Here is a 44299-nt window from a genome sequence, read left to right as displayed (position 1 = left end):
CTTTTATAAGTAATTCTCCTTCTTTTAATTTAGGTATATTCATATCAACAACCTCTAGTTGCTCATAACCTCCTGGTTTTTTTACAATAACACTCTTCATAAATAACACTTCCTATATTACTATTATCATTGCTTTTATTTAAGTTACTTAAGTAAGTTTTACTTAATATATTTATATTTTATAATAACAATTTAATATTATAAAGATACTTTTCTTTTTCTCTTTGCTATCTCAACTAATAGTCTAAATATAAAAATTCTTTATCTAAATCATCCTTTCATATTTTCTATATATTTTATTAAAACCTTAAGATTATTTTATATGAAGTGTAAAAGCTTCATTTACTTATGGTAGGGTTCACCCTTCATTATTCTAAAGCCTCTGTAGATCTGTTCTAGAAGCATGATTCTAAATAATTGGTGTGGAAAGGTCATTTTTGAGAATGATATTTTAAAGTCTGCACGGTTTAGGGTTTCGCTGCTGATTCCAAGTGAGCCTCCGATTATGAATACTATTGAGCTTCTTCCTTCTATTCCAAGGTTCTCTATTTTCTCTGAGAATTCTTCACTTGTTAGGTGTTTCCCCTTAAGGTCTAGGGCTATTACATAGTCTGTATCTTTTATAGATGCCCTAATTTTAGCTCCTTCTTTTTCTTTAATTGCTTCCTCTTCCTTAGCTGATGCGTTGTCAGGTGTTTTTTCGTCTGCTAGTTCTACTATTTCTAGTTTACAGTATCTACCTAGCCTTTTTGTATATTCATCTATTGCATCCCTCATAAATTTCTCTTTTATCTTGCCTACCGTTATTATTTTTATATTCATTATTTATCTCCTGTTAACTTTTACATTTACTTTATATTTATTTTATCAATTAGAATCCATTATATAAAGGGATATAAAATAAAGGCCCACTTAAATTTATAGTTAAGTAGCCCTTATAGGTTCTATTGTATGCTTTTTCCGTGTGTATGTTTAGATAACTTCCTCTTTAGGAGGGCTACTAATAGTATAAATATAGGTAGCACTACCTGAGTTATTATTCCGTATATAGGCCACTGTGTTTCAATAAATTCTATCGCATTAAACATACTATTATATAGGGTATGTGATATGTTTAATACTATAAAGCCTATAGGTGCTAGTATTACTTTGTAGTGGTTTAGCTTAAATAAGCTTTGTATTCCCTTTGATGCTGCAAATAGGTAGAAGCATATTTCAACAAATCTAAATATCATAAAACTGATAGATACCGTAGCCTCTAACCTCTGATATTCTCCTAGTACATATATTCTTCTAGTTGATTCATATCCTGGATAGTAAAACTCTCCATAGGCTTCTCCTCCTAAGAGTAGTATATTAACTATAACAATAGCTGTACATACTATACATGCTAAGAAAACTGGCTTAATAAATATGGTTTTTAATCCTTTACTCTCTACACAATCACAAAAGCCCATGAATACAAATATCTCTGCAAAGCCAAGCATAGAAATACTTATACTACTCTTTAATATCTCAGGTATTCCACTAGATAATACTGGTCTTATATTGTTAATATCCATGTTGCTGATTACTATTGTTAAGAGTAGTAATACAACTAAAAATATAACTATTAAGTTAAATCTAGTCCAGTTATACAGCACTTCTATGCCACACCTAAGCATCCATATACATAGTATAATTACCATTAAGGCAGGTATAATGTTTGGGGTTTGCCATAGTGCTGTTAACTCTACAAAATCAGTTAAATTATGTAGTATTGATGATGAGACAAATATACAATGAAACACTACTATTGATATTATAATCTTACCTATTATTCTGCCAAAAACCTTTTCGATAATTCCATAAATATTCTCACCTGGATATAAGCTAAGGAGTATTCCAAATAAATAAACTAGGGGAATACTTATTACCATAGATGTTAAAACACCTATCCAGGCATCCTGCTTAAGATCCGCTCCTATTCCAAACAAAATATATATTCCTATGGGAAAGGTAAATATAAGCATTTGCATTTGGCCTCTTTTTAAAATCTGCTTCTTCATATACTCACTCCTATAAGTGATTTGATGTAACTAGTTACCCTGCCAATATAAACACTTATGTCAGGAATATTAAAGTTAAGACATAGAAGTATGCTTAATATAACTGCTATAGCCATAAAAACAATATATACCCACATATCCTTCCTATCTCCCTGTGACTTAAGATTCAAAATATCATATATAGCAAACCCTGCATATCCTAAAAATACTAATATACTCATATTAATCACCTGTACCTATAACTTCATTAGTTAATCCTGTAAATTTAATATTTAGCTTTACATTAAGGTCTGTGTTCAAATTCTTAAACTGTTTATTCCAATCAGCTGCCATAGCTTGAAGCTCTTTATTCTGGCTCATTTTAAATTTCTTACCGAGACCTATAACATCACTGTTATATTCTTCTTGAAGTTTATTTAAAACCTTATTTATATTCTCTGTTATATAAAGCTTAGCTTCATTAATAACCGCTTCCCTACTCTTAACATCTTTAAGCTTTATGTTGGTAGAGTTTATCTCTGATATACTTGCATCAATATCTAAAACAATATCCATATTAGGTTTGTTATTAGTAATACTCGGGATAAGTTTGCGTTTAATTTTCATAAATTCAATACCAATGTAGTCCTTCTCTCCTATTGGAACAGATAGAACAAATTCATCCGCTTCCCTATCCTCTCTAATAATACTTAGAAAAAGAGTCTCCTCTTCACTTAATTCTCCAACCATTACATCCTTACTGAATACCCCACATCCACCAACATTAAGCTCTTTAGATTTTTTAATGTCTACTAGGGGAATAATAGTTGCCTTGTCGTAGGATTTAAACCCCTTCGCTGCTATAAATATTTCTTCTGAAGTGTACTTACCTATAACCGATGGCTTACTTAATGCCTTAGCAATATCAAATGAAGCAACTCCCTGATCAGAATAAAGTCCATTAATAATATTAGATGCTGTTATAGACTTTGAAACTAATATCCACATATCGTTACGAAGTTCAACATCTCTTTCAATAAGATCCAGTGAAGTAGCTATCCCTTCCTTTGCAATACTTTCACTTAGGATAACAGTCTTCATATGACTAAGCTGAAGTCTAGTTCCAACCTTCTTTACCGCATCCCTTAAAGCCTCATGAATTGTCTTTCCCTCTGAACTTACAATCTTAGAATTAGCACTCTTACCATCTGCTCCAGCACTAATAACCTCAAAGGTAAGCTTATAGTTATTGTCCTCTTTGTCTATTGCCATACCAGCAACATAAATTATATCCTTACTATCTATATAGTCCCAGCAGCCATAAAGAGGTAGCGTAAAACTAATTAACATAATACTTACGATTATGTTCTTAAAAATTTTTGTCACTCGTCACTCCCCCCCTTATTAGCTACCTTCCCTCTAATAGGGTCACTTGCTATATATTTACTTCGCCTATATAACTTGCTCCAAGGTGCCCTAAAAACCACATCTCCTATGGTCCTAAAGTTAATGTCTACAATGTTCAGCATATATGGAATATCAAAACTTCTCATAGATACTAAGTAAATAGTAAGCCCCATTACCCCAAAAATAATTCCATATAACCCCATAAAGGCACCTAATACTAAAAATATAAACCTAAGAACTAATACAGAGGTTCTTATTTCATATAAAATAAGCCCACAAATACCTGTTAATGAAACTATGATTACTGTGCTTGCACCGATAAATCTTGCACTAACAGCAGCATCACCTAAAATTAAGGCTCCAACTATACTTACTGTAGAACCTATATGCTTCGGAAGTCTAAGCCCCGCCTCCCTAAGTATTTCAAAGAGAATGAGCATAGCCAAAATCTCAATAGCTAATGAAAAAGGCACATTCTCCCTAGATACAAATATACTAATAATTAAACTAGTAGGAAATAGCTCCTTATGAAAAGTTGATATAGCTACAAAAGCACCTGGAAGTAATGATGTTATAAGAAATGCAGCTACTCTTAAAAGTCTATTAAATGATGAAAATATATAGTTTTCGTAATAGTCTTCATTAACTTGAAAAGACTCAACGAATATATATGGTAAGGTTAAAACACTAGGTGACCCATCACATATAATTGCAATTCTGCCCTGCAAAAGCTTAGATGCTACAACATCAGGTCTTTCAGTGTCACCTATGGTTTTAAATGCAGATAATGGATTATCCTGAATAAGTTCCCTTATAGTATGGGATGAGAACAACCCTTCAATTTCAATTGTTTTAAGGCGACGCTTAACTTCATTTATAATATCCTTGTTAGCTATTCCATCTACATATGCAATAGAAACCTTAGTCTTAGTCCTAACCCCTATCTCCATAGAATTAAACTTAAGATCCGGAGAGTTTATCTTTCGTCTAATAAGTGCCATATTTGTATTAATAGACTCGACAAACCCTTCTCTAGGTCCTACTATAATAGTTTCAGACTGAGGCTCTGATATTCCACGGGTCTCCCATCCCTTAGTGTTAATAATAAAAGCCTTAGCTATTCCTGATATAAAAAGAACCGAATCTCCATAAAGTAGCCCACCTATAATGTCATCTAAATTGTCGCTTAACTTAATATCATCAACTATAAGAACCTGCTGCTGAAGAAAAGTTGTAATCTCTAAAGTAGTGTCTGGAAGCTTGTAGTTCATAATACTGTTAATAATGTTCTCATTAATAACTTCCCTATTAACCATTCCATCTACAAAAACAAGGCAAAACTTTCTTTGAGACTCAATATTAGCTAAATCCCTATAGATAACAGTATTATCACCTTTTAGAATACTGTCTTTAAGGATTTCTATATTAGACTTAAGGCTAGTTGTAAGATGATAACTTTCTAATTTCTCCTTTAACTCGCCGTAATTTCTATTTTGTTTAATTCTAGACATAAAATCACCTCTAAACATATATGTCTTAGTATTTGTATTTAAAGGTAATTTATTCACTAAATAAAAAACCGCCCCAATTAAACCGGGACGGTTATATCTATATTCTTTAATTATTATAAAAAACACCCTTAAAATACACGAATTAAAGAACAAAGGGCATAAAAAAAGGCTGTAGTTAACCTACAGCCTTGAACAATCAAAATTATCTTCTGTTTTGTTCTTTCTTAGCTCTTCTGCAATCGATGCATCTTACTGGCTCGTTAGTAAATCCTTTTTCTTGGTAGAACTCTTGCTCTCCAACTGTAAATACGAATTCACTTCCGCAATCTCTACATGTTATTGTCTTGTCTGTCATATATTTATCCTCCAAATTAAAGATTCTAAATTGATTTCATAATCTCTAATTCACGAGAAACTACTTATCTAATTAAAACTTTATTTATTATTTTGTTAGCAAATCTGCTACTCATTTATAATAACACATATAATATTTTTTAGCAACACTTATTTTGAAGAATTTAAATTATATTGCTTTTATTTAAAATTATACTAACTGTTTCAATATAATATGGCAAAGGTTAATTAATATTTATAACGCAATAAGGCCTATAGATCTATTTGTTACAAAGCCTCTTATACTTTATTGTTTTTAGTATTAGGTACAATCCAAATACCCCTGTGTATGTACCTATCTTAATCATGTCAATATTGTCCCTACCTAATAGTAAAACTATTACGTGTACATATGTTAATCCATAAAATACATATGCCCACTTTTGAACCTTTTTCCATCTTCCACCCTTCATTTCTCCTCTTACATCCTTAAATGATGTTATAAATAAAGGTATCATTATTATAAACCCAATTACACCAGCTAATGAATACACTAAATATTTAGCTGTTATTGGTGCTCCGCTTAAAATTCCCATTACAAAGTATATTAAGTACATAATTCCGTGTGGTAATAAAAGTATACATGCTATTATAGCAATCTCCGTTCTGATTTTAAGAAGCCTTCTTGTAATACCCCACTTAACATTAAGTGCCCCAGCATACATTACAACTACAAAGAAACAGGCAGAAATTATACCCTTAAAGGATGCCTTTTCTATTTCTCCAATAATACCATCTATCTGGAATCCAAAAAACATCATTCCTATTTGGTATACAAGTGTAGAAAGTGCAGTTAGTATTGCCAATGTATAATACACCCACTTGTACTTTTTAATACTTGTTGTAAATAGTAGTGATAAACTAAAAGCAAAAATCAATGAATAAATTAAAACCATTATACCCTCTCCTCTAACTCCTAATAACTCAATAATGATATTCATTATCAACGTCATACTTATATTAGAATAATAATGTAAAAAAGTCAATAATTTTTCATACTATTTTATTCCTTATGTTAACAAAACATAATATATATCCATATTATATTATGTAGCTTTATTCTTTAAAGAGTATGAATAATAGTGGTAACAATATTATGGCGAGCATACTAAAAACAACTTCCTCAATTAACTTGAGGAAGCTATTTTTCTTAGGAATTTTTCTTTATGTATATTCTAAGTGCCTTTATTAATAAATAAAGTCCGTATATACCTACTCCCCATAAAGCTACGTTAAGAATTGTTATAACTACGCTTCCTAAGCTTAGCCCTAGTTCTGTTGTAATATCCATTACCTCACCCCCCCCTTATAAACACATTGTAACATATTTACATATATTACTTATATAGTATCATGAGTATAAAAACAAGGGATGCAGCTAAAGTGAAGCCCATCCCTAATTATCCATTATTAATCTATGCTTAATGACACCTTCTAGACCTAATAACTAAGTCTTAATTAGTGTACTTAGGCTTTGTGTATGCTCCTAGATATTCATCGTACAAGTCGTTAATCTCAATTCTATTTCTACGTAGAATATCTTTTATTTTTTCGTGTTCCTGATATGTTCCACTATCCTCAACGCTTAAGTTGCTTCTAACTCTTCCCTCTATAACATTAACCTTCATAACAAGCGCCCTAACAATTTCTATACTTCCACTGCCCTCACTTGCACTGTTAATCTCCTTCTTAATCTGATCAATAATCTTATCATAGGTATCCATAAGATACTTAGTTGAGTCATCTATTCCATATGGAAGTATAAACTTATTAGCAAGCATAGCAACAGCTGTTCCTGCAAATACATAGAACACCCTATTAACCACAAGCTCAACACCACTTCCACCTATTAAGGATGCTGATGCAAGTGCTGAGAATGTTATAAAAATAGTCTGCCTACTATATCTGGTCTGGAATGATGATATATATCCAGAAAGCATAATTAGAAGTGACCTTATAGTTGTATCTTTAACTAAAGCAAATAAAACCACAAACACTACAACCCCTATAATTGTTCCGTAGACCCTACTCTTAGACTTATTGTCTGCATCCTGCTTGTATGGCTGAATAATAGCAAGTAGCGTAAATGCAAGCCACTTACCCTCTGGTAGATTAAAATAACCTGCTAATCCAACTGCAATACTAATAAACAGTGCACTTCTTAGGGCATATGAAAACTTAATACTCTTGCCGTTAAAATCCCTCTTAAGCATCTCCTTAAAAGTAAATCCCTTAGGTATTTCAATTCTCTTAACAAACTTCTTATATTCCTTACCTTCAAATTTAAGAACATCCTCAAGTGATGTTTTAAGAAAATCCATGTTTTCAAGAAGTTCACGTATATTCTCCCTTGAAACTCCACATTCTATATTATTAGACCTAAATATAAGCTCATACTTCTCAATAAATCCATTAATTCTATCTATCTGATCATTTATCTTGTCTACTCTATCCCTATCCGCTGTAGTATTTGAAACAATATCACCTATAGAATTAAGAACATCTGTATATCCTGTGCTACTTAAAGTGTTTTTGACTTTATAATCCTCATATATTCTATTAACTAAAATATTAATTCTCTCCATTGCAATAGATATGTTAAAGTTAACCTTACCCTCTACTGTTATGTGGAAATAATCCTGACGATTTTCCTGAACACAATTGCTTAGTGCTACAATACTCGTGGTTATCTCCTCTTCAAGCTCCCCATTATAATTATCCTGAATTACTAAGTTAATCTTATTTCCAAGGGATGAAACTATTCTTGGTACAATTTCCTTAGCAGCCTTTTCAAGTCTATTTTTGTTAGCTACTAGCTGAAGTGCCATCATAAATGCTGCTCCAAATAATAACGCTAACAATCTCATAGGTAACTGCTCATATGTAACTGGGCTATATACCATGAATAAATACTGAAGTCCAAATGCAACATACATAGGTTTCTTCATATTATAAGTAAACAAATATCCCGTGGTAAACATAGCTATAAAGGTTAATAATACTCCTATTACTGGGTTAACACCTGTGAAAAAGGCTAATAACCCCTGTCCTAAGTTAATAACCGCAAATAGAATAAAATATCCTAAAAAATCTGTTGTAAGGTCCCTTTCCATAAACATTAATGATGCAGTAATAATAGTAACTCCAACTAATGTGTTCTCATCTCCAAAAACCTGCTTAAACAATATAACTGCAACAACTATAACCACAAACAATGCGGTTTTCGAAACTATTGTCTTCCTATCCATTTTATCCGCTCCTATAATATAAAATTAATCCAAATTATATAAACAATTCTTCCCTATAAAGTGACTTAATATTCTTCACCTTATCCCTGCTTGTTTCTATAGCAACAATAATACATATAATAACTACTAATATCAATCACCGGTTCGTAACATTTTAGAGTATAACCTAAACATTTATTGAAAGTAATTATAATTAATTTCATTCCCTTCGAACACTTATCCTAATCACTTATTAATCATTCTACCCTGTACGATACTTAACCCTTATAAAAATTTACTAATAATTTAAAAAGGATGGTAATAAAATTACCATCCTTAATATTTTAAAAATCAAACAGACTATTTAACTAAATGTATTACATTTTAAATTTATTTAGCTTGTTCTGTAATCCATCACTCATTAACTCAAGTCTATTAATAGATTCTGCTATATTACTTGAAGCGTTTTCAAGTTCCCCTGCACTTGCAGCAATTTCCTCTGAAGATGCTGACACCTCCTCTGCTATTGCAGATGAAGATTCTACCCTTGTTATTATGTCTGTTTTATCACTGTTTAGTTCTTTAAGTGACTGTGTAGCCTCATTCATTTGAGGTGCTATATGGTTAACAGCCTTAGTTATGTTTTCAAATGAATCTATAGCTGTTTTTATGCTCTGTTCCTGATTTCCTATTTCAAGGCTTACTGAATATGTAGCCTCTGCCATTTGCTTAGTTTCCTGTGAAATTTGATTAACTATGTTTAGTATATTTGCTGATGAATTCTTACTTTGTTCTGCAAGTTTTCTAATTTCATCTGCTACAACTGAGAATCCACGACCAGCTTCCCCTGCTCTTGCAGCTTCAATTGCTGCATTAAGTGCAAGAAGATTGGTTTGGTCTGAAATACTGTTGATAAGTTCTGTAATCTCGTTAATTTTACTAACATTATCTTCAACACTTTCAGTTCTCTTAATAAGACCCTTAAACTGTGAATTAACCGTATTAACTGACCCTACAACCTTATCCATATCAGAGTTACTTGCATCTGACATAGATTTAATTTCCTCTGTGGACTTACTTACTAACATTATTAGCTCAGATAGTCCATCAAGCTTATGTCCAAAGTCATCAAGTATTCCTGTTATATCAACTAGGTCACTTGCCTGGTCAGTATTACCCTTAGCAACCTCACTAGTTGCAACAGTTATATTATCACTTGATGCTGTTAGCTCACTTGTTATAGCTGCAAGACTTCCTGTAAAGCTTTGCATTTCTCCTGAACTATCCTTAATACCATTAAGTATATCTACAATTGATACTTTCATTTTATCAATTGACTTAATCATATCTCCTATTTCATCGCTTCTATTAGTTAAATTACTATCTAGCTTTGAAGTTAAATCTCCATTAGCTATTGTATTAAGTTCATTTGCCGCACTATTAATTGGCTTTGCTATTCCTCTAGCTAATATTACTGCAAAAACAGCTCCTAGTGCTACAAATATTAGTGAACTCCCAAGGCTTGTCATAGCTAGTGTTCCTACCTCTGCAAATATCTCATCTGATTCTACTGGTATTCCTATAGTCCAGTTAAGACTCTTTATAGGTGCATAGGCCACATGCCATTCCTTATTATTATAATTATATGTATCAATACCTGATTCACCCTTAATCATTTTACCCTCTACAGCACTTACGCTTTGTAGATCAGCATTCTTAGGGTTTTTCTTAGCATTATTAATTCTATTATCCTGCTTTAAAACAAGATCCCTATTCTTATCTGCAATTAATGTTCCTGTGTTATCTAATATGTATGCTGAGCCTGTTTTGCCATATGTAACTCCCTTAACATAATTATTAAGTTCATCTCCATTTCTTACAGCATTAATAGCTCCTACTATTTCCCCATCCTTCTTAAGGGGAACTGAGTATACAACTATCATGTTACCATTATCAACACTTACAATAGGACTTGATACACTACTTTTTCCCTGCATAGCATCTTTAAATGTAGATTCACTTGATATATTAAAGCTTGCATTTGTAGTTGCATGGGCATCTCCATTTACGTCTGCAATAGTCATATTTGTATGGTTACTTCTTTTTGACTCTTCGCTTAATATTGCAAGTTTCTCCTCTAACTTAACATTAGGATCTGATAACTTAGGATTAGTAGCTAAAAGCTCCATAGTCGCTATATGCTCTTTTATGCTAGCCTCAACCTTACCTGCTGCTTGGCTTGCAACCTGAGGTAATGATTCGTCTATTGTATTTGATATAGTACTTTTAGATATTTGTATAGATACTAATGCAAGTCCTAAACAAATAATAATTGTTAGTAGGTTTACACTTAAAATTAGCCTACTTTTTAAACTTTTAAACTTAAACATATGAACCCCCTTATTATGTTTATTTGTATTTATATTACATAAGTAATTAAATTTACTTATTTTTTAAATTAAATACATAGTAATAATTATATTTTTCTACAATTTTTGTAATTCTACTCTTATATATCGACCTAATTGGACATAAAAAAATAGATACTAATTTATTTTTATAAAAAATTAGTATCTATTTGAGTTTTTATTAAATTTTACATTAAATTATTATTATATTTTGAATCTATTAACCTTGTCACTAAGCCCGCTTCCCATAGATTCAAGTCTTCCTATAGAATCAGCTATGTTAACAGCAGCATTTTCAAGTTCACCTGCACTTGCAGCTATTTCCTGTGATGATGCTGATACCTCCTCTGCAATTGCAGATGATGATTCTATTCTTGTTATTATCTCGCTTTTGTTTTCATTTAAGTACATAAGCGATTGTGTAGCCTCATTCATTTGAGGTGCTATATCGTTAACAGCCTTAGTTATGTTTTCAAATGAATCTATAGCTGTTTTAATACTTTGTTCCTGATTATCTATTTCAACACTTACTGAATGTGTTGCAGTTGCCATTTGTTTAGTTTCCTGTGAAATCTGATTAACTATGTTTAGTATGTTAGCTGATGAATCCTTACTTTGTTCTGCAAGCTTTCGAATTTCATCTGCAACAACTGAGAATCCACGACCAGCTTCCCCTGCCCTAGCAGCTTCAATTGCTGCATTAAGTGCAAGTAAGTTAGTTTGGTCTGATATATTGTTAATAAGTTCTGTAATCTCATTTATTTTATTAACATTAGCCTCTACACTATCTGTTCTTTCAATAAGACCCTTAAACTGTAAATTAACTGTATTAACTGAACTTACTACCCTATCCATATCAGAATTACTTGAATTAGACATTGCTCTTATATTATCAGTAGCCTTACCTACTGCAATTATAAGGTCAGCTAATCCATCAAGTTTATTACCAAAATCCTCAAGTATTCCTGTTATATCAACTAGATCACTTGCCTGATCCGTGTTACCCTTAGCAACCTCATTAGTTGCAACAGTAATATTATCACTTGATGCTGTAAGCTCCTTAGATACTGCTGCTAAGTTAACTGTAAACCCTTGCATTTCATTTGTACTATCCTTAATTCCATTAAGAATATCTGTAATAGATATTTTCATCTTAACAATAGAGTTAATCATAACTCCAATTTCGTCTTCTCTACACATAAGTGATTTATCTATTCTTGAAGAAAGATCTCCATTAGCTATTACATCTAGCTCCTTAACCGCTGAATTAACAGGCTTTGCTATTCCTCTAGCTATAAATGCTGCATAAACCACTCCAAGAATTATAAATATAACTGAAGCTATTAATGAGCTAGTCATTAAAGATCCTGCATCTGCAAATACTTGATCACTTTCAACCATAATTGCTATTGACCAGTTAGCACTTTTTATTGGTGCATATCCTACATGCCACTGCTTACCTTCATAGTCATACTCACCGATACCACTTTCACCTTTAATCATTTTAGACTCTACGTCTGCAACGCTTTTCTGTGATGGGTCTTTTTTTGCATTTTCTATTGCATTATCTTGACTTAAAACAAGTTCCTTATCAACATCAGCAATAAGAGTTCCTGTTTTATCTAATATGTATGATGTTCCTGTTTCCCCATATCTTATATCTTTAACATATCCGTTAAGCTCATCTCCATCCCTAACAGCATTAATAACACCTACCACTTTACCTTCTTTATGAAGTGGTACTGAGTAAATAACTATAAGGCTTCCATCCTTTTGATTAGGAAATGGACTTGATACATTACTTTTTCCACCTATCGCATCCTTAAAAGTTAAGTCCCCTGAGATATTAATATGCTGCCCATCAGTAGTATAAGCATCTCCGTCTACCGAAGAGTATGTCATACTTCCATGTCCCATTCTCTTGGCTTCATTACTTAATATAGTAAGCTTGTCCTCTATTTTCACCCTACCATCTGTTAAACTAGGATTAGTAGCCACAAGCTCTAATACAGAAAGCTGCTCCTTAATATTTGCCTCTACCCTACCTGCTGCCTGCTTAGCAACCTGAGGTAATGATGTATATGTTGTATTTTCGATTGTTTTCCTAGATAGCATAAATGATATAACTGCAAGAGAAACACAAATCACAACTACTAATAAATTAATATTCATCATTAACCTACCCTTTAAGCTCTTAAACTTAAACATAATATCCCCCCAACCATATTAATTTTTAGAATTTTTTTTATATTATAACATTTTTCCTTATATAACACGATAATGTTAACAAATTGTTTTAAAATTGTTATAATATACCTAAAATTATGTTAATTTATATAATTATCGACTATAAAATATATAAAGAAATAGGCTGTTATATTATTTAAAAATAATATAACAGCCTATTCATATAATGATAATTTATTTTAGTAAATTATGTTATATGGTTCTATTTTTAGAATAGACACCAAGATATTCGTCGTAAAGGTCGTTAACAAGTATTCTGTTACTTCGAAGTTCCTCTGTAATTCTATCCCTCTCCTCTTTATCCGTATCAGATAGGTTAGTGTAAAGCCTCTCCTCTACAAAGGATGTGTACATAATCAAGTTTCTCATATTCTGAATATTACCTTCTCCCCTTGTAGCCTTATTTATTTCTTCCTTAACCTGAACAATTATGTCGTTGTATATATTAACAAGATCCCTATTACCATCCTCAATCTTATATGGAAGGATAACCTTGTTAGCTATAATTGCAATTACTATTCCAAGAATAACATATGCTGCTCTGTGAAGAACTAAAGCTGTACTAAATCCACTGGACAGGGCTGCTGCTCCTAATGCTGAAAATGTAATAAATATCATTTCTCTTCCATAGTTGGTTTGGTAACTTGCTATATATCCTGAAAGCATAAGAAGTACTGGGTAAATTCCCTGGTTAGTTATTAGTGTAAACACTACAGTGAATACCACTAGCCCAATTAATGTACCAAACAATCTTTGCTTACTCTTCTTACTTCCTTGATGTTCAAATGGTTGAATAATAGCAAACATAGTAAACACAAGCCATTTACCATCTACAATATTAAAGTAGTTTACCATAAATACCGTTATGGTAATCATAATAGCACTTCTTAGAGCATATGACATCTTAAGACTTCTAAGCTTAAAATGTTTACGAAGCACAAATGTTGTCTTAAAGTTCTCTGGAATACTGCTCCTTCTAACATAACGCTTATACTTAAAGTCATCTACTTCAACTATTTCTTTAAGATTATGTTGTAAGAAATCCATATTTTCTAGAATTTCTTTAAAATGTCCCTTTAAATCCTCATTGTCTATAGTACTAATTTCCTCTGAGTAATGTTTAATAAAACTGTTTATTTTGTTAACACATCCCTCAATGTCCTGTTTCTTTTCTCTATCTACTGTAATGTAGGAAATACACTCCCTCATATCCCTAAGCATACCAATAACCATAGGGTTAAGTTCATTCTTATTACCATTTTGGTCAAAATAAATTCTATCAAGTAAAATAGTTGCTCTTTCAAGTCCTATAGTTAGGTTAAGACCTACCTTCCCCTCTATAGTTGTGTGGAAATATGATTCACGTGATTCGTTAATCTCCTTGCGCATAGACCTTATAAGTGCAATTGCACCAGCATCGTCATTTTGGTTGTATTCGCCGCCAAGGATTGAGTCTATCTTGTTAGTAATATTAGATACGATTCCTGGCATAATAGCCATAGATGACTTAGTAAGCCTATTACGATTAAAAATAAGCTGACTCGCCATAATAATAATAGCACCTACAAATAATGAAATCAGTCTTAATGGTAACTGTTCATATGAAACCGGGTAATAAAGCATAAATAAATATTGAAGTCCAAATCCTACAAATAGTGGAGACTTAAGATTGTAGGTAAATAAATATCCTGTAACAACCATAGCTATAAAGGTTGCTGGAATTCCAAGATACACGTTGTAATTAGTTATATAGGCAAGTATTCCCTGACCAACATTAATAACTGCAAAAATAACAAAAAATCTATAAATATTAGCTGTTAAATCACGCTGTAGTAATATAAGCAGTGCTGTTACCACAGTAACTCCTATAAGAGTATTTTCATCTCCGAAAATCGACTTAAACACTATAATAAAAAGAATAATACCAATAAACATTTTTGTTTTATCGTATACCTTCCTAAAACTCATCATGTCAGCTCCCTTCAAATATATAAATTTAGTCATAAGGATAATATTAACCCCTACCTAATAAAATATCAAATTAGCTATAGTTAGGATGGTAGTTAACATACCCCTCTTTACAAAGAATTATATACACACCGTTACGTACCTTTTAAACTTGCCCTTAGATAATATACATGAGGACTCGACATTAAATCCTGCTGAGAATATTATTGTGTCCATATTTTGGTTAGTTATAAGTACTAATCTCTTTGTTAGCTTTCTAGCACACTTAATTATACTTATCTGATCCTCCTCTGATATAGGATTAAAGTGCCCATATGGAAGATCTATAACGCTACAATCATAGAATCCCTGAAGATTAGTCATATCTCCAATAACCACATTAGGCTCATATCCGAAAAATTCTAGGTTAACCCTAGCCCTCTCTCCTATCATAGGATTAATTTCACATCCAGTATAATCAACTAGTAGGCTTGCTGCCTCAAGTAATACTGTTCCAATTCCGCAGCATGGATCAATTAGAGACTTAGAATAATCTCCACAGGTTGCTATGTTAACAAGGCTTCTTGCTACCTTATAATTAATGCTGTTTGAGTATGTACAGGGCTTCTTATCATGTATGTGCCATTGGTTATTATGGGGATGATATATTCCAAAAAACCAGGAGTCCATATAATAGGCTATTGCAAATTCTATCTTAGGCTTATATAAATTAGCCTCACCCTCAATAGCCATGCCTACCTCCTTAATAAGGGATAATCTTCTTGAGTATTCTACACTTGATAATGTTTTAAAATAATTAACCTTAAAATCCTCACACTTAAGTTCAAGATTCTTAATTCCCTGTATTAATTCATCAAATCCACTACACCTAAGAATAACCTCAATAGATTCCCTAATAAAAGGACTAGAACTAGGGTCTACCTCTTTACTTGAACAAAAAATCTTATCACTAATATTAACTCCAAAAATATATCTCATCTCCATAAGAGCAAATTCCATCTCATCTGGAGCGTAATTCATACTATATAAATAAAACTTATCTTCTTCCATAATCTCAACTCCTAAAAAATATTACCTTCATATATTAACACAATACACATAGATGTATTTAGTAAGGATAATCTGTTTTATAATATTTTAATTAAATAGCCATTGAAACGGAATAAAGGGCTATATTCTAAATATAACCCTTTATCTTTGCGTTTATTGATTATGGCGATATAATTTATAAAAGGAGGGGTGTTATGGGATTAAATATATTATGTGTAGGAATTGGTGGATTTATAGGTGCTATTTTAAGGTATTTAATATCAATAAAGGCAACTAAGGTATTTTCATATTCAATTCCCCTAGGAACATTAGCAGTTAATGTTATTGGTGGAATATTAATTGGATTCATACTAGAAATAAACAACAAATCCCCCTTAAATGAAGGTACTAAACTGTTTTTAACAACAGGAATACTTGGTGGATTAACTACATTTTCAACCTTTAGCTTTGAAACAATAAACCTAATACATGGCGGAGACTATCTATCAGGTGGATTAAATATAATTCTAAATGTAACCTTAAGTTTACTAGGAGTTGTTATAGGTAAATTCCTAGCCAAAACCATTCTTTAAAGTGTATATCTAAATTTAAAAACAGGTCACAGCATAGGGAATATCTACATTCCAAATTAGTTCTCTAATATCTAAAAGGCACAGATAATTAACTATCTGTGCCTTTTTTTATTTAAGGGTGATTTCAGTTTCCGTAACTGTTTCTCCATCTTGAATTTTAAGTTTCATTATGTCTCCTGACTTTTTCTTAAATAGAATTTCTTTAAATTCTACCATTGTTGTTACAGGAGCTCCGTCTGCTTCTATAATTATCTGACCTGGCTTAAGTATCTTCGCCGCAGGTCCCCTTGAATCTATTTCTGTTATGTAAATTCCTGTTTTCATGTCTATTTTGTAATAGCCTGCAACTTCCTTGTCAAAGCCTGATAGCCCTATGTATGGTGCCTTGTAGCTTCCTGTAGCAATTATGCTATCAAGTACTGGCTTGATTATGTTAATAGGTACTGCAAATCCTATACCCTCTGCTGAGCTAACCTTCGCTGTATTAATTCCTATAACTTGCCCCTTAATGTTAAGTAGTGGACCTCCACTGTTACCTGGATTAATTGATGCGTCTGTTTGGATTAAGTCCTCCATAAATACTCCACGCTCAATTTCAAGTGTTCTATTAACAGCACTAACAATACCTGATGTAACTGTTCTTTGGAATGTAAGTCCTAGTGGGTTTCCTATTGCTATAGCTGGCTCTCCAACTGTAATAACCTTAGAATCTCCAAGGCTAGCTGGTATAAGTCCTGTAGCTTCTATTTTAAGTACTGATAAATCAAGTGATGGGTCTGTCCATATAGCCACTGCCTTATGTTCTTTCCCATCATGTGTCATAACAGTAATACTTTTTGCCTTCATATCTGCAACATGGTTATTAGTTAGTATGTATCCTGTATCACTTACAATAACTCCTGACCCAACTCCAGGAACTTCCTTAGTTTGGTCAAACAAGTTTCTCTCTAAATTTACAGTAACAACCCCAACAACAGATGGACTAACCTTAGATGCTACCTGTGAAACATCTGTGGTAATCTTAACACTAGTAGTTTGGGTATTTGGCACTTCAGGTTTTGGTGTAGCTGACCCACTACCTGGGAACATACTTGCTGGAGCTAAAACTAAAACCATAAACGCCCCAATAACAGCTCCTATAACACCAACTGCAAAGTAACCGAAGAATGATCTTTCATTTCTTCCTTTAAAGTCGTTAAAATTCATATAACCCTCCTATAAAGTATAGATTTTGGTGGATTCATCTCTAGTTGCAACATCTAGGGAGAACTCCTTCCCAACCTCCACCCCCTCCATTTTAAGAACAGATACAACTGTTTCATGGGCAAGGCATGGGTAATTATTAGTATCACTTAAGTGTCCTAATAAAATATTCTTAACTTTAGAAGTTAAAACCTCAAGAATAGCTTTTCCTGCGTTTTCGTTAGATAGGTGACCCCTATCACTTAACACTCTTCTCTTAAGCTCATATGGATATGGTCCTACCTTAAGCATATCAACATCATGGTTAGACTCAATTAAGAATAGGTCCGAATCCTTAAGATTCTCCCTAATCGTATCTGTAACATAACCTATATCTGTGGCTATGGTAATCTTCTTACTGTCCTTAATAAAGCTATATCCAGAGGCCTCTGCAGCATCATGTGGTACTGCAAAAGGATTAACAGTAATATCTCCAATCTCAAATGCTCTACAATCAGAGAATACCTTAATGTTCTCATCTGAAATATTTCCAAGGGAGCTGTGCATAGCCTCCCATGTATTATTATTTGCATATATAGGAATATTATACCTCCTTGATAATATTCCTGCACCCTTAATATGGTCTGAGTGCTCATGTGTAATTACTATTCCATTAATTAAATTAGGATCTATATCTCTGCTTTTCATAGCAGTTTCTATTCTTTTTCCTGAAAGTCCTGCGTCTATTAATATTTTCGTCTTATCACTTGATACATATAGACAGTTTCCGCTACTTCCACTATATAATGAACAAAACTTCATCTAAGTTCTCCCCTCTTATGCTTGTCTACTCTTAGTTAATATTTATTATCATAGCATGTAGATAAATTCCAAACAAATACTTTTTAGCAAATTTCAATTTCCATTTAAAGCCTATTAACCTAGATAGGGTGTTAGTTGAAGTAATTTTTTAATGGAAGTATAATTGGTATTAACAGTTTATTAGTAGGATAATTTTATTTTGAGGAGGATACAAATGAGTATTTACGATGAAGCTCTTAAATTCCATGAAGAAAGTAGAGGTAAGCTTGAGGTTGTTCCTAGGGTTTCTATAGAAACTGCTGAGGATTTATCACTTGCATATACACCTGGGGTTGCACAACCTTGTCTTGAGATTGAACGTGATCCGTCACTTGCATATAAGTACACTAGAAAGTGGAACACTATTGCGGTTATTTCTGATGGTACAGCGGTTTTAGGACTTGGGGATATTGGCCCACTTGCTTCACTTCCAGTTATGGAGGGTAAGTCTATATTATTTAAGAAGTTTGGAGATGTTGATGCAATTCCTATACTTCTAGACACTAAAACAGTTAGTGAAATTGTTGATGCAATAGTGAAGATAGCTCCTACATTTGGAGGTATTAACCTTGAAGATATTTCTGCACCTAGATGCTTTGAAATAGAAAAGAAACTTAAAGAAAAGCTTAATATTCCTGTTTTCCATGATGATCAACACGGAACAGCTATAGTTACACTTGCTGCTGTTATTAATTCTATGAAGATTACAGGTAAGAATCTTTCTGATATGAAGATTATAGTTAATGGTGCTGGAGCAGCTGGAGTATCAATTACTAAGCTACTTCTTTCATCAGGAGCTAAGAATATTATACTTTGCGATAGAAGCGGTGCTATATCTAAGGAGCGTACGCTTACAGGATATAAGAAGGATATTGCTGCTATTACTAACCCTAACAATGAGTCAGGTGACCTTAAGACTGTTATGGTAGGTGCAGACATATTTGTTGGAGTATCCGCACCGAATACGGTTACCCCTGATATGGTCCGCTTAATGAATAGAGACCCAATAATATTTGCCATGGCAAACCCAGTACCTGAGATTTTCCCTGAGGATGCTAAAAAAGCCGGCGCTAGAATAATCGGAACAGGACGTTCAGACTTCCCGAACCAGATTAACAACGTTCTTGCTTTCCCTGGAATATTTAGAGGGGCACTAGATGCTGTTGCAAGTGACATTAATGAAGAAATGAAGGTTGCTGCTGCAGTTGCAATAGCCGAATCTGTAGCTGACCACGAATTACGTGAAGATTATATTATACCTAAGGCATTTGACCTATCTGTTCAAAAGAGGGTTGCAGAATATGTGTATAAAGCTGCAATTGAAAGTGGAGTAAGTAGATTATAAATTTATAAATTAATCCCCTGAGAATATAACTTTTCAGGGGATTTTAGTTATTTATTAAAATATTTCTCTCTTATTTTAAGTGCTACGTTTACAAGTAAAATAAGTACAGGAACCTATACCAACAGCCATAGCAATAAAAATCCATAGCGTTAAATACCTATCTAAAAAAGATAACTTCTTAGTTAAAGTTGACAGTTTATCCTCCCCCTTAATTAAATTTTTAATGTATTTATTCTATTTTTTAAGCTAATTACTTTCTCTTCTATTAACTTTGCTGTTTTAAGGAATTCTTCCTCTCCCTTACCTGTTGGGTCCTCTATTCCCCAATCTTCCATATAAACATTAGGAACAATAGGACACATAACGTTACATCCCATTTTAATTACAACATCTAAATCGGGTATATCATCTAGGGTCTTAGAATAATGATTCTTATCCATATCTACCCCATATAACTTTTTCATTATCTTAACCCCATCACTATTTATTCTGTCTACAACCTCAGTACCTGCAGAATAACTCTCAAAGCAGTCACTTGCTAATAACTTACCTAATGCCTCTGCCATCTGGGATCTACACGAATTATGTACACATATAAAACCAACCTTAATCATTAATACCCCTCCTAGCTACAACATCCACTATCTTTTTTACAAATACAATTATCCGTATCAGTTATTATATTCATAAGAAATAATGCTAACTTATTTGCATTATTTAAATTAAGTCTATAATAATTCCAAGTACCCTCTTTTCTAGTTAAAACCAATCCACATTCACTTAAAACCTTCATATGCTGTGATAGTGTTGGCTGTGTTAATTCAAAAAACTCAAGAAGCCCACATGCACACTTTTCCCCACATGAAAGCATATCAATTATTTTAAGCCTATTAGAATCTCCTAGTGCTTTAAATATCTTTGCATTTATATCATAATTATTATTCAAAGTATCACCTTATTTTTATATTACACAAATAAATATAAATACTTTTCTATATAAAATCGATACACTCCTTATATATTAAAGATATTAGTAGTTTAACATAGACACCTCTCTATATTAATACTCTAATTACATTTTATATTATCATATAATGAAATAGCATTAAGGTGATATATATTCCTAATCTATATATTTTTAAAAATAAGGTTTAAATATTAGTTTTTAGGCTATAATTATAGATATTAGATTATAGGAGATGATAACATGGACAAGCAGACTAAATGGGATTCTAGATACTTAGATAAGGATTTTTTACTAGAAGGCCCTGATAGGTTTTTAATAGATAGTTTATCTCTACTTTCTAAGGGAAGTGTGTTAGACCTAGCCTCAGGTGATGGTAGAAACTCTATATACCTTGCTAAGAATGGATTTAATGTTACTGCTGTTGATTTTTCAATTGAGGCACTTAAGAGACTTGAGAAGTTTGCTAATAATGAAGACATTACAGTAAAAACCGCTCTTTGTGATATTACAAACCCTAAGAAGCTTAGCTTTTTAGGTAAGTTTAATAATATATTAATTAGTCACTATAAGGTAGATGATAATATTTTACCTACACTAGAAAAAATGCTACATAGTGGAGGAAGTCTTATTTACTACACCTTTAATGAAGAACACCATAGGGCAACAGGATTTAATCATAGGTTCTGTCTTAAGAAGAATGAACTTAAAGATAAGCTTAACTTAACCCTTAGTAAATATGAATCTATTAAGGTTATAGGAGATAACTCCTCAATAGGGTATTTAGATGGATATATATTTACAAAATAACTTAAATTACCAATTATTAAGGATTAAGTTGACAACATTCGATTATTGTAATAACATGTAGTTACGGATAATCGTTATTACTTAACAAAATTATATTTTAGGGGAGATGGTATTAATGAAATCACTAAAAGGAACTCAAACAGCCAATAATCTAATGAAGGCTTTTGCTGGAGAATCACAGGCAAGAAACAGATACACTTTTTACTCAAAGGTTGCTAGAAAAGAAGGCTATGTTGAAGCAGCTAACTTATTCCAAGAGGTAGCAGATCAAGAATCACAACACGCTAAGATATTCTTTAAACATCTAGCTTCAGACCTTAATGGAGAAAGCGTTACTATCGAAGCTAATTTCCCAGTATCACTAACAGATTCTACAGCAGTTAATCTTAAGTCTGCATCAGATGGAGAAAACGAAGAATGGTCTGATTTATATCCTACATTTGCTAGAGTAGCAAGAGAGGAAGGCTTTGAAGCAGTAGCTAAGTCATTTGAAGAAATTTCAATTGCTGAAAAGTTCCATGAGGCGAGATTCATGCATCTTCTTAAAAATATTGAAGAGGGTACTACATTTCACAGAGACTCAGAAGTTATGTGGAAGTGCCAAAACTGTGGATACGTTCACTCAAGCGCTGACGCTCCAGAAGTATGCCCAGCTTGTGTACATCCACAAGGATTCTTCCAAGTATTCACTCTTAACTAAACACAAATAATCTTATAAGACATAATAGGGGCTTTTCAAATTGAATAAATTTGAAGAGCCCTTCGTTTTTGAGGTATTAATCCGATAAGATAGTGCAGCCTACTCTGACCGCGTCTGGGATTTTTCCAAGGGTCATACTATGCTGCACTATCTTATCATGAAACTTACCCCATAGATTGAAGGGAGTAAAATTTATTCTATTTAGTAAGGGGTGAGGGATAGATTTGGGGCTTTTTTGTAGAGTTACCCTTTAGGGTAATTAGCGTAGCTTAATTTACTTTGATTCTATGATTTTCTTCATCTACATCATAAAGCTTATCCTATCACTATAATATTCCTTAAACTTTACCCGAAGAGCAACCTCTTAGTTGGCAGTGTAAAATTCTATGAATTTCTTTCCTTTAGCCTTTAAGGTTACTTCTTTATTATCATGTGTAAATGTATGTGATTTTATATTTTCGTTGGTACTTATACCATAATAAACAAAATAGGTTTTCCCTTTAATATCTACTAATTCTACATCTGATGTTTCATCAATATCATTAGCTTCATAGGTTGTTATTTTCTGATATTTTAATTTTCCGTTATCTAAAATAGTATAATCTGCATATCCAAAATGGTTCACTTCCATACTGTCTTGCAAACTAAATGTTATAAATAATAGATTTCCCTTTGATTTCTCCATATGGATTTTAAAGTTACGTATTTCATTATTAAATAAACCATTACATACCTGTTTTATATTGTTATAAATCTGGTCTTTACTAATCTCATCTTTATGTGACTGGTATTTAAAATACTCTACTGTACCAAAAATTAATATTAATGCAGCAATTAAAATTACTATGCTTATTTTAGTAATTTTTTTCATATATACCTCCATAGAAGCCTTATTTATTTCTTGTTGTAATCTGGATCTGTAGTAAACACCTCTATGAAAGCTTTGCCCTTTCCTTCTAGGTTTTTATCTATTAATTTGTTTTCATATTCCATTTGAACTGTTTGGGCTTGGGTTTTTCCATTAGGGTTTATTCCGTAGTATACATAGTAGGGTTCCCCCTCTGTAAAACATAGATTTTTTTGTCCTGACATTTTATCTATGTTTTTGTCTTCAAATTGGTTAATTTCTGTTCCTTCACTTTTAAGCTTTCCACTGTCTAGTATTGTATAGGTTGCTCCTCCAAGGTAGTTCCATCCATCACCATTTTTAAAGGTACACATAACAAACAATTTATTCTTAACTACCTTCTCCATTACTATTTCAAGGTCAGTAATATTTTCTTTGCCAAGGAGTTTACATGATGCTAATATATCTTCTTTTATATGTGATTTTGGTATAGCCTTTGCCTCTCCATTGTATTTCATAAAGCTTAGAACCCCTAGAAATACTACTCCCATTATTAATAATCTTATTAGTCTTCTTTTTTCCATAACTTCCTCCTATCAAAAAAAGATGCTAACCCTAGGGTTAACATCTTTAGTATTGTATTAATTTATATTATTCATTAATTCTTTTAATGCTAGCTCCAAGTGCTGTAAGCTTATCTTCTATATGCTCATATCCTCTATCAACATGTACAAGATTTGTTACCTTAGTTGTTCCACTAGCCACAAGTCCTGCAACTACCATTGCAGCTCCTGCTCTAAGGTCAGTAGCTTCAACTTCTGCTCCAGTAAGCCCTTCAACACCAGTTATCTTAGCTATTTTGCCGTCAACTTCTCCAATAGCTCCCATTTTTTGAAGCTCACCAATATGTCTAAATCTACCTTCCCAGATGCTTTCATTAATAGTACTTACACCTTCTGAAACAGCAAGTAGTGTAGACATTGGTTGTTGTAAATCTGTTGGGAATCCTGGGTATGGAAGTGTTTTAAGGTTAATACTCTTAGGTCTTCCCTCACAGGTAACTCTAACTGAGTCTTCCCCCTCTTCAACATTAATACCCATTTCTAGAAGCTTAGCTGTAATTGACTCTAGGTGCTTTGGAATAACGTTCTCAACTGTAACATCTCCCTTAGTAATAGCTCCTACTATCATATAAGTTCCCGCTTCTATTTGGTCTGGAATAACAGAATAGTCGCTAGCAACTATCTTGTCCACTCCCTTTATTTTAATAACATCAGTTCCTGCACCCTTAACGTTTGCTCCCATTGAATTAAGGAAGTTAGCAACGTCAACAATGTGAGGTTCCTTAGCTGCATTTTCAATAATTGTAGTACCCTCTGCCTTAGTAGCAGCAAGCATAATATTAATAGTAGCTCCAACTGAAACAACATCAAGGTAGATATTTGCTCCTCTAAGTCCATTTTCAGTATATGCCTTAATTACTCCATCTTCTACTGTTACAGTAGCTCCCATTGCTTCAAATCCCTTAATATGCTGATCTATTGGTCTTGTACCAATATTACATCCTCCTGGGAAAACAACTTCTGCTTTTCCAAACTTTGAAAGTAGAGCTCCAATAAGATAATAAGAAGCTCTCATTCTCTTAACTTCATCTCTAAGTGCAAGATGGGACTTAATACCTGATGGATCTATCTTCATAGTTCCAGGGGCTCTCTCAACAGTAGCTCCTAAATTTCCAATTATCTGCTCTAAACAATTTATATCTTCTATATTAGGTAGGTTATCAATTGTACACGTTCCACTATCTGCAAGTATAGCAGCTGGTAGTATCGCCACTGCAGCATTTTTGGCTCCACTGACCTTAACTTTACCAACTAGCTTTCTTCCACCTTCAATAAGTAATTTCTCCATATTGTACCCATCCTTTTCTATTCTAGCCTAAGTAAATTAGACGTAATCTTCGCATTTTATTACTATACATAACTATACTTTGTTATTATAACATTTAATATTCCTTAATTAAACCTATATTTTCGCTTTTTTCTATGGCATATCTTTACAACATTCATATTTTCTTAATAGTTTTTTTTGATAAAAACTATTGAAAAAACTTATAATATAGTAGATAATGGTTGAGGGGTGATATAATTTGGATTTTAAACAAATAGAAGCGTTTGTAAATGTAGCTAAATACAAAAGTTTCTCAAAGGCAGCAGATGCTATTTACCTGTCACAACCAACCATTAGCGCACATATTGCGTCACTAGAACAGGAATTAGCTATAACACTATTCGATCGTAATGGTAAGGACATAAGACTTACCCACGGCGGATCATTATTTTTAGAATATGCTATTAATCTTATTAACATTAGAAATACTGCAATAACTAATCTTGCAGACTATAATAATAAAATTGCTGGAAAACTTACTGTCGCCTCAAGTACAGCACCATGTAGATTTATTTTACCTAAATTAGTTAGTACATTTAGAAGGTCACATGGAGATGTAACTTTTGACATCAAAGAAGAAAGCACAAAAAACGTTGTTGATATGATAATTGGCGGGGAATCTGAAATAGGTATAGTAGGTGAAGTCATTAAAGATGCTAGACTTAAGTATACAAAAATTTCAGATGACAACTTAGTACTTGTAAGTAATTGCGACTCTTTACCTAGCGATTTAGAGCTAGATGATTTATATAGCGAAGTATTTGTTCTTCGTGAAAAAGGTTCAGCTACTAGAAGTACTTTCGAATCAGCACTTGAAGCTAATGGACATACTCCAAACAAGCTTAAAGTATTAGCTGAGGTAAGCTCACTAGAAGCTGTTATCCAATTTGTAAAAAACGGAACTGGAATATCAGTTGTATCAGAACTTGCATGCGAAGATTATATAGCATCAGGTTTAATTAAGAAACATACTGTAAAAGGATTAGATATATCAAGGGATATTTATGCTATTGTTCATAACAAGAGAACATTATCCCCTGCATCTAAGGCGTTTTACAAACATATAACAAACGAAGAATAAAACACGCTTAAGGGTGTCTCCAATTTTAATTGGGGGCACTCTTTTTTTGGAGTTTGTAATATGTAATGGGTATTTAAAATTTTGTGCCTTAGACTTTCTTGGAGGAATCCAAAACGCGGTCTGCCTAGGATACAATACCTTATCTATACGAAACTTAAACAAAGCACCTGCTATTACTTCTAATGCCTAAACCAAACTTAAAAAGGCCCTTAGAATTTTATTCTAAGAGCCCTACACTTTATTTTTCTTTTTCTTTAAGAATTTTATCAAGTATTACTATACCCTTTCCTTGGGTATGTTTATTTTCGCCTATGCTTTTTGTGCCAAGGCTTAGAATTGAGCGTATGTCTTTCGGAGTTAAGTCTCCGTAGCGCTCTATTATAAGTGCACATATTCCAGCTATAATTGCAGCTGATATACTTGTGCCACTCATATTCATAACTCCTATTGATTCTTTTTCTAATATTTTATCCTTAGGTAGATATAGTACATCTGATTTTAAACTAACTATAGAGTCACTTAATGATACTATGTCAGGTTTAGTATAATCACTTTTCGTTGGTCCCCTAGATGAATACTCACATATTTTAAATTCGTTATCTACTATTTTACATCCACCAACTGTTATTACCTCTTTATATATTCCTGGTTGGCCAATACTAAATGAGGTTGGTCCATTGTTTCCTGATGGGCATATAATTGTAATATTTTTAGAATGAAGATAACATATTGTATCATATAATGGATTCACCCTAAGGTCTGGCATATCCTTGATTTCAAAGGGTAATAATAATACCTTCATGTCAGGTGTTGATGCGTAAATATCCTCTATACCCTTAAGTATGTTCGACAAGTATCCTTTTCCGATTTTATCAAATGCCTTAGCTACTGATAGCTTAGCATCTGGAGCTATTCCTCTTGCATAATCAAAGTTCGATGCAATAACTCCACTTAAATATGTTCCGTGTCCAAAGTCGTCATAGGGCTTATCTCCTCCCCCTATAACGTCTTTAAAGTATTTAATAGTATCCTGCTTCTGGGTTAGTCCCTTGTGGGGGTAGATTCCACTATCAACAATTCCTATAGTTACATCTCGTCCACTTATGTTAAAACTTCTGCTAACATCTATGGCCAAAGCCTTTCCTGCCTTATGCATGCAAAGACTTCCCTTATGATCATAATACAAGGATTTTACCTCAGGCAAAGTACTAATCTTATCTATAGAAGTAACAGGCACAGCTGCACTAATCGTCTTAGTTATTACATATTCATGTGTAACAACAGCTCCTGCATAACGTAACTTCGTCTTTATATTTTTAAGATCCCCCTTATAACATATTAAAACAGGCAGTTTTACTCTAGCACCTGTCTTCGCTAGGGGCTTTAAATATGGGTCTATTTTCTTTTTTAAATTAAAGGGCCACATACATACCACCTATATATTGATGCAATATATATTATATGCTAAGAAAATATTTATGTTACATGCCCTATTCTAATTTAAGTGAAAGACCCCCTGTTAATATATCCTCACATAATATAAAATTGTCTCCAATTTTATATTCTATTTTATTGTCTTCCTTAGTAGTAATAATTTTTTGACCTTTACTTTTTTCTAGGAAAACCCCATCATTAAGCACTCCAATAGGACATTTGTCATGATAAAAGTAAACCTCAGTTATAGGCTGAGTAAACCCCTCCATAGTTTTTATAACAACAGTTACGCTACGCTTCCCTAATGTATCAAAGGTGTATTTATAAACCAGTGGATTATGTAAATAAAAATACACTAGAAATACAATACTAAATGTAATTACAACCTTCGGAATTATTGTTGTTACCTTCCTGTGAAATAAGAATAATAAGCATATTAATGACGTATATAGAATAAACTTAGAAATTTCAAAAACCGTAATATTATATATATCAAAATTATATAAAAAAACCATTACTATTGCTGCAAAGAAAATATAATAAAGATAGCTCCATTTTAACCTTATAATGTGTAGCACCTCCCAAATAAATTACACAAACCAAAATATCCTTATTAATATTATCGAAAATAATTTCAAATTTCCACTATATAATTATAAAAATTAACAATAAATATAGTTTTTTATAATAAAAGAATCAATTTACATAAAAATAAGCCTAAAAAGGCTCCCAGTATAATTTAATTATGGATTTTGTACAACTAATCTAATGGTGTGCTATTTGGCTTATTATCTAAATAACCCTTATATTAAGTTATGAAAATCAAACTAATTCGTTAAAAAAGTGTGCCTAAAAAGGCACACTTTCAAATTGTTTACAAATGGGTTTTATAACAGGCCGTACACTTTGTTAACAGCCTGAAAATATATTTATCTTTCTACTAACTTCATAGGGTCAATACTAACTCCATTAGATCTAATTTCAAAGTGTAAATGGGGTCCTGTTGATCTACCCGTATTCCCTGACTTTGCAATAATTTGACCCTTATGAACCTTCTCTCCTGCCTTAACTGTTAAAGCGCTATTATGGGCATACAGGGTCTCATACCCTCCTACATGCTTAACAATAACACACTTACCAAAGGTACCCTTATCTCCAGAAAAAGTAACTTCTCCACCCTCTGAGGCTACAACAGGCTGACCAACATTAGCTGCTATATCAACTCCCTTGTGACTCTTACCCCATCTAGCACCAAAATATGATGAGAATGGACCTTTAGTAGGTACCATAAATATAGGATTTTTAGAGTTTACTCCCTTAACAACAACCTCTTCAACCGGCTTCTTACTAACAGCATCCTTTGTTACTAAGGTCTGTTCTAAGGTGTCTCCCCTATATGTATATTCAGAGACAATAACCCTCTGACCATCTTGCCCCTTCTGAAGAACCTTAGTCTCAGAAGGCTTCATAGCTGAACTCTTTAAAACCCTAGTCCCATAATTAATAACCTTAACTTCCTTCTTAGAAGTGGTCTTAACCTCAAGCTTTGCAGTTTCTATAAGTCTTTCTACCTGTTCACGTCTAGCCTCCTCACTACTAGGTGAAGGCTCCTTGTATACCTTAGTAGAGGCTGGTTTATTCTTATCAATACTATCCTTTCTAGCTATGTATTCTTCAAGGCTATTAAAATTTAGTCTTGAAACAATAGAGTTAACCCTCTTATAAGTGTCATGGTCCATATTCATAATAAAGACCATAGCAAAAACAGTAACAAACAGTGCGATTAAAGCAATTAGCTTCTCAAAAATTCCTACACCGCTTCTCCCTCTTCTACTTGCCATATAGTACATCACCTTTCATCTTAGTGTATAAATAGTATTTTCCCCAAAAATTTGATAATTATTACATAAAATAAAAATAAAAACTAAATAAACATTAAATTATTAAAAAGTAAAATTAACTAGCACCCTCCATTACTTTATATAGAGTAATACCATGTCTTTGGGAAACACTACTTTTAAAAGGTTTTTATACTCACTGTTTTTTTCCTTTATTTATATTTGCTTTTAACATACAATATATATTAAGAAGTCATAGATTTTTTATGGCTATAAATTATATTGCAAATTAATTTTTAGGGGGTATCTTTATGACTAGAAAAGACGCTATTATTCTTGGAGTTATAACAATTCTAGCTTCTGCATTTATGTTCTGTTACTTTTCAGGATTTAACAAGGAATTTATTCTTTGGTCAATTGCGGCTACAGCACTAACTCTTGGTGCATTTGGATTTGTTGCTTATAAAAAGGGTATATTCTCAAACCCTAACAAGAAAAAATAATTCAACAAACAACAAATTAACAAATAAGGAATATATGGTTATTACTATATATTTACATAATTATTGAGTGTGTTAATTTGATTTGTTATAATGTATACAGCCTTTAATTTTTAAAGTGAATTAGGATGTGATTACATGTCAAATATAAAAATTAGCTTAAAGTCACCAGGGTTTACACCTGTTGATAATACTTTCATAGATAATTACTTAAAGGATATACGTGGAGACTTTCTAAAGGTATATCTTTTTTGTTTAAGACAAGGCTTTGCAGAAAGACAGGTTAACACCTCCTATATTGCATCATGCCTTAATATGCTTGAAACAGATGTATATAGAGCATTTGAAGAACTGAATAATCTTGGGCTATTAACCCTTGAAAACACAGGTCATATTGAAGTCAACTCACTTTCGCAAAAACGTGATACTGAGATACCCTTCGATAATAGGCTTCGTGACATGCTACTTGAAATTGAACAAGCCCTTGGCCGTTCACTTTCATTTAGAGATGTAGATATATTTAAATCTATTCTTTCAGATTACTCACTAAGTCCCGAGGTTATAACCATACTTGTTGAGTACTGCATCTCTAAGAATAAGCCAGATACTAGATATATGGAAAAAGTGGCACTTGGATGGCATGAAGCAGGGGTTAGAACCCCAGATGATGCTATTAAGCTTATTGCTGATTACGATAAGAAGTGGAACAAATACAGAGAAATACTTGGTTTCCTTGGAAAAACAGGAGCTGATGTTACGAAGCCTCAAGAAGATATGTTTAATAAGTGGATTTATGTATATAAATTCCCTAGTGAAGTTATCTTTAAGGCCTGTGAACTATGTATCCTTAAAACCAATGGAACAAACCTTAACTATATAGATAAGATCCTTGCAGATTGGCATAAAAAGGGAGTTAAAACCTCATTAGATGTTGATGCCCATAAACAAAAAGGATTTGTTAAATCTCCTTCTCCTGCCTTTGAGCCGCTTAAGAAGGATGAGTATAGCCACGATATGGCAAAAATAAGAAAACAACTTTTAGGGTTAGGTGATGATTAATGAAGTCTATTGCAGGTGAAATACTAGAAGAATATGAAGCTTTAAGAAACAAACACAAGGATATTCAAACCCAAAGAACAGAGGAAGTATATTCTAAGGCTCCTGTTATCCGTGAAATTGATAGAAAAATTGTTGCTACTGGCTTTGAAATAGCAAGTAATATATTTAAGCTGTCTAAGGAGGGTATAGACCCTGAGGAGTATATATCATATAAGAAGGCTGAAATTGAATCACTAAAAAGAGAGAGGGCAGTTCTACTTACAGAAAAAGGCTACTCCCCAAACTATCTTGACCTTGAATTTACATGTGAAACTTGTAAGGACACAGGTTATGTAGGGGAGAAAAAGTGTAACTGCTTTAAACAAAAACTTATTAATAAATACTTTAAACAATCAAACATTACAAATGTTATTCAAAGAGAAAACTTTAATACATTTAGTATAGATTTTTATAGTACAGTAAAAAGTGAAACATACGGTAAATCACCTAGGGATAATATGATGGTTATTTTCCCAAAATGCGTTGATTACTGTGAAACATTTAATTCTATAGATACTAACCTTTTATTCACTGGCAGTACAGGTCTTGGAAAAACATTCCTATGTAATTGTATATCCCGTGAAATACTTAGAAAAGGTAAAAGTGTTGTTTATAACACAGCCTCTTCACTTATAGATATTATTAGAAATATTAAGTATTCAGATGAAGATAAGTCAAAACTAGATTATATTATGAACTGCGATTTATTAATTATAGATGATCTTGGAACTGAGAATATAACCCAATCCTCCCAGGGAGAGATATTTAACATACTAAACGAAAGACTTCTTCTTCGTAAAAAAGTTATAATTTCAACTAATTTAAGTCTTGAGGAGCTTCAAATGAAGTATCATCCAAGAATAGTATCTAGAATAGTTGGTAGCTTTGATATATGCGAATTCTTTGGTGAAGATATTAGAATAATTCAAAATTCCCATAAGGTTAAATAAAAAAGGGATGGTATCCATCCCCTTTTTTTTAGCTTTTATTTGTTATATGAAGCGTAGTTCTTCTTTGAATAACAACTTGATTTTCCACTTTTGCTTCCACATGAATTATTTGATCCACATGAATTTTTTACTACATGTCCATTACTTGGTGGGCAGCAATGTGCTCCTTGCATAGGCTTATCCCAGCAATCATATCCACCATAATAATCATCCTCTATATGGTATCCTCCACACTCATCTTCGTAGCAAACCTCACACTCACATTGAGTATATGGTCTAATTTCTGGATTATATTCTGGACAAGGGTTGTAACCTCCTCCCCCATTTCCTCCAGGTCCTCCAGGTCCTCCGTAGCAAGCACCGCAATTTCCACCTCTAGTATCTATAACTGTTTCCTTACCAGTAACAGCTCTATTAACAATTATTTTATAGCATTCATTTTGATTTTCACAAATATCAAATTGATAGAAACCTTCACAGTCAGTAATTGTGTGTGCTACACCTTGATAGAACTTTCTTCCCTTATCACAAACAACTCTAACAAGTTTTACTAAACTATTTGCTATTGGCTCACCTTTACAATTTAAAACTTGTCCCCAAAGTCTCTTAGATCTAAATTCCTCAACTCTAACATCTGCTCTGATTTCAGCACTCTTATCACACTTGTCTAGACAGATATCAATTGAATTTCCTAATACACCTGAGTTATTAAATTTTTTCATTTTAAAATCCCCCTATATAATTTATTTATTAGCTAACAGTTGCAACTACTAAAAATGCCATATTAACAGTTGCCCCTCTCGGATCAACCATATCAACATCAACATTTTCTAGTATGGAACTAACTTCAATATTAGTGTTTTTCACATAATCTGAAGGTAACATTATAAAGGTACTAAAAGGCATATAACAATGGGTTGAGTGTATAGCCTGATCGACTACATCCGCTGTATATTCAATGCTTATATTAATACAGCCATGAATAACTAACTTATTTCCACTTAGCTGTTGTCCTTCATTTGATACTGACTTAACAGTGTTAATAACATAGCTATCATCGATAACTATATCTACAACAACATCATTTACTTCTTCAATATCTGGTTTTTCACATGGAACCTGACAGTATTTGTCTAGAACTAACTGCTTAAAAGCTGAAATTGCTGCCTTAACTTTATAGCAATCTCTGTTACTTTCTTTTGTACCTGTGACCCTATTCGGCAACACGTAGTTAAATATAGCATAGGCACAATTTTCAATATAACCTGAACATGACCCTGACTCTACTATAACTTCATATACTACTGTTGTTTTTCCGCCTGGCTCTAGTGAACCTATATTTAAACCTAACTCTAGATCTGCATCTTGAACCACTACTCCATTTACTTTTAAGCTATCCTCTACAAACTGTACAGAATCGGACATAATATCCTTTAATACTATGTTAACCGCCTCTACTGTTCCTTTGTTTTCCACCTCTATTTTATATACTATTGTATCTCCCTTTTGAACTTCTTCCTTGTCTGCCATTTTATCAACATAAAGTTCTGCACTCTCTACTAATATACTGTTAATATTAGTTTCCTTAGTGTCTATTTTAGTTAACCCATCCTCTGGGTCAACATAGGTAAATGTTACTGTTGCTTGATTATTTACAGTTTCACCAGCTTTAGATACAATTCTTGCTTTAAAAGTTAAATACTTTGTAGCTCCTACTCCAACTGTGCCTATATTAACTCCCTTTAGTATGCTTTCACCTAATAATTTAAATCCATCAATTTCAACACTATCTTCAATAAAATCAATATCTGGACTTAGTAGGTCCTTTACTGTTACATCGTTTATAATTACACCAGTAGTATTTTGAATCTTAATAGTATAGGTAGCTATGTTGCCAACTATTATTTGATCCACATTTGAATACTTACTTAAACCTAGTGGTCCAATCATATCTACTCCTCCTATTAAATCTTTTCAACGTTTACAAATAACATTACACATTTGTGAACATGCCTTTCATCTAACATTCTTGCCTCTACACATTCTACATAAGGAACTACGTTTAATTTATTTCTCTTAATTAAATCGCAGGTTCTTTCCCCATCAATTGTTTCAGGTAATATTACAAATAGACTTTTTACATTTTCATAATGAGCAGCATGTACTGGTTGAGTACATCTATCTGCAACATAAGTTAATTTTTCTTTAATTCTTAACTTTACAATAAGCTTATACCCAGTTAAATTTTGTCCTTCGTTTGAAATTCCCTTTTCTGTTTCTATAAGCTTAATACTTTCAACATTAACACTTACTAGAGCCTTTAGTACCCTTTCCATATCAGGCTTTTGATCTGGAATAGTTAGTATTTCATTTATGATCTCTTCTTTAAAGTATTTAACATTCTGTGGTAAGGACTGATTTGGTGAATAATCTTGTCTAAAAGACATGTTACCTTCCCCCTTTTAACAAATATCTGCCATAGTTAATAGTGTTACGTTTCCAAATAAACATCTACAATCTTGTTGTCTTACATATATATCTTCAACATATATCTCTGGAGTAACTATGCTAAGACCTCTAAAATCCTTAGGCATTACTATATACTCACAAAATGGTATTATTACATGAAAACTATGCATACTTTGTTCTTCTTCTAGTGCTACATATACAACCTTTACTGTTATATCTCCCATAACTAGTAATTTGTATCCTGTAACTTCTTGACCTTCCACTGAAACACCAGTTGGAGTTTTAACTACTTTATACTTTACAATTTCCTTGTCTACTACAACCTTAACAACCTGCTCTATATCTGGCTTTTGAGGAGGTACACATAAGTTAACATCAATTGTTGATTGCTTAAAACTTGTGCTTTCTTTCATAAAGCAGCTATTAGGTTCATAAATATCTATTCCCTTGTACTCTATAAGGTCCCTAATAAAATTATCCATGTCTTTTCCTCCCATATATAAAATTAGTTATTTTTAATTTGAGGGGGGATATCCCCCTCAAATAAGCTATTTAGCTTTTCCAACTAACAACAACATAACACTTGCAGAAATAGTTCTTTCATCAATCATATCCACATCAACTTTTTCTATAATAGATGAAACATCAATATATTGACCTATTTCATAATTTTTTGGCATTATTATAAACTGGCTAAATGGAACTTCAAAGTGAGCTGAGTGTATAGCCTGATCCATAACACATGCTGTATATTCTAAACTTATCTTTAATCTACCGTGGACAATTAATTTATATCCACTTAGTACTTGACCTTCATTTGAAGTTATTACAGGTGTATTTATTACATAGCTGTCATCAATAATAACATCTACAACAATATCATCTGCACTTTCCATATCTGGTTTTTGACATGGTATTGTAAATAACTTATCAATAGACATTTGCTTAAATGTTGATATATTAAGCTCTACTCTAGCTGTTACCTTATCAGTTACTCCTTCACCAAAAGTTTTATCTGATAGTACATATTCATAAGTTGCATATGCAAGGTTATCTCCATATCCACTACATGATCCACTTACAACCTTAGCTTGATACTCAATAATTACTTCTTCTCCAACCCCAATTGTGCCTATATTAACTCCATCATCAATTGATTGTGCGTTAACCTTTACTCCATTTATCTTTAAGCTGTCTGGAACATACTCTAGACTACTTGGCACTTCATCATAGAATACTACGTTAACAAGTTCTGTATCTCCAGTATTAACCAAACTCACCTTGTAATTTATAGTGTCTCCTAAGGATACAACACTCTTATCTGCTACTTTTGATATAGTTAGCTGTGGTTTTTCTAAAATTATAGTTACTTCATTACTATTAGTTTGCTCAACTCTTTCTTCACCATCAGGTGTAATTTTAAATGTGAATACTCCTGTTGATATATTCTTTACTTCAGAATTTGTTTTGTTAACTATTTTAGCTTCAAAAGTAACTACCTTTGTTTGTCCAACCGCAAGGGATCCAATGCTAAATCCTGTTAAAATGTTATAGTCAGGATATGGGAATCCATCTACCTTAACTGTTCCCTCTACAAAGTTTAAGTCTGGCTCTAGTAAATCTTTAACAACTACGTCATCAAGATTTACTTCCCCAGTATTTGTAGCTACAATTGTATAAGTTATAACATCTCCAACTGCAGCAACATCTTTACTTGCTGACTTAACAAGAGTTAACTCTGGTATAACATTATCTATTACAACTTCATTAGATATAGTTTCCTTGCTAACAGGTGGCTTTGTAGGGTCTACTGTATAGGAGTATATAGCCTTAGCAGTATTTGTTATAGGGTCTGGCGCATTGTCAAGAACAACTACCTTAAACTGAATAGTTACAGTTTCCCCTGGTAGAACTTGACCTACATTAATTCCTACCCCTGGATCTTCTAGTGGTTTATTTACACCGTCTATAATAACGCTTCCAGCAACAAATTCTACTCCAACTGGTAAAACATCACTTAATACTAAATTAATTGGTGTATTACCTGTATTCTTAGCACTAACTGTATACGTTATAATATCTCCAGGTGTAGTTACCTCTTTGTTTGCACTCTTAATTAGATTTTCAGGTAGTATTTCTCCATGAAGTATATTAACTACTGTTTCATTTGAAGTACTACTTGCATTAACTGGTGGCTTTGCAGGGTCTACTATATAGTTAAACTCTGTAGATGCTGTATTTAAAACAACATCACTTTCAGGAACAGATACAACTAAAACCTCAAACTCTACTATTACTGTTTGCCCTGGATTAATATTACCAATTGGTACTCCAGACTCTGGGTTAGCCCCTGGACTTGGAACCCCATCAATAGTAACTGTACCTGGTACAAAGCTTGTGTCTGCCTGTAGAGCATCTGTAAATACAACATTATTAGCTACAGTATTACCTGTATTAGTTATACTAACTGTATATTTAATCGTATCTCCTAAATCCTTAAATTGATTATCTACAGATTTCACCATTACTAATGCAGCAGTATTTATTTGAGTTTCAACAGTATTAGTAACAGCTGGCTCTCCCACAACTGGTTGCCCTGTTGGGTCAACTATAAAGTCGTAGTTAATAACCCCTGTGTTTTGCACTGGATTAGTTGTTGGTACAACATCCCCAACCAAGACACTAAACTCAACTATAATAGTTTGACCTGGGTCTATATCTGGTAAATCCATACTTGGATCTGGATTCGCTCCTGGAACTGGAACTCCATCTATTAACACACTACCTGCTACAAATGTTGTTCCATCTGGTATTAGATCTGATAACACTACATTTTCCGCCTTTACATTCCCTTGATTAGTAATAGCTATTGTATACTTTATTGTCTCCCCTAGGTCAGCATATGCCTTATCTACAGATTTCACCGCTACAAGTTTTGCAATTCTAACCTCTGTAAATACTTCATTAGAGAAAACTGTTGGAGCTATAAATGGAGCAGTATCTTCTGGATCAACAAAGTATCCATAGTCTACTTCACTTATATTTGGTATTGGATTAGGTGTTGGCACAGCTCCGTTAACTTGAACCTGGAAGGTTACTACTGCAATACCTCCTGGCGGTATATTAGGAACTGGTACTCCTACACTAGGATCTCCCCCTGGAACCAATACTCCATTTACAAATACACTATTTGGTACAAGTGTAGTACCTGCTGGTATAGGATCTGTAAATACTACATTTACTGCATTTACATTTCCAGTATTCCTAATAGTACTTGTATAAGTTATAACCCCGTTTACTCCTACAAATTCTTTATTAGTAGTTTTTGTAACATCTAAAACAGCTATATTAACTTGTGTGGTTACGCTATTTGAGCTGTCACTTCCACCTACAGGTGGCTGAGCCGGATCTACTAAATAGGTGTAGTCTGCACTAGCTTGATTTACTAATGGATTAGGATCTGGAAGAGTATCTCCTATTAGAACCTTAAAGGTTACTGTTACAGTTCCTCCTGCAGGTATATTTCCAAGATTAATTCCAACATTAGGGTCTGCTCCTGGTGTTGCTACAGCATTTATAGTTACACTTCCAGGTGCAAATGTTGTTCCACTTGGCACAATATCAGTTAAAACAACCCCTAAAGCTGTGGTATTTCCTGTGTTAGTTACGCTAATAGTATATTCTATTTCATCTCCTGGCTTTGCATAAGATTTATCTACACTCTTAACAATATCTAAACTTGCGTTACTTACAGTTGTCTCCACAACATTAGAATCTGGACTAGTAGCAGATGTTGTACCTCCTGCTGGGTCAACCCTATATTCATACTGTGCAAATCCACTATTTAAGAATGGATTCGGAACCGGGAAGGTATTACCTACTAAAACCTTAAATGTTACTACAACACTTGCTCCTGGAGCTATTGTTCCAACATTTACCCCAACACTAGGATCTTCTCCTGGCTGTGGTACTCCCCCTACCGTTACACTTCCTGGTACAAATGTTGTTCCACTTGGTATAGAGTCTATTAATGTTACATTTTCAGCATCAACATTACCTGTATTAGTTATAGTTAGAGTATATTCAACCTCTTCACCAAAGTCTGCATACGCCTTATCTACAGCCTTTTCAACTGTTATATCAGCATAGTTAACAGTAGTAAATACTGTATTACTATCAATTGGTCCTTCAGTAATGTCAGGCCCTGCTGGATCTATTCTATAATCAAATACTATACTTGCAGTATTTGGTATTGGGTTTGGATCTGGTACTACATCCCCTATTAATACCTCAAAAGTTACAATCTTAATTTGAGATGGTGAAACTCCACCAATGTTATATCCTAGAGACGGATCTGCACCAATTTGTGGTACTCCATCAACAGTTAAGCTATCTGCTACAAATGTTGTTCCACTTGGAATAATATCCGTTAAGATCACATCTGTTGCATCTGTATTTCCTGTATTTTCTACTATGATTGTATAAGTTAATACATCTCCCCTATTAGCAAACTGAGTATTAACTTGCTTAGATATTACAACGCTTACTAACTTAACAAGAGTTGTAACTTCATTAGATGGAGTAGTTGGTCCATCAATAGGATCAAGGTCTGGGTCTGTTCTAAACTGGTAATCTACACTTGCACCGTTAATAATAGGATTTGGTACTGGTAAAACGTCCCCTACTTGAACCTCAAAAGTTATTGTTCGTGGAACACCTGGTGACACTGTTCCTATATTAACTCCCGTTTCAATGTTTTCTCCTGGTGCCGGTACTCCATCAACAATTACACTACCTGGTATAAATGTTGTACCACTTGGAACTATATCTGTAATAGTTACATCAAGGGCATCTGTATTACCTGTGTTATTCACAGTAATTGTATATAATAGGGTATCTCCTACTTCTACAAATGCTTTATCTACAGCCTTTGTAACTTCTAAAGTAGCAACATCTCCCTGTTCAATTACTAGAGTTTCTACCGTATTACTTGTTTCAGTTGGTGCTGTAACAAGCGGTCCAGTAGGATCTACCTGATATTGATAATCTACAAATGCACTATTTAGCATTGGATTCTGCGCAGGTAATACAAGTGGAGCTGTAACCTGGAATACTACTACTACAGTTGCTCCTGGCGCAATATTAGGAAGACTTATGCCAGTTGCAGGATCTGCCCCTGGAGCTGGAACCCCATCAATTATTACACTACCTGGTACAAAAGTACTATCAGGTGGAATAATGTCAGTTACAACTGTATTTTGAGAATCAACATTTCCAGTGTTAGTTATATTAACTGTATAGGTTATTACATCTCCTAGGGTTACTACTCCTAAATCAACCGCCTTAGTTATATCAAGCTGTGCATGATTTACTTGAGTTGTAACTACATTAGATTGACTTGGTACTGCTGTTACTGGTGTACCTAATGGGTCTACTAAATAGTCATAATACGTTATACTACTATTTGGTATTGGATTAGGAACCGGATTTGCATCATTAACTGTAACTTGGAAGGTAACAGTTACCACTCCTCCAACTGGTATATCAGGTAATGGGAACGGAACTGATGGGTCAAGTCCTGGTTGTGGTGCCCCATTAATTGTTACACTACCTGGTACTAGTGTTGTTCCTGCTGGTATTAAGTCCTCAAACTCAACATTAATAGCAGTTGTACTTCCTACATTTTCTATATCAACTGAGTAAGTTATTACTTCACCCCAGTCAGCAAAATCCTTATCAACACTCTTTGTAGATACTAAAATAGCCCTATTTACTAAGGTCTCAACAGTATTTGAAGTAGATGTTGGTGCAATTACTGGTGGTGTACCTGGCTCTACTACATACTCATAATCTGCACTTGATGTGTTTTCAATTGGGTTAGGAGTTGGTATAGCACTATCTACTATTACATTAAACGAAACTGTTACTGAACCTCCTGCAGGTATGGTTCCTATATTTACTCCTACCTGTGGGTCTGCCCCTGGTTGAGGAACTCCTCCAACAATAACACTACCTGGAACAAATGTTGTTCCACTTGGTATTGAGTCAGTAAATACCACATTTTCTGCATCCGTATTTCCAACATTAGTAATAACAGTAGTGTAAGTTATTACACTTCCGAAATCAGCATAGTCATCACTAACACTCTTTACTAGATCTAACTGTGCATGATTTATTTCTGTAACTACAGTGTTACTCGGCGTTGTTGGCTTACCAGGATAATCTAATAAAGCAGTATTATCCACTTGAGTTGGAATCGGAAGAGTACTATCTACTGTAACCTGGAAGGTTACAACTACGCTGCCTCCTGGTGGTATATCTGGCAGAGCAATTCCAGCCTGAGGATCTGCTCCTGGCTGAGGAGCTCCTGCAACAGTAACACTTCCTGGGACAAAGGTTGTTCCTGCTGGAATAGTATCTGTAAGAATTCCTCCAGTAGCTGTTGTATTACCTGTATTAGTTACAGTAATTGTATAGGTTAAGGTATCTCCAATATCTGCAAAGGCTAAATCTACAGATTTAACTGGTGTTAATATAACATCGTCAATCTGAGTAAAAACAGTATTTGATAGTACTGGTGGCCCTACAACTGGAGCTCCCTGTGGGTCTACTAAATATTCATAGGTTGCATCACTTGTATTTGGTATTGGATTTTCAGGTGGGAATCCATTATCTACAGTAACGCTAAAGGAAACTGTAACACTTCCTCCTGGCAGTATATCTGGTAGAGGGAATCCTACACTTGGATCAAATCCAGGTTGAGGAACTCCATTTATAGTTACACTACCTGGTACAAAGGTTGTTCCTGCTGGAATTGCATCTATAAAGTTTACATTAGTAGCTGTAACATTACCTGTATTAGTAATTACAGTTGTATAAACAAGAGTTTCTCCAAATTGAGCTACTGCCTTATCTACACTTTTAATAGCCTCTAAAATAGCCTGATTAATCTGAGTTGTAACATCATTAGATATGGCATCTGGTGCAGTAACTGGAGGATCTGCTGGATCTACAAAATACTGGTAACTAGTTGAGTTGTTATTAACTATTGGATTAGGATTTGGTATAGCATTGTCAACTGTTACCTGGAAAGTTATAAGTCTACTTCCTCCTGGTGGTATATCAGGAATACTTACTCCTAATGAAGGGTCTGCTCCTAACTGCTGTACTCCGTCTACAAATACACTGTCTGGTACAAATGTTGTTCCAGTTGGAATTAAATCCGTAAATACTATATTTGTAGCAGTTGCACTTCCTGTATTAGTTAATACAGTACTATAAGTTAAAGTATCTCCTGGTTCAGCAAATGCTAAATCAACGCTTTTAACTGACTCTAATACTGCCCTATTAACTTGAGTAGTTACTATATTAGTATTTCGTGAGTCATCTAGCCCATAGTTGAAATCTATTATAGCCTCGTTAGGAATTGGATTTGGATCCGGTATTGTATCAACAGTTACCTGGAAGGTTACCTGTGTACTTTCTCCTATAGCAAGATCTGGAAGACTAACTCCTACTGATGGATCTGCTCCTATTTGCTGCACTCCATCTACAAATACACTGTTTGGTACAAATGTTGTACCACTTGGTATCGCATCTAATAGTGATACAGAAGTTATGTCAACATTACTTCCTAGTCCATTAACAACATCTATTGTATAAGTTAATACATCTCCAACATCAGCAAATGCTTTATCTACTGATTTTGTTGCCTGTACATCAAGTGCAAGTACGTCTACCTGAAGACCTACTGCATTTACCATGTATGCATCTCCTTGCGTTGCTAATCTAATTAGCGCACTTGTTTGAGAGTTAGCTACCTCTGGAGACACATCTACATTTGTAATATCCCACCCCTGTCTACCAGGAGATAACTGGGTATTAGTAAACGGATCTCCATTAAGTGTTCCAAATGTTCCTGTAGTATCAATTGTTCCTGAATCATTATTTATCTGAGAACCAAAGAAATTATTACTTGGATTGTTAGGTCCTGATATTGTAGTAAGTGACCCTGCATCAGGTCCAAACTGTACAAAATCATTTGGTATTGATGGGTCTCCTTCTTGAGTACTTAAAAGTAGGTTTGCCTGAACAGCACCACTTGGTATAGTTTCAAACCCATCTATAAATATATCCACCTGAGGCGATTCAGGAGCAATTACAAGTTCTGCCCCAACCCATAGATTCATTCCTCTTTGTGGAAGTGCTGGGTTTTCGTAAATAACTGCAAGTGTCCATCCTGCGTGGTTTGTAGATGTTGTTTGGTTACTTATAGGCGCAACAAGACCTGGTACTGACTCAAGTGAGTATACCCCTGGTCCAGCTGCCTGAATTATACTTGTAACATCTGCTGTTCTACTATACCAGTAGTTAGTTGTTGTAAAGAAGTTTGGAATGTCAACTGTGAAAGTAGTTTCTCCACCTGTAGCTGGGTCAGGTGAAATAGCAACAGGCGGCTGTCCTGGCGCAGTAAAAATAACTGGATCATCAATTACACCAGAAAGGTCCTGACTAACAGGAGGTGGTAGTGGTATTACTGATGTGTCTTGATAATCATAGGCATAATTACCCCCCCAAATAAGCTCTGCATATAATACAGTGCTACCTGGAGGTATTACAAGTGTAGCTTCAGAACCATTTTGTGTATAGTTTAGTGTTGTTCCCGGGGGAAATGTAGGCACCTGTAGTAATGTGTCTAAAGATGTAAATGCACCTATACTATTATTAGGCCCCGCCTGATTAGTATCTAATAATTGACTTAGTCCTAAGGTGTTTCCTGTAAACGTCATTGCGCCTGTAGTTTCAACTGAATATCTATTAACTATTGCCATGGCACATCTCCTTTCCTTGCTATTAATATAGCAAGAGATCTGTAATGTTTTTGGTATGCTACATTGTATTCCTCAACATTTTTTTTGTTACTAAAACATTTTATGGTTAAATAACAAAAACAAAATTGTCTAATACTAATCTAATAACCTATAATTTTTATAATTATGAGTCATAATGTCTACCTAGACAATTATTCAGTAATATAGAAGTATGTTAAATAATTTAAATCTGTTACTAACTTGATTAAAAACCAATAAAAAAGGTGTAGATAGTATGACATTTAAAACGTCATACTATCTACACCTTTTTTAAAACTTAAATCTAATTATTAATTTTTATTGTAACTATATGTATATATACACATATAATAAATTGTTATAATAAAGTATACCTATTATTTACATTAAAAACCTTTAGCCTAAGCCAGATTCCTTTTAGTCAGTATAAATTAAAGGTTTTTAGAAATAAAAAAATCCTACCTCATACGAGATAGGATTGGAGCCGGCAATAGGATTTGAACCCACGACCTACTGATTACAAGTCAGTTGCTCTACCAACTGAGCTATGCCGGCACAAATGGCGACCCAGAAGGGGCTCGAACCCTCGACCTCTGGCGTGACAGGCCAGC

The 44299-nt window shown here is 33.5% G+C and carries 36 protein-coding genes and 1 tRNA gene; 8 read left to right on the top strand and 29 right to left on the bottom strand.

From position 1 onward, the window contains the following. Positions 1-342 precede the first annotated feature (342 nt). The 13 genes from rlmH to RR539_RS05590 form a co-directional block, all read right to left on the bottom strand. Positions 343-822: a 23S rRNA (pseudouridine(1915)-N(3))-methyltransferase RlmH gene (rlmH, locus tag RR539_RS05650; RefSeq protein WP_332473313.1), complete on the bottom strand. Its 480-nt coding sequence runs from the start codon at positions 820-822 to the stop codon at positions 343-345. A gap of 122 nt (positions 823-944) precedes the next feature. Then, positions 945-2048, bottom strand: coding sequence for a GerAB/ArcD/ProY family transporter (locus RR539_RS05645; protein ID WP_332473314.1), 1104 nt, complete (start codon positions 2046-2048; stop codon positions 945-947). Then, positions 2045-2269 carry a hypothetical protein gene (locus tag RR539_RS05640; protein ID WP_332473315.1) on the bottom strand — a complete coding sequence of 75 codons (225 nt, stop codon included), beginning with the start codon at positions 2267-2269 and terminating at the stop codon, positions 2045-2047. Before RR539_RS05640 ends, RR539_RS05645 begins: the two co-directional genes overlap by 4 nt. Before the next feature lies 1 nt (position 2270). After that, positions 2271-3413 carry a Ger(x)C family spore germination protein gene (locus tag RR539_RS05635; RefSeq protein ID WP_332473316.1) on the bottom strand — a complete coding sequence of 381 codons (1143 nt, stop codon included), beginning with the start codon at positions 3411-3413 and terminating at the stop codon, positions 2271-2273. Further along, entirely contained in the window at positions 3410-4945 is a 1536-nt protein-coding gene (locus RR539_RS05630; RefSeq protein ID WP_332500243.1) for a spore germination protein, read from the bottom strand. Before RR539_RS05630 ends, RR539_RS05635 begins: the two co-directional genes overlap by 4 nt. Positions 4946-5147: 202 nt before the next feature. Further along, positions 5148-5300 carry a zinc-ribbon domain-containing protein gene (locus tag RR539_RS05625; protein ID WP_332473317.1) on the bottom strand — a complete coding sequence of 51 codons (153 nt, stop codon included), beginning with the start codon at positions 5298-5300 and terminating at the stop codon, positions 5148-5150. A gap of 259 nt (positions 5301-5559) precedes the next feature. Continuing rightward, positions 5560-6234: a ferric reductase-like transmembrane domain-containing protein gene (locus tag RR539_RS05620; RefSeq protein WP_332473318.1), complete on the bottom strand. Its 675-nt coding sequence runs from the start codon at positions 6232-6234 to the stop codon at positions 5560-5562. Between the two features lie 254 nt (positions 6235-6488). Continuing rightward, the gene (locus tag RR539_RS05615) at positions 6489-6629 is read right to left on the bottom strand and encodes a hypothetical protein (RefSeq protein WP_332483481.1); all 141 of its coding nucleotides are present in this window, start codon (positions 6627-6629) and stop codon (positions 6489-6491) included. Between the two features lie 163 nt (positions 6630-6792). Then, positions 6793-8586, bottom strand: a complete 1794-nt coding sequence (locus RR539_RS05610; protein WP_332473320.1) for an FUSC family protein — start codon at positions 8584-8586, stop codon at positions 6793-6795. A gap of 356 nt (positions 8587-8942) precedes the next feature. Then, complete coding sequence (locus RR539_RS05605) at positions 8943-10955, bottom strand: methyl-accepting chemotaxis protein (RefSeq protein WP_332473321.1); 2013 nt, start codon at positions 10953-10955, stop codon at positions 8943-8945. A 222-nt stretch (positions 10956-11177) separates the two neighbouring features. Continuing rightward, complete coding sequence (locus tag RR539_RS05600) at positions 11178-13181, bottom strand: methyl-accepting chemotaxis protein (RefSeq protein ID WP_332483483.1); 2004 nt, start codon at positions 13179-13181, stop codon at positions 11178-11180. Between the two features lie 231 nt (positions 13182-13412). Next, the gene (locus RR539_RS05595; protein WP_332473323.1) at positions 13413-15224 is read right to left on the bottom strand and encodes an FUSC family protein; all 1812 of its coding nucleotides are present in this window, start codon (positions 15222-15224) and stop codon (positions 13413-13415) included. Positions 15225-15308: 84 nt separating this feature from the next. Beyond that, positions 15309-16238: a TRM11 family SAM-dependent methyltransferase gene (locus RR539_RS05590; protein ID WP_332473324.1), complete on the bottom strand. Its 930-nt coding sequence runs from the start codon at positions 16236-16238 to the stop codon at positions 15309-15311. Between the two features lie 194 nt (positions 16239-16432). Here RR539_RS05590 and crcB point away from each other — a divergent pair, with 194 nt between their 5' ends. Further along, entirely contained in the window at positions 16433-16810 is a 378-nt protein-coding gene (gene crcB / locus RR539_RS05585) for a fluoride efflux transporter CrcB (RefSeq protein WP_332473325.1), read from the top strand. A gap of 108 nt (positions 16811-16918) precedes the next feature. Here crcB and RR539_RS05580 read toward each other — a convergent pair whose 3' ends face one another. Then, entirely contained in the window at positions 16919-18016 is a 1098-nt protein-coding gene (locus RR539_RS05580) for a S1C family serine protease (RefSeq protein ID WP_332473326.1), read from the bottom strand. A 9-nt stretch (positions 18017-18025) separates the two neighbouring features. Then, entirely contained in the window at positions 18026-18814 is a 789-nt protein-coding gene (locus RR539_RS05575) for an MBL fold metallo-hydrolase (protein ID WP_332473327.1), read from the bottom strand. A 214-nt stretch (positions 18815-19028) separates the two neighbouring features. On the opposite strand from RR539_RS05575, the gene RR539_RS05570 reads away from it, so the two are divergent. Next, a complete protein-coding gene (locus RR539_RS05570) occupies positions 19029-20198 on the top strand; it encodes an NAD(P)-dependent malic enzyme (protein WP_332473328.1) in 1170 nt (389 codons plus the stop codon). A 212-nt stretch (positions 20199-20410) separates the two neighbouring features. On the opposite strand, the gene RR539_RS05565 is transcribed toward RR539_RS05570, so the two are convergent. Then, the gene (locus tag RR539_RS05565; RefSeq protein WP_332473329.1) at positions 20411-20812 is read right to left on the bottom strand and encodes an arsenate reductase ArsC; all 402 of its coding nucleotides are present in this window, start codon (positions 20810-20812) and stop codon (positions 20411-20413) included. 11 nt (positions 20813-20823) lie between these two features. Further along, positions 20824-21144 (bottom strand): ArsR/SmtB family transcription factor, encoded by a 321-nt coding sequence (locus RR539_RS05560; RefSeq protein WP_332473330.1) that lies wholly within the window; start codon positions 21142-21144, stop codon positions 20824-20826. Positions 21145-21405: 261 nt separating this feature from the next. Here RR539_RS05560 and RR539_RS05555 point away from each other — a divergent pair, with 261 nt between their 5' ends. Next, positions 21406-21972: a methyltransferase domain-containing protein gene (locus RR539_RS05555; RefSeq protein WP_332473331.1), complete on the top strand. Its 567-nt coding sequence runs from the start codon at positions 21406-21408 to the stop codon at positions 21970-21972. A 115-nt stretch (positions 21973-22087) separates the two neighbouring features. Then, positions 22088-22672, top strand: a complete 585-nt coding sequence (rbr, locus tag RR539_RS05550; protein WP_332473332.1) for a rubrerythrin — start codon at positions 22088-22090, stop codon at positions 22670-22672. A 364-nt stretch (positions 22673-23036) separates the two neighbouring features. On the opposite strand, the gene RR539_RS05545 is transcribed toward rbr, so the two are convergent. The 3 genes from RR539_RS05545 to RR539_RS05535 all read right to left on the bottom strand — a co-directional run bounded on the left by RR539_RS05545 (position 23037) and on the right by RR539_RS05535 (position 25430). Further along, positions 23037-23543, bottom strand: coding sequence for a hypothetical protein (locus RR539_RS05545; protein WP_332473333.1), 507 nt, complete (start codon positions 23541-23543; stop codon positions 23037-23039). 23 nt (positions 23544-23566) lie between these two features. Further along, positions 23567-24103 carry a hypothetical protein gene (locus RR539_RS05540; RefSeq protein ID WP_332473334.1) on the bottom strand — a complete coding sequence of 179 codons (537 nt, stop codon included), beginning with the start codon at positions 24101-24103 and terminating at the stop codon, positions 23567-23569. Positions 24104-24170: 67 nt separating this feature from the next. Then, positions 24171-25430: a UDP-N-acetylglucosamine 1-carboxyvinyltransferase gene (locus RR539_RS05535; RefSeq protein WP_332473335.1), complete on the bottom strand. Its 1260-nt coding sequence runs from the start codon at positions 25428-25430 to the stop codon at positions 24171-24173. Positions 25431-25668: 238 nt separating this feature from the next. Between RR539_RS05535 and RR539_RS05530 the strand changes: the two genes are divergently transcribed. Beyond that, the gene (locus tag RR539_RS05530; protein ID WP_332473336.1) at positions 25669-26550 is read left to right on the top strand and encodes a selenium metabolism-associated LysR family transcriptional regulator; all 882 of its coding nucleotides are present in this window, start codon (positions 25669-25671) and stop codon (positions 26548-26550) included. A 238-nt stretch (positions 26551-26788) separates the two neighbouring features. Here RR539_RS05530 and RR539_RS05525 read toward each other — a convergent pair whose 3' ends face one another. The 3 genes from RR539_RS05525 to RR539_RS05515 form a co-directional block, all read right to left on the bottom strand. Then, positions 26789-27976, bottom strand: a complete 1188-nt coding sequence (locus RR539_RS05525) for a S8 family peptidase (protein WP_332473337.1) — start codon at positions 27974-27976, stop codon at positions 26789-26791. 64 nt (positions 27977-28040) lie between these two features. Then, positions 28041-28253, bottom strand: a complete 213-nt coding sequence (locus tag RR539_RS05520; RefSeq protein WP_332473338.1) for a hypothetical protein — start codon at positions 28251-28253, stop codon at positions 28041-28043. A 660-nt stretch (positions 28254-28913) separates the two neighbouring features. Beyond that, the gene (locus RR539_RS05515; protein WP_332473339.1) at positions 28914-29825 is read right to left on the bottom strand and encodes a M23 family metallopeptidase; all 912 of its coding nucleotides are present in this window, start codon (positions 29823-29825) and stop codon (positions 28914-28916) included. Positions 29826-30133: 308 nt separating this feature from the next. On the opposite strand from RR539_RS05515, the gene RR539_RS05510 reads away from it, so the two are divergent. From RR539_RS05510 to RR539_RS05500, 3 genes are all read left to right on the top strand, one after another. Then, on the top strand, positions 30134-30325 hold the full coding sequence (locus tag RR539_RS05510) for a hypothetical protein (protein WP_332473340.1): 192 nt from the start codon (positions 30134-30136) through the stop codon (positions 30323-30325). Between the two features lie 135 nt (positions 30326-30460). Further along, entirely contained in the window at positions 30461-31381 is a 921-nt protein-coding gene (locus RR539_RS05505; RefSeq protein ID WP_332473341.1) for a DnaD domain protein, read from the top strand. Further along, complete coding sequence (locus RR539_RS05500) at positions 31381-32370, top strand: ATP-binding protein (RefSeq protein WP_332473342.1); 990 nt, start codon at positions 31381-31383, stop codon at positions 32368-32370. The genes RR539_RS05505 and RR539_RS05500 overlap by 1 nt, the downstream gene beginning before the upstream one ends. A 35-nt stretch (positions 32371-32405) precedes the next feature. Here the strand turns inward: RR539_RS05500 and RR539_RS05495 are convergent, their stop codons facing one another. The 6 genes from RR539_RS05495 to RR539_RS05470 form a co-directional block, all read right to left on the bottom strand. Next, positions 32406-33092 carry a hypothetical protein gene (locus RR539_RS05495; protein WP_332473343.1) on the bottom strand — a complete coding sequence of 229 codons (687 nt, stop codon included), beginning with the start codon at positions 33090-33092 and terminating at the stop codon, positions 32406-32408. 28 nt (positions 33093-33120) lie between these two features. Beyond that, positions 33121-34320 (bottom strand): SPOCS domain-containing protein, encoded by a 1200-nt coding sequence (locus tag RR539_RS05490; RefSeq protein WP_332473344.1) that lies wholly within the window; start codon positions 34318-34320, stop codon positions 33121-33123. 14 nt (positions 34321-34334) lie between these two features. Next, positions 34335-34817, bottom strand: a complete 483-nt coding sequence (locus tag RR539_RS05485; RefSeq protein WP_332473345.1) for a hypothetical protein — start codon at positions 34815-34817, stop codon at positions 34335-34337. A gap of 15 nt (positions 34818-34832) precedes the next feature. Continuing rightward, a complete protein-coding gene (locus RR539_RS05480; protein WP_332473346.1) occupies positions 34833-35321 on the bottom strand; it encodes an SPOCS domain-containing protein in 489 nt (162 codons plus the stop codon). Between the two features lie 66 nt (positions 35322-35387). Further along, positions 35388-43670: a DUF7507 domain-containing protein gene (locus RR539_RS05475; RefSeq protein ID WP_332500241.1), complete on the bottom strand. Its 8283-nt coding sequence runs from the start codon at positions 43668-43670 to the stop codon at positions 35388-35390. A gap of 497 nt (positions 43671-44167) precedes the next feature. Further along, positions 44168-44243: transfer RNA gene (locus tag RR539_RS05470), tRNA-Thr, on the bottom strand. Positions 44244-44299: the final 56 nt, after the last annotated feature.

The organism is Clostridium sp. (assembly GCF_036639235.1).
Taxonomy (GTDB): Bacteria; Bacillota; Clostridia; order Clostridiales; family Caloramatoraceae; genus Clostridium_AB.
Note: the sequence above shows the minus strand (reverse complement) of the source record. Positions and strands in the feature narration are given on the sequence as shown.

Bases quoted from the DNA above. Each gene is read 5' to 3' on its own strand.
- rlmH (WP_332473313.1), bottom strand. From the start codon at position 822: ATGAATATAAAAATAATAACGGTAGGCAAGATAAAAGAGAAATTTATG.
- RR539_RS05645 (WP_332473314.1), bottom strand. From the start codon at position 2,048: ATGAAGAAGCAGATTTTAAAAAGAGGCCAAATGCAAATGCTTATATTT.
- RR539_RS05640 (WP_332473315.1), bottom strand. From the start codon at position 2,269: ATGAGTATATTAGTATTTTTAGGATATGCAGGGTTTGCTATATATGAT.
- RR539_RS05630 (WP_332500243.1), bottom strand. From the start codon at position 4,945: ATGTCTAGAATTAAACAAAATAGAAATTACGGCGAGTTAAAGGAGAAA.
- RR539_RS05625 (WP_332473317.1), bottom strand. From the start codon at position 5,300: ATGACAGACAAGACAATAACATGTAGAGATTGCGGAAGTGAATTCGTA.
- RR539_RS05620 (WP_332473318.1), bottom strand. From the start codon at position 6,234: ATGGTTTTAATTTATTCATTGATTTTTGCTTTTAGTTTATCACTACTA.
- RR539_RS05615 (WP_332483481.1), bottom strand. From the start codon at position 6,629: ATGGATATTACAACAGAACTAGGGCTAAGCTTAGGAAGCGTAGTTATA.
- RR539_RS05610 (WP_332473320.1), bottom strand. From the start codon at position 8,586: ATGGATAGGAAGACAATAGTTTCGAAAACCGCATTGTTTGTGGTTATA.
- RR539_RS05605 (WP_332473321.1), bottom strand. From the start codon at position 10,955: ATGTTTAAGTTTAAAAGTTTAAAAAGTAGGCTAATTTTAAGTGTAAAC.
- RR539_RS05600 (WP_332483483.1), bottom strand. From the start codon at position 13,181: ATGTTTAAGTTTAAGAGCTTAAAGGGTAGGTTAATGATGAATATTAAT.
- RR539_RS05595 (WP_332473323.1), bottom strand. From the start codon at position 15,224: ATGACTAAATTTATATATTTGAAGGGAGCTGACATGATGAGTTTTAGG.
- RR539_RS05590 (WP_332473324.1), bottom strand. From the start codon at position 16,238: ATGGAAGAAGATAAGTTTTATTTATATAGTATGAATTACGCTCCAGAT.
- crcB (WP_332473325.1), top strand. From the start codon at position 16,433: ATGGGATTAAATATATTATGTGTAGGAATTGGTGGATTTATAGGTGCT.
- RR539_RS05580 (WP_332473326.1), bottom strand. From the start codon at position 18,016: ATGAATTTTAACGACTTTAAAGGAAGAAATGAAAGATCATTCTTCGGT.
- RR539_RS05575 (WP_332473327.1), bottom strand. From the start codon at position 18,814: ATGAAGTTTTGTTCATTATATAGTGGAAGTAGCGGAAACTGTCTATAT.
- RR539_RS05570 (WP_332473328.1), top strand. From the start codon at position 19,029: ATGAGTATTTACGATGAAGCTCTTAAATTCCATGAAGAAAGTAGAGGT.
- RR539_RS05565 (WP_332473329.1), bottom strand. From the start codon at position 20,812: ATGATTAAGGTTGGTTTTATATGTGTACATAATTCGTGTAGATCCCAG.
- RR539_RS05555 (WP_332473331.1), top strand. From the start codon at position 21,406: ATGGACAAGCAGACTAAATGGGATTCTAGATACTTAGATAAGGATTTT.
- rbr (WP_332473332.1), top strand. From the start codon at position 22,088: ATGAAATCACTAAAAGGAACTCAAACAGCCAATAATCTAATGAAGGCT.
- RR539_RS05545 (WP_332473333.1), bottom strand. From the start codon at position 23,543: ATGAAAAAAATTACTAAAATAAGCATAGTAATTTTAATTGCTGCATTA.
- RR539_RS05540 (WP_332473334.1), bottom strand. From the start codon at position 24,103: ATGGAAAAAAGAAGACTAATAAGATTATTAATAATGGGAGTAGTATTT.
- RR539_RS05535 (WP_332473335.1), bottom strand. From the start codon at position 25,430: ATGGAGAAATTACTTATTGAAGGTGGAAGAAAGCTAGTTGGTAAAGTT.
- RR539_RS05525 (WP_332473337.1), bottom strand. From the start codon at position 27,976: ATGTGGCCCTTTAATTTAAAAAAGAAAATAGACCCATATTTAAAGCCC.
- RR539_RS05520 (WP_332473338.1), bottom strand. From the start codon at position 28,253: ATGGAGGGGTTTACTCAGCCTATAACTGAGGTTTACTTTTATCATGAC.
- RR539_RS05515 (WP_332473339.1), bottom strand. From the start codon at position 29,825: ATGGCAAGTAGAAGAGGGAGAAGCGGTGTAGGAATTTTTGAGAAGCTA.
- RR539_RS05510 (WP_332473340.1), top strand. From the start codon at position 30,134: ATGACTAGAAAAGACGCTATTATTCTTGGAGTTATAACAATTCTAGCT.
- RR539_RS05505 (WP_332473341.1), top strand. From the start codon at position 30,461: ATGTCAAATATAAAAATTAGCTTAAAGTCACCAGGGTTTACACCTGTT.
- RR539_RS05500 (WP_332473342.1), top strand. From the start codon at position 31,381: ATGAAGTCTATTGCAGGTGAAATACTAGAAGAATATGAAGCTTTAAGA.
- RR539_RS05495 (WP_332473343.1), bottom strand. From the start codon at position 33,092: ATGAAAAAATTTAATAACTCAGGTGTATTAGGAAATTCAATTGATATC.
- RR539_RS05490 (WP_332473344.1), bottom strand. From the start codon at position 34,320: ATGATTGGACCACTAGGTTTAAGTAAGTATTCAAATGTGGATCAAATA.
- RR539_RS05485 (WP_332473345.1), bottom strand. From the start codon at position 34,817: ATGTCTTTTAGACAAGATTATTCACCAAATCAGTCCTTACCACAGAAT.
- RR539_RS05480 (WP_332473346.1), bottom strand. From the start codon at position 35,321: ATGGATAATTTTATTAGGGACCTTATAGAGTACAAGGGAATAGATATT.
- RR539_RS05475 (WP_332500241.1), bottom strand. From the start codon at position 43,670: ATGGCAATAGTTAATAGATATTCAGTTGAAACTACAGGCGCAATGACG.